Origin of the sequence: Candidatus Accumulibacter aalborgensis (genome assembly GCF_900089955.1) — a bacterium.
In the GTDB taxonomy this organism is placed as follows: Bacteria; Pseudomonadota; Gammaproteobacteria; order Burkholderiales; family Rhodocyclaceae; genus Accumulibacter; species Accumulibacter aalborgensis.
On sequence record NZ_FLQX01000109.1, the window covers coordinates 1 to 53,343 of the forward strand.

General features: G+C 62.5%; 40 protein-coding genes and 1 pseudogene. 25 read left to right on the forward strand and 16 right to left on the reverse strand.

Features of this window, described 5'->3' with window-relative positions; translation table 11 throughout:
* From ACCAA_RS10160 to ACCAA_RS10185, 6 genes and pseudogenes are all read left to right on the forward strand, one after another.
* Nucleotides 1-574, forward strand: a pseudogene (locus tag ACCAA_RS10160) (hypothetical protein); the annotation flags it as partial.
* Nucleotides 575-594: 20 nt separating this feature from the next.
* Nucleotides 595-1,293, forward strand: a complete 699-nt coding sequence (locus ACCAA_RS10165) for a hypothetical protein (RefSeq protein ID WP_186407137.1) — start codon at nucleotides 595-597, stop codon at nucleotides 1,291-1,293.
* 292 nt (nucleotides 1,294-1,585) lie between these two features.
* On the forward strand, nucleotides 1,586-2,896 hold the full coding sequence (brxD, locus tag ACCAA_RS10170; RefSeq protein ID WP_186407170.1) for a BREX system ATP-binding protein BrxD: 1,311 nt from the start codon (nucleotides 1,586-1,588) through the stop codon (nucleotides 2,894-2,896).
* A 27-nt stretch (nucleotides 2,897-2,923) separates the two neighbouring features.
* On the forward strand, nucleotides 2,924-5,002 hold the full coding sequence (locus ACCAA_RS10175) for a DEAD/DEAH box helicase (protein ID WP_245754529.1): 2,079 nt from the start codon (nucleotides 2,924-2,926) through the stop codon (nucleotides 5,000-5,002).
* Between the two features lie 146 nt (nucleotides 5,003-5,148).
* Nucleotides 5,149-6,258 carry an HD-GYP domain-containing protein gene (locus ACCAA_RS10180; RefSeq protein ID WP_186407138.1) on the forward strand — a complete coding sequence of 370 codons (1,110 nt, stop codon included), beginning with the start codon at nucleotides 5,149-5,151 and terminating at the stop codon, nucleotides 6,256-6,258.
* Nucleotides 6,255-7,031, forward strand: coding sequence for a tRNA threonylcarbamoyladenosine dehydratase (locus ACCAA_RS10185; protein ID WP_186407139.1), 777 nt, complete (start codon nucleotides 6,255-6,257; stop codon nucleotides 7,029-7,031). Before ACCAA_RS10180 ends, ACCAA_RS10185 begins: the two co-directional genes overlap by 4 nt.
* Nucleotides 7,032-7,109: 78 nt before the next feature.
* Here the strand turns inward: ACCAA_RS10185 and ACCAA_RS10190 are convergent, their stop codons facing one another.
* Nucleotides 7,110-8,900, reverse strand: a complete 1,791-nt coding sequence (locus ACCAA_RS10190) for a GGDEF domain-containing protein (protein WP_186407140.1) — start codon at nucleotides 8,898-8,900, stop codon at nucleotides 7,110-7,112.
* Between the two features lie 259 nt (nucleotides 8,901-9,159).
* On the opposite strand from ACCAA_RS10190, the gene ACCAA_RS10195 reads away from it, so the two are divergent.
* The 7 genes from ACCAA_RS10195 to ACCAA_RS10225 all read left to right on the forward strand — a co-directional run bounded on the left by ACCAA_RS10195 (nucleotide 9,160) and on the right by ACCAA_RS10225 (nucleotide 19,489).
* A complete protein-coding gene (locus tag ACCAA_RS10195; protein WP_186407141.1) occupies nucleotides 9,160-11,346 on the forward strand; it encodes a UvrD-helicase domain-containing protein in 2,187 nt (728 codons plus the stop codon).
* A gap of 79 nt (nucleotides 11,347-11,425) precedes the next feature.
* Entirely contained in the window at nucleotides 11,426-12,400 is a 975-nt protein-coding gene (locus ACCAA_RS10200) for a quinone oxidoreductase family protein (RefSeq protein ID WP_186407142.1), read from the forward strand.
* Nucleotides 12,400-13,758 (forward strand): TAXI family TRAP transporter solute-binding subunit, encoded by a 1,359-nt coding sequence (locus ACCAA_RS10205; RefSeq protein WP_186407143.1) that lies wholly within the window; start codon nucleotides 12,400-12,402, stop codon nucleotides 13,756-13,758. The genes ACCAA_RS10200 and ACCAA_RS10205 overlap by 1 nt, the downstream gene beginning before the upstream one ends.
* Nucleotides 13,755-14,378, forward strand: coding sequence for a ParA family protein (locus ACCAA_RS10210; RefSeq protein WP_186407144.1), 624 nt, complete (start codon nucleotides 13,755-13,757; stop codon nucleotides 14,376-14,378). Before ACCAA_RS10205 ends, ACCAA_RS10210 begins: the two co-directional genes overlap by 4 nt.
* A gap of 95 nt (nucleotides 14,379-14,473) precedes the next feature.
* Nucleotides 14,474-15,430: a hypothetical protein gene (locus tag ACCAA_RS10215; protein ID WP_186407145.1), complete on the forward strand. Its 957-nt coding sequence runs from the start codon at nucleotides 14,474-14,476 to the stop codon at nucleotides 15,428-15,430.
* A gap of 80 nt (nucleotides 15,431-15,510) precedes the next feature.
* Entirely contained in the window at nucleotides 15,511-18,969 is a 3,459-nt protein-coding gene (gene dnaE / locus ACCAA_RS10220; RefSeq protein ID WP_186407146.1) for a DNA polymerase III subunit alpha, read from the forward strand.
* Between the two features lies 1 nt (nucleotide 18,970).
* Nucleotides 18,971-19,489, forward strand: coding sequence for a WbuC family cupin fold metalloprotein (locus tag ACCAA_RS10225; protein ID WP_245754530.1), 519 nt, complete (start codon nucleotides 18,971-18,973; stop codon nucleotides 19,487-19,489).
* Nucleotides 19,490-19,499: 10 nt separating this feature from the next.
* Here ACCAA_RS10225 and ACCAA_RS10230 read toward each other — a convergent pair whose 3' ends face one another.
* The 3 genes from ACCAA_RS10230 to ACCAA_RS10240 all read right to left on the reverse strand — a co-directional run bounded on the left by ACCAA_RS10230 (nucleotide 19,500) and on the right by ACCAA_RS10240 (nucleotide 22,006).
* Nucleotides 19,500-20,456, reverse strand: a complete 957-nt coding sequence (locus ACCAA_RS10230) for a DNA-methyltransferase (RefSeq protein ID WP_186407147.1) — start codon at nucleotides 20,454-20,456, stop codon at nucleotides 19,500-19,502.
* Between the two features lie 3 nt (nucleotides 20,457-20,459).
* Nucleotides 20,460-20,708, reverse strand: coding sequence for a hypothetical protein (locus tag ACCAA_RS10235; RefSeq protein ID WP_186407148.1), 249 nt, complete (start codon nucleotides 20,706-20,708; stop codon nucleotides 20,460-20,462).
* Between the two features lie 371 nt (nucleotides 20,709-21,079).
* On the reverse strand, nucleotides 21,080-22,006 hold the full coding sequence (locus tag ACCAA_RS10240; protein ID WP_186407149.1) for a PEP-CTERM sorting domain-containing protein: 927 nt from the start codon (nucleotides 22,004-22,006) through the stop codon (nucleotides 21,080-21,082).
* A 224-nt stretch (nucleotides 22,007-22,230) separates the two neighbouring features.
* Here ACCAA_RS10240 and ACCAA_RS10245 point away from each other — a divergent pair, with 224 nt between their 5' ends.
* From ACCAA_RS10245 to ACCAA_RS22050, 11 genes are all read left to right on the forward strand, one after another.
* On the forward strand, nucleotides 22,231-22,875 hold the full coding sequence (locus ACCAA_RS10245; protein WP_245754531.1) for a LysE family translocator: 645 nt from the start codon (nucleotides 22,231-22,233) through the stop codon (nucleotides 22,873-22,875).
* 117 nt (nucleotides 22,876-22,992) lie between these two features.
* Entirely contained in the window at nucleotides 22,993-23,790 is a 798-nt protein-coding gene (locus ACCAA_RS10250; RefSeq protein ID WP_186407150.1) for a lytic transglycosylase domain-containing protein, read from the forward strand.
* A gap of 578 nt (nucleotides 23,791-24,368) precedes the next feature.
* Entirely contained in the window at nucleotides 24,369-24,992 is a 624-nt protein-coding gene (locus ACCAA_RS10255; protein ID WP_245754532.1) for a peptidylprolyl isomerase, read from the forward strand.
* A gap of 125 nt (nucleotides 24,993-25,117) precedes the next feature.
* Nucleotides 25,118-25,606: a DUF1269 domain-containing protein gene (locus ACCAA_RS10260; protein ID WP_186407152.1), complete on the forward strand. Its 489-nt coding sequence runs from the start codon at nucleotides 25,118-25,120 to the stop codon at nucleotides 25,604-25,606.
* Between the two features lie 338 nt (nucleotides 25,607-25,944).
* Nucleotides 25,945-27,081 carry an efflux RND transporter periplasmic adaptor subunit gene (locus tag ACCAA_RS10265; RefSeq protein WP_186407153.1) on the forward strand — a complete coding sequence of 379 codons (1,137 nt, stop codon included), beginning with the start codon at nucleotides 25,945-25,947 and terminating at the stop codon, nucleotides 27,079-27,081.
* A 19-nt stretch (nucleotides 27,082-27,100) separates the two neighbouring features.
* Entirely contained in the window at nucleotides 27,101-30,295 is a 3,195-nt protein-coding gene (locus tag ACCAA_RS10270) for an efflux RND transporter permease subunit (protein WP_186407154.1), read from the forward strand.
* 1 nt (nucleotide 30,296) lies between these two features.
* Entirely contained in the window at nucleotides 30,297-31,772 is a 1,476-nt protein-coding gene (locus ACCAA_RS10275) for an efflux transporter outer membrane subunit (protein WP_342674047.1), read from the forward strand.
* A gap of 171 nt (nucleotides 31,773-31,943) precedes the next feature.
* Nucleotides 31,944-34,544 (forward strand): plasma-membrane proton-efflux P-type ATPase, encoded by a 2,601-nt coding sequence (locus ACCAA_RS10280; protein ID WP_186407155.1) that lies wholly within the window; start codon nucleotides 31,944-31,946, stop codon nucleotides 34,542-34,544.
* A 24-nt stretch (nucleotides 34,545-34,568) separates the two neighbouring features.
* On the forward strand, nucleotides 34,569-35,444 hold the full coding sequence (locus ACCAA_RS10285; RefSeq protein WP_186407156.1) for a polyphosphate kinase 2 family protein: 876 nt from the start codon (nucleotides 34,569-34,571) through the stop codon (nucleotides 35,442-35,444).
* A gap of 21 nt (nucleotides 35,445-35,465) precedes the next feature.
* Complete coding sequence (locus tag ACCAA_RS22045; protein ID WP_245754533.1) at nucleotides 35,466-36,512, forward strand: SulP family inorganic anion transporter; 1,047 nt, start codon at nucleotides 35,466-35,468, stop codon at nucleotides 36,510-36,512.
* Entirely contained in the window at nucleotides 36,503-37,213 is a 711-nt protein-coding gene (locus ACCAA_RS22050) for an STAS domain-containing protein (protein WP_245754534.1), read from the forward strand. The genes ACCAA_RS22045 and ACCAA_RS22050 overlap by 10 nt, the downstream gene beginning before the upstream one ends.
* Nucleotides 37,214-37,307: 94 nt before the next feature.
* Here ACCAA_RS22050 and ACCAA_RS10295 read toward each other — a convergent pair whose 3' ends face one another.
* Nucleotides 37,308-38,399, reverse strand: coding sequence for a magnesium transporter CorA family protein (locus ACCAA_RS10295; RefSeq protein WP_186407157.1), 1,092 nt, complete (start codon nucleotides 38,397-38,399; stop codon nucleotides 37,308-37,310).
* 236 nt (nucleotides 38,400-38,635) lie between these two features.
* On the opposite strand from ACCAA_RS10295, the gene ACCAA_RS10300 reads away from it, so the two are divergent.
* Nucleotides 38,636-38,842, forward strand: coding sequence for a hypothetical protein (locus ACCAA_RS10300; protein ID WP_186407158.1), 207 nt, complete (start codon nucleotides 38,636-38,638; stop codon nucleotides 38,840-38,842).
* Here the strand turns inward: ACCAA_RS10300 and ACCAA_RS10305 are convergent.
* The 11 genes from ACCAA_RS10305 to ACCAA_RS10355 form a co-directional block, all read right to left on the reverse strand.
* Nucleotides 38,839-41,010, reverse strand: coding sequence for a putative bifunctional diguanylate cyclase/phosphodiesterase (locus ACCAA_RS10305; protein WP_186407159.1), 2,172 nt, complete (start codon nucleotides 41,008-41,010; stop codon nucleotides 38,839-38,841). The genes ACCAA_RS10300 and ACCAA_RS10305 overlap by 4 nt on opposite strands.
* Nucleotides 41,001-41,621, reverse strand: coding sequence for an MEDS domain-containing protein (locus ACCAA_RS10310; protein WP_186407160.1), 621 nt, complete (start codon nucleotides 41,619-41,621; stop codon nucleotides 41,001-41,003). Before ACCAA_RS10310 ends, ACCAA_RS10305 begins: the two co-directional genes overlap by 10 nt.
* Nucleotides 41,622-41,818: 197 nt before the next feature.
* Nucleotides 41,819-43,246: a pyridoxal phosphate-dependent decarboxylase family protein gene (locus tag ACCAA_RS10315; RefSeq protein WP_186407161.1), complete on the reverse strand. Its 1,428-nt coding sequence runs from the start codon at nucleotides 43,244-43,246 to the stop codon at nucleotides 41,819-41,821.
* A 3-nt stretch (nucleotides 43,247-43,249) separates the two neighbouring features.
* On the reverse strand, nucleotides 43,250-43,504 hold the full coding sequence (locus ACCAA_RS10320) for an acyl carrier protein (protein WP_186407162.1): 255 nt from the start codon (nucleotides 43,502-43,504) through the stop codon (nucleotides 43,250-43,252).
* The gene (locus tag ACCAA_RS10325; RefSeq protein WP_186407163.1) at nucleotides 43,504-45,009 is read right to left on the reverse strand and encodes a hypothetical protein; all 1,506 of its coding nucleotides are present in this window, start codon (nucleotides 45,007-45,009) and stop codon (nucleotides 43,504-43,506) included. Before ACCAA_RS10325 ends, ACCAA_RS10320 begins: the two co-directional genes overlap by 1 nt.
* Nucleotides 45,006-46,589: an amino acid adenylation domain-containing protein gene (locus tag ACCAA_RS10330; RefSeq protein ID WP_186407164.1), complete on the reverse strand. Its 1,584-nt coding sequence runs from the start codon at nucleotides 46,587-46,589 to the stop codon at nucleotides 45,006-45,008. The genes ACCAA_RS10325 and ACCAA_RS10330 overlap by 4 nt, the downstream gene beginning before the upstream one ends.
* Before the next feature lie 379 nt (nucleotides 46,590-46,968).
* Nucleotides 46,969-47,421, reverse strand: a complete 453-nt coding sequence (gene dtd / locus ACCAA_RS10335) for a D-aminoacyl-tRNA deacylase (RefSeq protein ID WP_186407165.1) — start codon at nucleotides 47,419-47,421, stop codon at nucleotides 46,969-46,971.
* Nucleotides 47,422-47,487: 66 nt separating this feature from the next.
* On the reverse strand, nucleotides 47,488-47,634 hold the full coding sequence (locus tag ACCAA_RS10340) for a hypothetical protein (protein WP_186407166.1): 147 nt from the start codon (nucleotides 47,632-47,634) through the stop codon (nucleotides 47,488-47,490).
* 207 nt (nucleotides 47,635-47,841) lie between these two features.
* On the reverse strand, nucleotides 47,842-50,859 hold the full coding sequence (locus ACCAA_RS10345; RefSeq protein ID WP_186407167.1) for a type I restriction endonuclease subunit R: 3,018 nt from the start codon (nucleotides 50,857-50,859) through the stop codon (nucleotides 47,842-47,844).
* A 181-nt stretch (nucleotides 50,860-51,040) separates the two neighbouring features.
* Nucleotides 51,041-52,447, reverse strand: coding sequence for a restriction endonuclease subunit S (locus ACCAA_RS10350; RefSeq protein ID WP_186407168.1), 1,407 nt, complete (start codon nucleotides 52,445-52,447; stop codon nucleotides 51,041-51,043).
* The coding region (locus tag ACCAA_RS10355) for a PDDEXK nuclease domain-containing protein (RefSeq protein ID WP_186407169.1) at nucleotides 52,437-53,343 on the reverse strand (907 nt) is incomplete at its 5' end. The genes ACCAA_RS10350 and ACCAA_RS10355, both read right to left, overlap by 11 nt.

A 53,343-nucleotide genomic window follows, 5' to 3' on the forward strand; every position in this document is an offset into this window, starting at 1 on the left:
GCAAGCGCTGCGCTCCGCACCAACCTGCTCGGTACGTGTGGTAGGGGGGCTAAACGCTTACGTTGCACCTGATAGGTTCAACGTTCAAGCGATTGGTACGCTTTCAAGAATTATAGATCGGTGGATGACGGAGCATTCCTCAGTGGTAAAACGTTACCAGGAGCTCGAACTGCCAATCCGTCCGGGCACGCCAGCCTTTCTTGGCGGCATCATACAAGCGTTCAAGCTATATGCTGGCAAACCAAAACCCGGCTACAAGCTATGGATGAATCGGCTGCCGAAAGAGATTTTGGGATCTCTCAAGCCCGTAATGCTGAAACATGAGAGCGACCGGAGGCTTTACCTTCCTACAAGCAACAAGGCGCTCCCAGTTGAAATTCCGGATTTCAGTCAACTGGCTCCACTAATGCAGGAGGTGGGAAAGGCCGTCTTCAAGATTGAGCAAGAAGATACCGCTCGGATTACTGATAGCGGGAAGCCATGGGTGGGAAACAACTGGACAGGAGCGCAGCGAAGAATGGCTGACTACCGCGAGCGATTTGACACATTGGCAGAAATTGTTGAGTCGCTCTGATCTTATCTCTGGGGTCGGTAATGCCGCTTGAGATAAAGCAACACTACGTAGCATTTCTGGACGTGCTTGGGTTTTCCGAGATGGTTCAGTTCGATACGATAAATGACAGCGAGGAGTATCTGAATAGGCTGTTCCGCTGCCATCAGCGTGCAGCAGCTATCTTTGATGGCAGCCCGGACTGTAGCATTCTCCAATTCTCGGACTCAATAGTTATATCGAAACCTTATGATTCTACTGCATTTGAATGGTTCGTCAAACGGGTAGGAGACTACCAACGACTTTTGCTCGACGAGGAATTGCTGTGCCGAGGTGGAATCGCCATTAACAAGCATTTCTCGAATGCCTCTTTTACATTCAGTGCTGGCCTGATTGATGCGTACATGGTCGAGAGCAAGATGGCGCGATACCCGAGAGTCGTGGTTTCGCCAGAGGTATTGGACCTTGCTCTGCCGGGTAGGAAATCTATTCCTCCCTTCCTCGTACAAGAGGACGATGGTTTGTTTTTTGTGGATTACTTGGGTCTTACAAAAAACAAGCGAAGAAAGCATCTTCACGATGTGGTCGCGAGGATAGTTCTGAGGTTGCTGACAAGCCCGGAGCCGTCTGTTCGCGAAAAGGGTCGATGGCTCGCAGCCTACTCGGACGCAGTACTACCAACTTCGCTGAGGCAAGCGAGGTTCTCGGGAAGAAATATTGGAAAGCTGGAGGACATCGGGTAGTACCCGTCCAGTTTGGATGTTGAAGTGACCGCATGTGTCGGAACCCGCTCTGGCCGAGCACCAGTTCGGCATCAGATTCCCGCGACGGACTGCTTGATGATCGATAAGCCGCCATTCCCCATGAAAAGGGCATCAGGCAGCTCAGGGTCGGAAGCGGTCGTTCACAAGCCAGCAAGACAGCAGTTCAGTAATGGTCGTTAGAGCCCCGGTCGAGTTTGCATCGTTATCGGCAGCGGCTTTCTGTCGTTTCGGCGAGTCGGTTCCGGGTGGAGTACGCAATGAGGGTTCACAAGTGATCAGTCCGCAGCGCAGAGCCGAAGTCATCGACGCCTTGAGACGCGGCACGGTCCCTAAAGCTGGCCTGGATGCCTTGGCCGTCGGTTATGGCCGGCTCCAGGGAACGCTTGATGACGAGTTGGACGCCGTGGCTTCCGGGCGCGGCGCCTTCAAGGCTATTCGCGGTGAATACGGCTCGGGCAAGACCTTCTTTGGCCGTTGGCTGCAAGAACGCGCTCGCTCGCGTGGTCTCGCGACCAGTGAGGTGCAAATCTCAGAAACCGAGACGCCGCTGCATCGCCTGGAAACGGTATACCGCCGATTGGTCGAGCGCATCGCCACGGCGGACAGCGGCGAGGGCGCCTTTCGTGGCATCGTCGATGGCTGGTTCTACGCGCTGGAGCGCGACGTGCTGGAGGACACCAGCCTCGACCCGACGGATGAAGTGAGCTTGCTCGCCACGACCGAAGCACTGATGGAGGCGAGGTTGGCTGGTGTGACCAAGGTAGCGCCGGCCTTCTCGGCCACGCTTCGCGCTTACCGCCACGCACTGCAGGCCGGCGATAACGCCACGGCCGATGGGCTGATGGCCTGGCTCAGCGGCCAGCCCAATGTGGCGGCATCGATTCGGCGCTCGGCTGGCGTGAAGGGCAACATCGATCACTTCGGCGCGACCAACTTTCTCTCCGGGCTGCTGACCATGCTGCGCGACTCGGGCTATGGCGGTCTGCTACTGGTCCTGGATGAAGTCGAGACCCTGCAACGCATGCGCGCCGATACCCGCGAGCGGGGCCTGAACGCGCTGCGCCAGTGGATCGACGAAATCGACGCCGGCCACTTTCCGGGGCTTTATCTCTTGATCACCGGCACCCAGGCTTTTTACGAAGGTGCACAGGGCGTTCAACGTCTTGCTCCACTGGCGCAACGATTGCATGTTGATTTCGCCACCGACTCCCGATTCGACAATCCGCGGGCGGTGCAGGTACGTCTGCCGGCCTTCGGACACGATTCGCTGCTCGAAGTAGGGCGCAAGGTGCGGGACATCTATGCCGATGGCGCTGTTGCCGGCGATCGTGTTCGCGCTTTGGTTGACGACTCCTACGTCGAATCCCTGGCCAGGGCGGTGACTGGCAACCTGGGCGGCAAGGTAGGCGTGTCACCCCGCTTGTTCTTGAAGAAGCTGGTCTCCGATGTGATGGATCGCGTCGATCAGTTCGACGACTTCGACCCTCGCAAGCACTATGCGCTGACGATTTCGGAGAGCGAGATGACCGCGCAGGAACGTGCGTCCGTGGGCGTGAGCTCGGTCGATGACATCGAGCTGTAAGCGGTCAGGTCCTCTGGGCGGCTGTTCGTGAGTCTGGACGCCTTCGAGCGCCTGCACGGGGCGTTGCAGTATCACATCGTCAATTCGATGGGCTGGACTGGTCTGCGCTCGACGCAGGCGGATGCGGTAGTTCCGATCCTTGACGGCAAACATTGCCTGATCCTGGCGCCGACGGCCGGTGGCAAGACAGAAGCGGCATTCATCCCGGTGTTGTCGCGCATGGCGAGCGAGGAGTGGCCAGGGCCAAGCGTTCTCTACGTGTGCCCGATCAAGGCGCTGCTCAACAACCTTGAGTCGAGGTTGTCGCTCTATGCCGGCTTCGTCGGCAGAACCGTGCAGGTGTGGCACGGTGATGTCGGGCAAGGTGCCAAGGCGCGGGCCAGGCGCTCGGCACCGGACATCCTTCTGACGACGCCTGAATCTCTCGAAGGGATGCTCATTTCGACGAAGGTCGATCGAGCGTCGTGGTTCGGCGGTGTCCGCGTCGTCATCGCTGATGAACTGCATGCATTTGCCGGTGACGACCGTGGGTGGCACCTGCGCGCTGTGATAAAGCGCATTGAGGCTTACGCCAGGCTGCCGATTCAGAGGCTTGGCTTGTCGGCGACGGTGGGCAATCCGGATGAACTGCTGGATTGGTTTGCCGGGTCGGGTGAGCGACAAATCGTCGGCTCGTCGTCGGTCAGCACGGACGCCGATGTCACCATCGATCATGTGGGCTCGATGACCAATGCCGCGACGGTCATCTCACGGCTGCACCGTGGCTCGAAACGTCTGGTTTTCTGCGACAGCCGCTCCAAGGTGGAAGAGCTGGGGGTAGCGCTGCGCAGCTTGAACACCCGTACCTTCGTGTCGCATTCGTCTTTGAGTGCGTCCGAGCGAAGGCTCGCCGAGACCGCGTTCGCCGAAGAGCAGGACTGCGTGATCGTTGCCACCAGCACGCTGGAGTTGGGGATCGATGTCGGAGACCTGGATTACGTGATCCAGATCGACTCGCCGAGTACGGTGTCTTCGTTCCTGCAGCGCATGGGGCGCGCCGGCCGGCGCACCGGCAGCCGCCGCAACTACCTGTTCCTGACGACAACCGACGAGGCCTTTCTGCTGGCTTGTGCGATCACCACGCTGTGGCGCGAGAAGTATGTCGAGCACATCGCGCCACCTCCGCTGCCGTGGCACATGGTGGCGCAGCAGATGATGGCGCTCGTACTGGAGCACCCTGGTCTACCGAGGCACGAGGTCGTGGACGTGGCTCGAACACAGTTCCCCGATCTCGATCCGGTAACGGTGGCGACGGCGTTCGATTTCATGGCGGCCAAGGGCATCCTGTTCGTCAGTAGCGGCCTCGCGTCAATGGGACCCGAAGGCGAGAAGCTGTTCGGGCGTGCTCATTTCCTTGACCTGCTGTCGGCGTTTGCGAGCCCGATGACACTGGCGGCGCGGCACGGCTCCATCGAGCTGGGGAATGTCGATCCGATGGCGGTTCAGCAGCAAAAGGATGGCCCGACTGTCCTCCTGCTTGGCGGGCGAAGCTGGAAAGTGAATTCAGTCGAGTGGTCCAGGCGTACCGTGTGGGTGGAGCCGAGCGACGAGAAGGGCAAATCGCGCTGGCTGGGAACGTCTCGCTGCTTGGGTTTCGAGGTCTGTCAGGCCATGCGACGGGTGTTGCTGAAGGAAGGCGACGCGGAGTTGGGGCTGTCGAAGCGGGGAACTCAGCAACTCGACGAAGTCCGCGATCTGATCACCGCGCCCGAACGCCAGGGATCGCTCGTGCTTGAGCACCTGCCGTCTGGCCGGCATCGTTGGTGGACATTTGCCGGCGCTGCGGTCAATAGTGCATTGCTGCTAAGGCTAGGTGACAGTGGAAGCACGCGGGTAGACGATCTGTGGGTGGAAACAGACGCTGACGTCCCGGTGCCTGAACTGATTCAGCAGCCAGCCGATCATTCCGCCATAGCCGCGTTTGGCGTGAGGCTTGCGGAGCGCAGTGAATTGAAGTTCGCAGCTTGTCTTCGCTTCGACCTGGTGGCGGCGGTGGTTGCGCGGCGCTTACTTGATGAAGCCAATTTGTGCCGTCTACTCACGACCACAAGCCCGTCTGCCGATTAGTTCTGCCGAGCCTTGATTCGACTTTTCTCGGCCCGCACAGCAATGGGCGACCTTCAAGTTCGGGCTGTCCTCCGGCCTGATCCTGCGCTGCCATTCAGCCTGCTTTCCGGTAAACTCTGCGGCAACATTCACGACGAGCAAGCGCCATGCACAGACAGACGATCGCGGCGCAGGTCATTCCCGACGGGGATGCCCTGCAGGAGTTCATCGATGCTCTGCGCGACTACGTGCCGAGCATGGAACGTAATATCGCCCAACTGAGGAGTTCACCGGACAACAAGGAGCTGATCAACAGCCTGTTCCGCACCCTGCACAACGTCAAGGGCGACGCGGCCATGTGTCGGGTCGATCTGGCGGTGGCCATCGTCCACCCGCTCGAGACCGTTCTCGACCGTGTCCGCCACGGCAGTCTACCGTTCACCGATCAGCTTGCCGATGTGGTCCTGTTGACCATTGATCGCCTTGAACTGGCAGTGGCAAGCGTCTCTTCAGGCGAAGAGCTCGATGGTCTGGCGCTATTGCCCCTAGTCAATGGCCTCGAAAGGCTCGCCTTGGCCGGACCGGCCAACCTTGATGATAGCGCTGCGCAACTGATCGAGGCGGTCACCGGCTTTCGCTCTGCCTCGGCACTGTCGGTCAGGATTGTAGACCTGGCATCGCCCGCCTCTGCCCGATCAACAGCGCAGACGGACGACGATCTGTTCTTCTTCCGTACCCTTGCCGACCGGCTGGATGCCCGCTCGCCGCGCTTTCAGGGTCGTACGATGCGGGTGCTGCGCCTGGCACTGGAAACCAATCAGATCGCCGGCTACCCCATCGACCCGGTACAGCTCGAAGCCGCCGTTTGCATGCACGACGTCGGAATGATGTTTCTTGCCGAATCGACATGGCTGAAGGCCGGCGCATTGACGCGGGCGGAAAAAGCGGGTCTGCGCGCCCACCCGACCTACGCGGCGGGTCTGCTGGCACGAATGCCGGGGTGGTCAGAGGCTGCCGAGATGGTCGCGCAACACCATGAAATGCCCGACGGAAAAGGCTACCCGGCGGCGCTCGCGGCAGCCGGGATTTGCCCGGGCGCCAAGTTGCTGTCGATCATCGATGCTTTTGATGCGATCATGTTGAGGCACGGCGAACATGGCCGGAACCGCTCCATTCTGCGTGCGATCGCGGAAATAAATGCTTGTGACAAGCAGTTTGCACCGCAGTGGATCGAGTGTTTCAACCGTGTGATACGGCGCAGCGTTGAAGCACGATGAGCGCGACCAGCGCTGATCTGGTGCGCCGCTTCGGCGGCGTCGCTCGCCTGTACGGCGACCTGGGTTTGCAGCGCTTCCAGAGCGCTCATGTGGCTGTCGTCGGCGTCGGCGGCGTGGGTTCATGGGCTGCCGAGGGGCTGGCGCGGTCGGCTGTCGGCAGGATCACGCTGATCGATCTGGACATGATCGCCGAGTCGAACGTCAACCGGCAGGTGCACGCCCTCGACGGCGAGTTCGGCAAGGCCAAGGTCAGCGCCATGGCGCAGCGCATCCGCGCCATCAACCCGGCTTGCGTGGTCAGCGAGATCGAGGATTTCGTCAGCCCCGAGAACGTCGAAACGATTCTCGGCGGTCGCTTCGACTATGTCATCGACGCCATCGACCAGGTACGCACCAAGGCAGCGATGATCGACTGGTCACGACGTGGCGCGATTCCCCTGATCACCGCCGGTGGCGCCGGTGGGCAGATCGACGCGAGGCGTATCCAGGTCGCCGACCTGGCCTTCACTCTTCAGGATCCGCTGCTCGCCAAGGTGCGCTCACTGCTCCGCAAAGACTACGGTTTCACGCGCGAAGCGAAGAAGAAATTCGGTGTCCCGGCCGTCTTTTCAAGCGAACCGCTGCGCTATCCGGAGCGCGCCACCGCCGGTGAACAGCCGCGCACCGTGAGCGGCCTGAACTGCGCCGGCTTCGGTTCGTCGGTTTGCGTGACGGCACCTTTCGGGCTGCTGGCCGCCGGCGAAGTGCTCAGGTATCTGGCTGGCAGGGATTGACCAGGCGTCGGCGGGCGCCGAGTGGCGGTGAAGGAATCAGCCAGTCACGGTTCGGTGTCTTGACTCTCTTGCCGTGGCTCAACCGACCAATACGCGATTCTTGCCGGCCTGCTTGGCCGCATACATGGCCTCGTCTGCCCGCTTGGTGACCGACGCCTGTGTATCGCCGGGCCGAAGATCGGTTACGCCGGCGCTGAAGGTGATCAGTTGCCGGTCGTTGTTGTGCAGGAAAAAGCGCCGCGTCAGTTCGCGCTGCAGGCGAACGAGGGCAGTCTGCGCGTCGTCGAGCGGGGTTTCCGGCAGCAGAATGATGAACTCCTCGCCACCGAAGCGGGCGATGGTGTCCTGTGGGCGCATCGTTTCCCGAATGACGGTGCTCAGGTGGATCAGCGCTGCATCGCCGGCATCGTGGCCGAGAGAGTCGTTCAGCTTCTTGAAGTTATCGATGTCCAGCAAAGCGACGCACAGGGGCGACCGGCGACGCTGGGCGCGCGCGGTTTCCTTGTCGAACGCTTCTTCAAGACCGCGGCGGTTGAGCGCACCGGTCAACTGGTCGTGGCGAACCAGCGTGCTGGCTTTGTCGAGTTCGAGCTGTAGTTCGCCGATGTGCTTGTTGGCTTCTTCGACGCGCAGTGTGGCGGCACGCAGATCGTCACGCGAGCGTTGGGCGTTCAACTGAATGATCCGCGTCTCACGGATCACTTCCGCGAGAACGCCCTCCAGTTGGTTGATGTCTTCGGCCTTGCTGATTCGTTCGGCGCAGAGTTCGATCTTGTCGTGGTAGTCCGAGGTCGAATCGGCGAACTGGGCGAGGTGATCGACGAAGCCGGCGAGCATTTGCTTGAGCGTTTCCTTGGCGTCGTTGAGGCTGTGCTTGAGCTGGCTCTGCTTGAAGATCACTTCCCTGAGCCGGTTTTCCGCGTCGCCGATGGAACGGATGCTCAGGGGCTGGGCAACGATGTCACGGACGATGTCGATCTGCCCCTTCAGCCAATGGTCCTCGACGACCAGTTCGCCGACATTCTCGATCAACAATTGCAGCAGATTGAGCAAGCCTGTGCGCAGTTCGGCACGGTCCTCGGCAAGGATCTCCAGACGGAAGGCGAAGCGCTTGATGCTCGCCAGCAGACCTTCCATCGCCGCGCGTGAAGTCGAGGTGCGGACTTTGTGGGCCAGCGCGCGGGTATCAGCGGCGATGTCCGGCTCATCAGCAAACTGCGTGGCGATGACTTCTTCCAGGGTGTACGCGAAGATCTCGCGCAGCTCGTTCGCTGGCTCGTCGCTGAGCGGCGGACTGGCAGCCGCCCGGTCGCCCACCACTGGCGAGGTGGCCGCTAGAGTGTCCACCATAGCCGGCTCGACCAGGGGACTTTCCGGCTCCCCCGGTGAATTGAGTGCCCAGGATCTGATCAAGCCCTGCAATCGCCCGAAGAACAACTCGGCGTTCCCCGATCCGCTGGCCAACACACGTTCGAGCGCTTCGCGCTTGCGAGCGACCGTCAGCCCGGCGTGCTTGCCTTCCCACTGGCGCAGGAAGTCGGCGAACAAGTCACTCCACGCCAGATCGCTTTCCTTGGCCAGTTGCCGGAGCATGTCGGCAAGGCCTGCCTGGACTTCGCCCCAGTGCTTTCCCTTGAGTGCCTGCTCGAAACGTCTGGCCAGCTTCTGCTGAACGGGCGTCTCGGTCGGTAGCGCGGCGATGAGAGCTTTCAGTTCACGTTCCGGGAACGCTTCCGCGATGCCGCCGCTGGTTCCCGCAATCTCGTGGTACAGCGCCTGGTAATTTTCGGGGGACGGCGGCAGGCGCCTGACAGCCAGCAGGCGCAAGGCTTCGCGGGCAATTTCCGAGGGATTCGAGAAGCTGGGCATGGCGTTCAAGGGAAAGGAATGTCGAGGTATTCTAACAGCCGGTCAGCAAGCGGAAAATACTGAATGGTGCGCATCAGCGCTCGGCGCCTGGCGCATTCTTTTCCAGTCCCCGGCGCTCACGCGGTCGTCGCCTTCACGTCGGCCTTGAAGTCGCTGTACTCGTCATCGGTCAGTCGCCGGTGATCGAGCGCCGCGGACGACGCTCACGCCAGGCGCGCCGGCTATAATCGGGGCTACTTCGCCAGGGGAATCCTGATCCATGTCCGATTTGCTCGCCAACCTCAATCCGCCACAACTGGCCGCCGTGACGCTGCCGGCGCAGCACGCACTGATCCTGGCCGGGGCCGGCAGCGGCAAGACGCGGGTGCTGACCACGCGAATCGCCTGGCTGATCTCGACCGGACAGGTCGGGCCGCAGGGCATCCTGGCGGTGACTTTCACCAACAAGGCAGCGAAGGAAATGCGCTCGCGCCTCGCCGCGATGCTGCCGATCAACACGCGCGGCATGTGGATCGGCACTTTTCATGGCCTTTGCAATCGCCTGCTGCGCGCACACCACCGCGAGGCCGGGCTGCCGGAAACTTTCCAGATACTCGATTCCGCCGATCAACTCTCGGCGATCAAGCGCCTGCTGAAGAATCTCAACGTCGACGACGAGAAGTTTCCGCCGCGCGAGCTGATGCACTTCATCAACGCCCACAAGGAACAAGGCCTGCGCGCCGCGCAGGCCGAGGCTTATGACCACTACACCAGCGGCCGCGTCGAGCTGTATACCGAGTACGAAGGGCAGTGCCAGCGCGAAGGCGTGGTCGACTTCGCCGAACTGCTGCTGCGCTCGTACGAACTGCTGCAGCGGAACGAGCCGCTGTGCCGGCACTATCAGGAGCGTTTCCGGCACATCCTGGTAGACGAGTTCCAGGACACCAACCGCTTGCAGTATGCCTGGTTGAAATTGCTCGCCGGGCGCGGCAGCGTCAGTCCGGAAACGCCGGCGGCGTGCGTCTTTGCGGTCGGCGACGACGACCAGTCGATCTATGCGTTTCGCGGCGCGGAGATCGGCAACATGCGGGACCTGCAGCGCGAGTTCGAGTTGGCGAACGTGATTCGCCTCGAACAGAATTATCGCTCGCAGGGCAATATCCTCGACGCCGCCAACGCGCTGATCAAGCAGAACCGCGGTCGTCTCGGCAAGAACCTGTGGACCGAAGCCGGCGCCGGCGAACCGATCCGGGTTTTCGAGGGCCTGTCCGACTTCGACGAAGCGCGCTTCATTACCGAGGAGATCGCCGAACTCGTACGCGACGGGATGGCGCGCGACCAGATCGCGCTGCTCTATCGCTCGAACGCTCAGTCGCGAGTCCTCGAGCATCAGTTGTTCACGGTTGGCCTGCCCTATCGCGTTCACGGCGGCCTGCGCTTCTTCGATCGGCAGGAGATCAAGCATGCCCTGGCGTATCTGCGCCTGATCGCCAACCCCGACGACGATACGGCGTTTGCCAGGGTGGTCAATTTCCCGACGCGCGGTATCGGCAGTCGCAGCGTCGAGGCCCTGCAGGAAGCAGCGCAGCGCGCCAATGCCAGCCTCTATCACGCTGCGGCCAGTCTGGCCGGCAAGCCCAACACGGCGGTAACCCGATTCATCGCGCTGATCGAGACCCTGCGGGCCGAAACGAGGGATCTGCCCTTGCCCGAGGTGGTCGATCACCTGATCGAGAAGAGCGGCCTGCGCCAGCACTACCTGGCCGAGAAAGAAGGCCAGGATCGACTCGAGAACCTCGACGAACTGATCAACGCAGCCACCAGCTTCGCGCGTGAAGAGGGCGCTCCGTTGGCCGACGGCGAGGCCTCGGCGACCGGCGGCCCGCTCGCTTCCTTCCTCGCGCATGCCTCGCTGGAGGCCGGCGAGCACCAGGCGGGTGAGGGCGAGGCGGCAGTGCAGTTGATGACCGTGCACGCTGCCAAGGGGCTCGAGTTCGATGTCGTTTTCATCACCGGCCTCGAACAGGGCCTTTTTCCACACGAGAACGCGGCGCAGGAGCAGGGCGGACTCGAGGAGGAGCGGCGGCTGATGTACGTCGCCGTGACCCGCGCGCGTCACCGCCTCTATCTGACGCATGCGCAGACGCGCATGCTGCACGGGCAGACGCGCTACTGCCTGCCTTCGGCGTTCGTCGACGAGCTGCCGGCCGAGCTGTTGCGCAAGATCAACCGCGCCATGGGCGCTGGCGGGCAAGTGCCCGCCCCGGCGCGAGCTGCTGCCGGCAGCGGCTGGCCGGCGGCCACGCATGGTTTGCGCATCGGCCAGAACGTGCGTCATGCCCGGTTCGGAGTTGGCGTCATCGTGTCGACCGAAGGTGCCGGGCCGGAAGCCCGCGTGCAGGTCAATTTTGGTTCGGCTGGCATGAAGTGGCTGGCGCTGGAGTACGCCAGGCTGACGCCGGCCTGACTCGTCTTTTTGCGCTCGCTCAAAAAGCGGGCGCACTATTGTGAGTCGCTCGCGCGACTTTAATTGTCAGGAGATCGCCATGCCATTTGCCATTCGTATACATCGTGTCGGTGGGCCCGAAGTCATGTCCTGGGAGGATGTTCAGGTCGCCGACCCGGCGCCCACCGAGGCACGCGTGCGCCACGAGGCTGTCGGCCTCAATTACATCGACATCTACCATCGGACCGGCCTCTACCCCTTGCCGCTGCCCAGCGGCCTGGGCCTGGAAGCGGCCGGAGTCGTCGAAGCGGTCGGCGCGGCGGTCACTGATTTGAACCCCGGCGATCGGGTCGCTTACGCGGGCGGGCCGGTCGGCGCCTACAGCCAGGTCCGCTGTTTGTCGGCCGACCGTCTGCTGAAGCTGCCCGAGGCGATCGATTGCCGCTCGGCGGCGGCGATGATGCTGCAGGGCTTGACCAGCGCTTACCTGCTGCGCCGTACCTGTCGCGTGCAGGCCGGTGACGCGGTGCTGATTCATGCCGCTGCCGGCGGCGTCGGTCTGATTGCCTGCCAGTGGGCCAAGGCGCTAGGCGCCACGGTGATCGGCACGGTGTCGAATGAGGCCAAGGCTGCGCTGGCGACGGCGCATGGCTGCGACCATGTCATCGACTATACACACGAGGATTTCGCCCGGCGGGTGCGCGAGATTACCGGCGGCGAGGGAGTTCGCGTGGTCTACGATGGCGTCGGCAAGGACACCTTTGCCGGCTCGCTCGACAGCCTGCGGACCTGCGGCATGCTGGTCAGCTTCGGTAATGCTTCCGGCCCGGTGCCGCCGTTCGATCCGCTGCTGCTCTCGCAGAAGGGCTCGCTGTTCCTCACCCGGCCGACGCTGATCCACTATACGGCGAAGCGCGCCGACCTGTCTGCGCTGGGTGCCGAGTTGTTCGAGGTCGTTGGCTCGGGCAAGGTGAAGATCGAGGTCAATCAGACCTACCCACTCGTCGACGTCGCTCGCGCGCATTGTGACCTGGAAGCGCGCAAGCATACCGGGTCGACGATCCTGCTGCCTTGATGCACCGCCTGCGCGCCAGGCTGGTGGCTGTCCGCTACTTGCTGGCGACGGCCTGGCCGATCATCCTGATCACGGCGATCGGCTTGGTCGTCGCCTATCAGTTCGTCGAGCCGGCACCCCCCAGCCGGATGACGATCAGCACCGGCAGCGAGAGCGGTGCCTACTATGCCTACGCCAGGCGTTACGCGGCACTGCTGGCCGCCAAGGGCATCACGCTCGAGATCAGGACGTCGGCGGGTTCGTACGAGAACCTCGAACGCCTGGAAAAGGGCGAGGCCGAGATCGCCTTCGTGCAGGGCGGCATTGCACCACCGACAGCCGGCGATAATGGCCAGATCGACCAGAGCCACGAGTCCGGTCTCCTGCGCTCGCTGGGCAGCGTCGCTTACGAGCCGGCGTGGGTGTTCTATCGCGGCGAGCAGCCAGTCGACAAGTTGCATCAGCTCAATGGCCAGCGCATCGCCGTCGGTGAAGAGGGGAGCGGCACCCGTGGACTGGCACTCAAGTTGCTCGAGGCCAACGAGATCCGGGCCGACAGCCCGAACCTCTTGCCGCTGGCCGGCCTTGCTGCGGTCGAAGCCCTGCAGAAGGGCGAAATCGATGCGGTCGTGATTGTCGCCGCTCAGGAGGCGCCGGTGGTGCAGGTCATGCTGCGCTCGCCGGGTCTGCATGTGGTCAGTTTCAGCCAGGCCGACGCTTATCTGCGACTTTTCCCGTTTCTGTCGAAGGTCGTCCTGCCTCGTGGGGTGGTCAGTCTGGTCCGGCACGTACCGCCACGAGATGCCGTCCTGCTGGCAACGACCGCCAACGTGGTCGTTCGTGACGACCTGCATCCGGCCTTGGTCAGTCTGCTGCTGCAGGCGATGACCGAGGTCAACGGCAAGGGCGGTTTCTTCCAGCGCGCCGGCGAGTTCCCTGCCTACAAGGACGCGAGCTTCCCACTCTTGCCCGAGGCGCAGCGCTACTACCAGTCAGGGCCGCCGTTTCTGCAGCGCTATCTGCCTTTCTGGCTGGCGGTGCTCGTCGATCGCCTGTTCGTGATGATCCTGCCGTTGGTAGTGTTGTCGCTGCCTTTGCTCAAATTTGCGCCGGCGATCTACAGTTGGCGAGTGCGATCGAAAATCTTCCGTTGCTATGGCGATCTCAAGTTTCTCGAGAACGATCTGCGTCAACATTACGATCCGGAACGCGGCCAGGAGTACGTCGATCGCCTTGACCGCGTCGAGCACGACGCCAGCACACTCAATATTCCTCTGGCCTTCAGCGATCTGCTTTACACTTTGCGCGAGCATATCAATCTGGTTCGCAAGGAGCTTCTTCGCCTTCGCACGAGCCACGACAAGGAAGAAGAAAAATGAAATCCTTTCTGGTTGCCAATCCAAAAGGGGGTTCGGGAAAATCGACGCTGGCCATCAATCTGGCCGGCTATCTGGCGCGCAGCGGACATCGGGTGATGCTCGGTGACGTCGATCGCCAGCAGTCGTCGCGGGATTGGCTGCACTTGCGTCCTTCGATCCTGCCCAAGATTCGCAGTTGGGAGATCGAGCCGGGGAAAACAGCCAAACCGCCGAAAGGGACCACGCACGTCGTTCTCGACACGCCGGCAGCCCTGCACGGGAAGGCTCTGGACACGGTCGTCAAGCAGGTCAATCGGGTCATCGTCCCGGTCCAGCCATCGCTCTTCGACATGCTCGCGACGCGCCATTTCCTCGACATCCTGCTGGCCGAAAAAGCCGTGCGCAACGAGCATGCTTTCGTCGCCGTGGTGGGCATGCGGGTCGATCCCAGAACGCGCTCGGCCGCCGAACTGGAGCGCTTTCTCGAGAAATTCGACCTGCCGGTTCTCACCCACCTGCGCAATACGCAGCTCTACGTACAGACGACGATGCACGGGATGACGCTGTTCGACCTCTCGGCGTCGCGTGCGGCGAGAGATATCGAGCAGTGGCAGCCGATCATCGACTGGGTGAACAGCTAGCTGGCGGCCGGATCTTGTCAGTCGCCAAACAGTTCAGCGATGGTTTGCATCGACGTCAACAGGGCTGTAGGATGTGCTGACGAAAGGGAATCCACATGATTAGACTACAAGCGGCAGCATCGTCAGCCATTGTCGGCAGTTGGTATGCCATCGACAAGTCAGGCAGCTTGCTGTTCACCTTCCTCAGCAACGGCACCTACCTGCTCAAAGATACCGGTGATAGCGCGGCCGACCCGAGTGGGCATAGTGGCATGGAACTGGGCACCTACACCTGGGATGCCGGCACAGGCGCTCTTGCGCACAAGACGCTGATCGATACCGATGGCGAGTGGGGGCTGTCCCATGCCATCGTCTCTTCGATCAAGGTCAGCGGCGGAACCCTGACCATGTCGTTGGTTGGCGAGGACGAGGTTTCCCTGACCAAGGTCGCCGCCAATACGATCACCGGCACAAGCGGCAATGACCAGATGAGAAGCACCGCCAGCAACGACGTGGTGGACGGCGATACCGGTCTGGACAGCTACGTTCTCAATGGAGTCAGGCATGATTTCACGATCACGCAGACCCCCATCGCTTACACCGCCCACGACAACACAGGGGCGGAAGGGGAGGACACCCTGATCCACGTCGAGCGTATCAAGTTCACCGACGAGAGCGTTGCGCTGGATGTCGCCAACGGCCCTGCCGGCACCACCGCCAAGATACTTGGCGTGGTGTTCGGGCCGTCTGCTGTCGCCAACAAGACCTTTGCTGGCATAGGTCTGGCCTTGCTCGATGGCGGCATGAGCTACCCGGACCTGATGATGGCGGCTCTGACAGCGAAGCTGGGCGACCATTTCTCAAATGCGGCGGAAGTGGACCTGTTGTACCAGAATCTTTTCGGTCATGGCCCGACTTCGGACGAATCGACCTTCTGGTCCAACGCCATCGATGCCGGCCAGTTCTCTCAGGCCTCCCTGGCCATTGCTGGCGCGGAACTGGGCATCAATGCCAGCAACATCGACCTGGTCGGCTTGCTGCAAACCGGTCTGGAGTACCTGCCGCACGCGTGACGGGTTTCGCTCCGCTGGCGGATCGAATTGGCGGGCCTGGGTTGTAGTTCCGCCCGCCCGTCACAGGGTAAAATGGCGGGATGCCTGAAGCCCCGTTCATCCATCTCCGTCTGCACAGCGAGTATTCGGTCACCGACGGGATCGTCCGTCTCGGCGATGCGGTCGCCCGTGCGGGCAGTTGCGGCATGCCGGCGCTGGCGTTGACCGATCTCGCCAATGTCTTCGGCCTGGTCAAGTTCTATATGGCAGCGCGCTACAAGGGGATCAAGCCGGTGCTCGGCAGCGATGCCTTCATGGCCAACGATGCCGACCCGGATCGTCCCTATCGTCTGCTGCTGCTCTGTCGCTCACGGCAGGGCTATCTGCAGCTTTGCGAATTGCTGTCGCGCGCCTACCTTGCGCCGCGCGTGCGTGGGCGCGCCGAGATCACGCGCCGGATGCTGCAGGAAGTCGGGGTCAGCGGTCTGATCGCCCTGTCGGGAGCTGCCGGCGGCGACGTCGGCGAAGCGCTGCTGCAGGGCAATCGGGAGCAGGCTGCGGCTCGCGCGCAGCGCTGGGAAGCGACCTTTCCCGGCGCTTTCTATCTTGAAGTGCAGCGTTATGGACAGGCGCAGCAGGAGGCACTGCTTGCGGCCACCGCCGATCTGGCGGCCGAGCTCGAGTTGCCGCTGGTCGCCACGCATCCGATCCAGTTTCTCGAGCGTCACGATTTCAAGGCGCACGAGGCGCGGGTCTGCATTGCCGAGGGCTACATGCTCGGCGATGCGCGGCGCCCCAGGCTGTACACCGAAGAGCAGTATTTCAAATCGGTCGACGAAATGTGCGCGTTGTTCGCCGATCTGCCGGCAGCGCTCGAGAATTCGGTGGAGATCGCCAAACGCTGCAACCTTGAGATCACGCTGGGAAAAAGCTACCTGCCCGATTTCCCGACCCCGGAAGGCGTGACACTCGACGACTTTCTTCGTCAGCAGGCGGTTGTCGGCCTCGAAGTCCGCCTGCAGCAACTTTTTCCTGATCCGGCCGAGCGCGCGGCGCAGCGCGCTCCCTACGATGCGCGCCTGCAGCTCGAAACCGATACCGTCGTGCAGATGGGCTTCCCCGGCTACTTCCTGATCGTCGCCGATTTCATCAACTGGGCCAAGCACAACGGCTGCCCGGTGGGTCCGGGACGTGGCTCGGGTGCCGGGTCGGTGGTCGCCTACGCGCTGGGAATCACCGACCTCGACCCGCTGCGCTACGCGCTCCTCTTCGAGCGCTTCCTCAACCCCGAGCGGGTGTCGATGCCCGACTTCGACATCGACTTCTGCCAGGACAACCGCTGGCGGGTCATCGAGTATGTACGTCAGAAATACGGCGCGGCGGCGGTATCACAGATCGTCACCTTCGGCACCATGTCGTCGAAGGCCGTCATTCGCGACGTCGGGCGGGTGCTCGATCTGCCGTACAACTTCTGTGATCAGCTTTCCAAGCTGATCCCGATCGAGACCAACAAGCCGCTATCGCTGGCCAAGGCGATTGCCGCCGAAGCACAACTCAAGGCGAGGATCGACGACGAGGAAGAAGTCAGAGACCTCTTCGACCTGGCCGCCCGCCTCGAGGACCTGACGCGCAACGTCGGCATGCACGCCGGCGGGGTGCTGATCGCGCCCGGCAAACTCACCGACTTCTGCCCGGTCTATTCGGCCGACGGTGGTTCGGTCGTGTCGCAGTTCGACAAGGACGACGTCGAGAAGGTCGGGCTGGTCAAGTTCGACTTTCTCGGCCTGAGAAACCTGACGATCATCGAACTGGCGCTCAACTACGTGGCCCAGCTCAGCGGTGCGCGTCCCGATCTGACGACGCTCGCTTTTGACGATCCGCAGGCTTACCAGATTCTCAAGGACGGCAACACGACGGCGATCTTCCAGGTCGAATCGGAGGGCATGAAGAAGCTGGTCAGAAAGCTGGCGCCCGACCGTTTCGAGGACATCATCGCGGTGCTCGCCCTCTATCGGCCAGGCCCGCTCGGTTCGGGAATGGTCGACGACTTCATCCTGCGCAAGAAGGGTCAGCAGAAAATCGACTACTACATCGACGATCTGAAGATCTGCCTCGAACCGACCTACGGCGTCATCGTCTATCAGGAACAGGTGATGCAGATCGCGCAGATCATCGGCGGCTATACGCTCGGTGCCGCCGACCTGCTGCGCCGCGCGATGGGCAAGAAGAAGGCCGAGGAGATGGCGCTGCATCGCGACCTGATGCGCGAAGGAGCCAAGAAGAAAGGCTACGACGAAAAGCTCGCGATGCAGCTTTTCGACCTCATGGAGAAGTTTGCCGAGTACGGTTTCAACAAGTCGCATACCGCTGCCTACGCCGTCGTCACCTACCATACGGCCTGGTTGAAAGCGCACCATTGCGCGGCCTTCATGGCCGCCACGCTGTCGTCGGAAATGGACAACACCGACACGGTGAAGATTTTCCACGACGATGCCGTCGCGAATGGCCTGCGCATCCTCGGCCCGGACGTCAATGCTTCCGAATACCGCTTCACGCCGGTCGATCGCAGCACCGTTCGTTACGGCCTCGGAGCGGTCAAGGGCACCGGCGAACAGGCGGTCAACACCCTCCTGAAAGCGCGCCAGGCGGGCGGCCCGTTCAAGGATCTGTTCGACTTCTGCCGGCGTGCAGACAAGCGGCTGGTAAACCGCCGCACGATCGAGGCACTGATTCGTGCCGGCGCTTTCGACGCGCTCGACAACCATCGTGCCCGCTTGCTCGCCTCGGTCGGCATCGCCATCGAAGCCGCCGAGCAGGCCGAGCGCAACGCCATGCAGGTCAGCCTGTTCGACATCCTCGAAGCGGGTGGCGAGGGGAGTCGCGCGCAGGGCCCGAAGTACGTCGACGTCGCGCGCTGGAGCGAACGGCAGCAGCTCAATGAAGAGAAGCTGGCGCTCGGGTTCTACTTTTCCGGCCACCCATTTCACGGCGTGCAGGCCGAAGTGTCGCGCTTCGTCCGCAAACCGCTGGCCGCGCTGGAAGCGAGGAAGGAGACACAATTGCTCGCCGGTCTGGTGGTCGGTGTGCGCACCAAGCTCACCGCGCGCGGCAAGATGCTGTTCATCCAGATCGACGACGGCACTACTTCGCTCGAAGTCTCGGTGTTCAACGAGTTGTTCGAAAGCGAAAGGGCCAAGATCAGGGAAGACGAGGTGTTGATCATCGAAGGCCGCGTACAGCGCGACGATTTTGCCGGCGAAGGCCGCGTGCGGATCATCGCCGAACGCCTGCTGACGCTCGCCGAAGCACGCGGCCGCTTTGCCCGTCACCTGCGCCTGTCACTCAATGGCCAGGCCAGCAGCGCCGCCGTGCACCGCCTGCGCAGCCTGCTGGCGCCCTATACGCCTGGCGATTGCCAGGTGCGCCTGGCTTACCGCAACCATGAGGCGGCCTGCGAGCTGGACTTCGGCGAGGCCAATCGCGTCCGCCTCGAAGACGACCTGCTGGTCGCGCTGAAGGACTGGTTGAGCAGCGACAACGTCAACGTGGAGTACGCCTGAGATGACCGAACTGACAGCAATGTCCGCCATGACCACCACGCCCACGCCCGTCCTGATCGATCGAGAACTGCTCGACGCGGTCGGCAGCGAAGCGAAGGGCAGTCCGCGCCGGCGCAAGAACCATAACTTCCACGCCGAAGATGCGGCGATCGCGCATCGCCTGCTCAACGCCATCGAGCCGGGGTCGTACCTGATGCCGCATCGTCATCTCGACGCCCACAAGGATGAAACGATCATCGTCCTGCGCGGCCGGCTGGGTGTCGTTTTCTTCGACGACAGTGGCCAGGTGCAGCAAGCGGTGATCCTGGCGCCGGCAGGCGCCGTCTGCGGCGTCGACATTCCGCATGGCGTCTATCACACGGTGCTCGCTCTCGAAACCGGGACGGTGATGTTCGAGGCCAAGGCCGGCCCGTACCTGCCGCTCGGCGCAAGCGAACGCGCGCCATGGGCGCCTGCCGAGGACGAGGCCGAAGCAGCGGCCTATGCGCAGTCACTTAGCGAGCTCTGCGCGAAGATCTGATTTCGTCGCCTTATAGGAGGCTGCCCTGTGATGATGCTTTGGGCTGTCGTCTTGGCTTTTCCGCCATTGACAAGTGCGCTGACGGCTGATCGAGCGTAGCGCCTACGAATCCCGGATACATTCTGGCTAGCAAGGGAATGAGCCGTAAGGCATCCTCATAGTATTGCTGATCCAGTTCGATACCCACAGATTCATAGCCGACAGCCTCCGCTGCAGCAAGCGTTGAGCCCGAGCCGGCGAACGTGTCGAGCACGATGCCTTCCCCAACCGGCAGCATCGAGCGCACGAGGATGCGCAGAATATGCTGTGGCTTCATTGTGGGGTGCTTCGTGAGGTCCGTTTCGACATCGGGCGTACGGCCAGACTGAATTACGTCGGGGAGCGGTTTCTCACCGCTGAGTCGTCTGAGACCCCCGGTTCCCCAGCGTCGCAGGTTCTCTGCTACTGTCCGCTCGCCGATAGGCTTGCGGAAGAGCATCCATGGCTCATATCCACCGCGTGGCGTCACGCAAACCTCAGGAAACTCACTTTCCGCAAGCTTCGGGCGATCACCTCCGCGAAGCCCAACGTACAACCTCATGATCGCCGTTCTCACTTCGTAGCCCGCTTCTGCCATTGCGGACTGAACCAAGTATTGGAGTATGGGGTTGCCGGCGACACAAACGTGCGCACCGGGGACGAGAATGGGCAACAGTGCCTTACCCCAGTCGCGCATGTATTCGCGGAGTTTGCTCTTCTCCGCATCAGTAAGAATGGTGAAACGTGGGAGCGGATCGCGCTGGACTCCATTGAGCGTGGGAGGTATACGCCACACCCCGCCACGATGCCCATTACGCAGAATTTCTCTTTCCCTTGCCGAGAACTCAATGAGGCCATAGGGCGGGTCGGTGACCACCGCATGGATTGAGTTCGCTTGGCGCAAAGCAAGCCAATCGAAGCAGTCAGCATGGCATAGGGCGTAAGTCATTTTTCAACTCAAGGAAACAACTTCAGCGGCCTGGTCTCTAATGTTTTCAGTGACGCGATGGATCAATGCACCATTTTCAAGCACAACCACGATCAGCGCTACCCGGACTTGATTTGCGAGGTTTCGCACGAAGGCCTGGAGGTGAAGTCCACGATCCAGATTGGAAAAGGTGGCGAATCGCATAACGGCCACAGCGGTTGGCATACGGTCATCTGCTTTGATCGAACCGATGCCGGCATCCAGTTCATACACGTCATGTTTGCGATGCTCAGAGGGCATCAAGAGCCCGATGCCGACTGGAAGTACGTCGGTAGTCGAGTGAAGGAAGATACCGGATCTCGGCGTACCGAAACCTACAATACGACCGGAATTGGAACCACAAAGCTGCGCGATGGCAGCGCCTACTTGGTTCCCTCGAAGGTAAACTTTTCCCGTTGGCGCCAGCAACGCAACGGGGCAGTCCCCAGGCACTCTATCTATTTCAAGAGCCTTGCCGACTCATAGGCATGCTGATCGTGATCGGGTCATTCTTGCCGAGGACGATGCGCGAACTGTAGTTCGTCGGCGCGACCCGAAAAGGCTTGTCGATCAGGCGGGCGATCCTTGCCCGCCTGACGGAGTCATCATTGGCGACGGCGGCGGAACGCGATGCCTGCGAGGGACGAGCTCAGCAGGGCAAGAGTCCCCGGCTCCGGAACATTCAGTGCGATGCCGTCGTTGATGCACTCCTCGAAGAAATGCGCCCTGAAAGCGCCTGTGGGCAGCTTGGAACGGTCGAACGAGAAGCCGTAGACCTCGCCGCCAAGGGCACCGGGAAAGTGAGCAAAATCGAGACCCAGCGCGGCGAGTTGAATCGCGTCAAGCGAACTGATCCCCTCGACGAAGGTTCCGGTCGCGACATTGGGATACATCGTTCCGTTGCCGAAATAGTTGGTCACGTCGGTGGTCGTGTTCAAATCGCCCATGGCGCCGACAGTTCGCCCGAAGCCATAGTCGTAATACTGCTGCAACGAAGTGTAGCCATAGGGCGCACCGGTGAGGTTGGTCACGGTCAGATTCTTGAAGAGGCCCAGGGTCGGGTTGCTGCCGCTGACGTTACCCAGCGAATCGTTGGCGCTGGTGAAGCGAATCGCGAAGACATCCGGGTCGGAGTACTTGGCCTGTGTGTCGAGATTGTGCGAGGAGAAATTCAGATACAGTTCACCTGGGGCGATGGTTTCATTCAGGACGCCGGAATGAGGCACGCCGGCCAGTGGCATCCCGCCGCTGATCGCAAAGTACCCGGTTGAACCCTGCTGATGGTAGGCGAGGCTGAGTTCCTCGTAGCCGGAGCCACCGGAACCGTCGCTGTTCGAGTCGATGGCATAGTTCCAGCCGTTCCAGATTTGGCCGGCATGGCTCGCGCCCGGAGTGGTCATCGCCAAAGTGACCAGGCTGCAGAACACAGCGCGTGCGAAGCGTTTTCCCGCGCTGGCACGAGCAGCCGGCAGTGATGCAGATTGAGAAGTTGTGGCCTTGACGCCGAGGGTCTTGCAAAAAGTCTTTTCCATGCTATGGTCCTTGAACCAGTGAGTTGTTTGGTCTCTGAGGTGGTGAAGGCGAGTACGGACGGTCCTCGACTTCGCAGCCAAGTGTCTCTCGGCGATCCCGTTGAGCGTTATGAACTCGGTCACGGAAAGGGGTGTCTTTCTGGCGGCTGGTGCGCCAGACAGCAGCCAGGAGCTGAACTTCTCCATTCAAGAGCGTGCGCCAGACTGCCAGAATCGATCGGCTGATGAGTGCTTGCCGGGGGGGGCTTGAAGTGAATGCTTTTCTGTTTCTCAAAGCGGTTCTGATCGGCTTGTCGATTGCCGCACCGGTCGGGCCGATCGGCCTCTTGTGTATTCAGCGGACGCTGGCGCATGGGGCACGCGTCGGCTTCGTCAGTGGCCTCGGGGCGGCAGCGGCCGATGGGGTTTACGGCGCCATTGGTGCCTTTGGCCTGGCGGCAATCACCCGGATCTTCGTCACGCTCGCCACACCGCTGGCCATCGGTGGGGCGGTCTTTCTTGGCTGGATGGGAGTTCGCCTGCTGCGCGCGGCGCCTGCCGCACAGGCGGCGAGGGTGTCCGATGCGCTGGGCGCCTGGCGCGCCTTCTCGTCGGTCTTCGCGCTTACGCTGACCAACCCGATGACCATCCTCTCGTTCATCGCCGTCTTCGCTACCATTGGCGGCGATGCGGCGACCACCAGTTCGGCGGCGCTGGTCATGGTGTCGGGCGTATGGGCTGGTTCGGCGATCTGGTGGCTCGCGCTGGCCGTGGGAGTTGCCGCGATTCGTCAGCGCATCGGGCCGCGCGTGATGCAGGCCATCAATCGCACGGTCGGCGTGTTCCTGCTGGGTTTTGCCGTCTGGCAGGTCGCTGGCGTCCTCCGCTGAAAATTGGTGCAGCGCAGTGCTTGCACAGAAATGGCGACAGCGGCCTTTTGGCCCGGCTACTCGATGATATATCTGCCAATCAAGCGGCACGCGACTCGCCTCAGGTAGAATGGCGAGGTGAAACTCCACCGATTGTTCTTCTTGCCCGCGCTTTGCCTGTTGTCGGCAGCCGCCCATGCCGACATTTACGGCTTCGTCGATGAGCAGGGCATCGCCCATCTCGCCGAAGAGAAGGTCGACGAACGCTACGAACTGTTCGCCAGGGGAGAAGCCCGAACCGACCTCAAGCTGTCGTCCGAGCTCAAGTCCAGGCCGGAGAAGGTGCGCGTCGAAGACCAGGGCATCAACAAGCGCCTGCAGGACCCGCCCAGGCTGCAAAGATTCGACGCGCTGGTGGCCAGGGAAGCGCAGCGCCAGAAGCTCGAGCCAGCACTGGTCAAGGCAGTCATCGCGGTCGAGTCGGCGTACGACCCGGACGCGGTGTCTGCCAAGGGCGCGACCGGGCTGATGCAGTTGATCCCGGATACCGCCACACGTTACGGCGTGCGCCAGATCGCCGACCCGCAGGACAACGTGCGCGGCGGCACGCGCTACCTGCGCTACCTGCTCGACCTGTTCGATGGCAATCTGGTGCTCGCGCTGGCTGGCTTCAATGCTGGCGAAGGCGCCGTGCAGCACTACCGCAATACGGTGCCGCCGTACCCGGAAACTCAGGCCTATGTAAAGCTGGTCATGCGTTTCTACGAACACTTTGGCGGCGCTGTGAAGAAAGTGGGCCAACTGAAGGATGGCCGCGTCCGCCTCGCGCTGCCGCCAAGGCGGGGCAACCTGCCGCCCGACGGCGTCCATGTGCCTGGCTTGATGTCGGCTCCCCAATCTGTCGATGCCGCGGGCGAAGCAACAGGGCGGCCCTGAACGCGCTGCGGCCGAGGCGCGGCAGTTGGGCAAAGCGAAGCGTGCCCAACGACGGCCAGCGACCGAGGCCGGGACTGTCGTTACGGCCGTGCTGTACGACGTGGCGATTGAACAAGACTGCACGCTCTTGTGCAGCAGGGCATCGGGCAATTCACCTCCACGTTCAGGGACTTTCCCCACAGGCAGAAACCCGGTACATTCTCGCTCTCCGTGTTGCAGTCGCTGCACACCCGGCAGACGCGGGGCTGCAGCGACCAGCTACTGAAACGACTGCTGGATTCATTGAAGAAACCCTTGAGGACTGATAAATGAGATCGATCAAGAACGGAATTCTCGTGGCCAGCGCAGCGTCGTTGCTGGCCCTTGGCGCATGCAATGCCGACAAGAACGCAACGCCCCCGGCTCCGGCCTCAGCCCCGCCCTCGACTCCGGCCTCGACTCCGGCCTCGACAAGCCCGGCCGTGGCCACGGTGAACGGTAAAGCCATCAGTCAGAGCAGCGTCGACGTCATCGCCAGGCAGGGCGCGACCGCTGGCCATCCGGATACGCCGGAGACGCGCCAGACGATCATCGACCGTATGGTCCTGCAGATGGTCGTCGCAGATGAGGCCATCAAGAAGGGCCTGGACAAATCTCCCGAGGTTGCCGAGCAAATCGATTCGATCAGGCAATCGGTTCTGGCCAACGCCTATGTTCAGGATTTCATCAAGAAAAACCCGGTCAGTGACGACATGCTGAAAGCCGAGTACGATCGTATCAAGGCCACCATCACCGGCAGCGAATACAAGGCGCGCCACATCCTGGTGGAAAGCGAAGCCGAAGCCAGGGACATCATTGCCAAGCTCAAGAAGGATCCGCGATTGTTCGCCAAGCTGGCCATGGACAAATCAAGAGATGCTGGTTCCAAGGTCAAGGGCGGCGAGCTGGGGTGGTTTGACTTGAGCAGGATGGTGCCCGAATTTGGTGCTGCGGTCAGCAAGCTGGAAAAAGGCAAGATCACCGAAGAGCCCGTGAAAACCAACTTTGGTTATCATGTCATCCAACTGGAGGATTCCAGGCCGATTGAGGTGCCCTCCTTTGAGGAAGTCAAAGCCAATCTGGCGCAACAGCTTCAGCAGCAGAACTTGAAGAAGCAACTGGAGGATCTCAAGGCCAAAGCCAAGATCGAGGTGGTGGCGGCCCCTGCAGCAGCAGCCAAGTGAATCGACCGCAGGTAGTGGTGGTGGTAGTAGTGGGAGGCCGGGAGGGGGCAACGGCGACCGCTCGCCGCAACTGCAGACGTTCCGCTGACAGTGATTCAATCAATCAAGCATGAGGAGAAAGTTTCATGAGCAAGCTGGTGGTAATTGCCTACGACTCAGCCAACAAGGCCGCGGAAGTCCGTAGCAGGCTGCGCACGATGCAGAAGGATCAGACCATCGACCTGGATGAGGCCCTGGTGGCGGTCAAGGACGAGGAGGGCGAGGTGTCGCTGCTCCAGACCTACAAACCAATCGCCACGGAGGCACCGAACCGAGGTTTCTGGAACTCGCTGGTCGGTCTGATCCTGATGAATCCGGTGCTGGGCATGTCGACCTCCCGACGCGCGAATGCCGTCGGCGGTGCGCTGACCGAAGTCGGCGTCGACCAGGATTTCTTGAAGGACCTCACCGCAACGTTCCAGAACGGCACTTCCGTACTCTTCGCGCTGGTCCGCGAAGCATCGACCGAGAAGGTGCTGGCCGAGCTTCGCGGTACCGGCGGCAAGCTTCTCGAGACCACGCTCACGCACGCCGAGGAAGCGAGGCTGCAGGCGGCGCTGGACTGCGCCGGGTAGCCGACAGCAAAAACGCTCCATGGTCCGTCATCCCTGCCAACCACAGGGGGTTCCGCAAACCGGCCGTCTCGCAGATCATCGTGGACACCATGGAAGAAGCGGAACCGAAGCGGCAGTTGCATCTCGTTCATGGTCGGCGGCCTCCCGATGGCATCGTATCGGTCCCGGGAGCGTATGCCCTACACCGACCGGGGGATTCGCAGTGCGTCGCACCCACTGTGCCAGCGTGCCCGATCCAGGCGCTCCGGTTGTGGCGCTCACAGGAGTCTGATGGTATATTGCCCACCGTTTTTCGGTTCGGCGCCCACCATCCCCGCAGGCCTTGGAGGTTTATCTATATGCGTTGGCTCGTGATGATTCTGGCAGCGACGGTCTTGCTGGCGGGCTGCGGCAAGAAGGAGGCAGCACCCGAGGCGCGTCCTCCCGCCGAGGTGACGGTGATGACGGTCACCCCGCGCGACACGCCGGTCAGCTACGAGTACGTCGGCCAGACGCAGAGCTCGCATCAGGTGCAGATCAGAGCGCGCGTGAACGGCTTCCTCAATCAGCGCGTCTACACCGAAGGCGCGATGGTCAAGGCCGGCGACGTGATGTTCCAGCAGGACAAAAAGCCGTTTCAGGCGCAACTGGAAGTCGCGCAGGGTGGCCTGGCGGAGCAGCAGGCGCGCCTGCAGACCGCGAACGACAATCTGGCGCAGGTCAAGCCGCTGGCGGCGCTCAATGCGTTGAGCGTCAAGGATCTCGACGACGCGACCGGGCAGCAGCAGGCCGCGGCCGCGGCCGTACAGTCGGCAAAGGCCAACGTCGTGCAGGCGCAGCTCAATCTCGGCTACACGACGATCACCACGCCGGTGACCGGGCTCTCCAGCTTCGCGCGCGTGCAGGACGGCGCCTACGTCAACGCGGAGAACAGCCTGCTCACCTACGTCGAGCAGATCGATCCGATCTGGGTGAATTTCACACTGTCCGAGAACGACCTGCTCGCCTTGCGCACCGCGCAGGCGGCGGGCGCGCTCAGGCTGCCTCCGAAGGACGAGTACACGGTCGAGGCGGTGCTGGCCGACGGCTCTACCTTCCCGCAAAAGGGCAAGATCACTTTCGCCAACGCCAGCTTCAACTCGCAGACCGGTACCTTCCTGCTGCGCGCAACGTTGCCCAATCCTTCGGGCGAGCTGCGGCCGGGGCAGTTCGTCCGGGTGCGGGTGTCGGGCGCCGTGCGCATCAACGCGATCATGGTGCCGCAGCAGGCCGTGCTGCAGGGCGCGAAAGGGCATTTCGTCGTGGTGATCGACAAGGAGAGCAAGGCGGAGATCCGCGGCGTGCAGGTGGGGCAGTGGTACGGCGACGAGTGGTTCATCACCGCCGGGTTGAAGCCCGGCGACGTGGTCGCGACCGACGGCGTCGTACGTCTAACGCCAGGCGCGCCGGTGAAGATCGTCCCGCCCGCCGCGCCGGCGCCGGCCGCCAAGCAGTAAGCACCGGAGCCCGCGCCCAATGTTCTCCCATTTCTTTATCGACCGCCCGATCTTCTCGGCGGTCATCGCGCTGATCATCTCGGTCGTCGGCGTGGTGGCGATGGTCAAGCTGCCGATCGCCCAGTACCCGCAGGTGACGCCGATCCAGATCCAGGTGACGGCCACCTACCCCGGCGCCAATGCCACGCTCGTTGCGCAGAACGTCGGTGCGCCGATCGAGCAGCAGGTCAACGGCGCCAACAACATGATCTACATGTCGTCGACCAACTCGTCGACCGGCAACTACACGCTGACCGTCTATTTCACCATCGACACGGACCCGGCGCTGGCGCAGGTGGACGTGCAGAACCGCGTCAGCCAGGCGATGGCGCAGCTGCCGCAGTCGGTTCAGGCGCAGGGCGTCGACGTGCAGCAGAAGACCTCGACCTTCCTGATGGTGCTGGCGTTCTACTCGCCCGACGGGCGCTACGACGCGGACTTCATCTCCAATTACACCAACGTCCAGGTCCTCGGGACGATCAACCGCATCAACGGCGCCAACCAGGCGTCGGTCTTCGGGGTTCCCGAGTACGCGATGCGCGTCTGGCTGAAGCCCGACCGGATGGCGCAGCTCGGCATCGGCACGAGCGAGATCGCCAACGCGATCAAGAACCAGAACCAGCAGTTCGCGGTCGGCCGGATCGGCGCGCCGCCCACGCCGTACCCGGTGAAGCAAACGTTCCCGGTCACCACCAGCACCATCACCGAGCCGTCGCAGTTCGACAACATGATCCTGCGCAGCCAGAACGCCGACGCCGCGCTGGTGCGGGTGAAGGACGTCGGCTACACCAACCTCGGCGCGCAGAGCTACTCGCTGCGCACCAGCTACCAGGACAAGCCGGCGACGCTGATCGCGGTCTACCAGCAGCCCGGCGCCAACGCGCTGCAGGTCTCCAAGGAAGTGCGCGCCACGCTCAAGGAGCTGCAGAAGAGCTTCCCGGACGGCCTCGACTACGCGGTCGCGCTCGACACCACGCTGTTCGTGCAGGCGTCGATCGACGAGGTGGTGAAGACTTTCTTCGAGGCCGTGGTCCTGGTGGTGCTGGTGGTGTTCATTTTCCTGCACAGCCTGCGCCTGACGATTATCCCGACGCTGGCGGTGCCGGTGTCGATCCTCGGTGCGCTGGTGGGAATGCTGGTGTTCGGCTTCTCGATCAACATGCTGACGCTGTTCGGAATGATCCTGGCCATCGGCCTGGTCGTCGACGACGCGATCGTCGTGGTGGAGAACACCGAGCGCAATATGGTCCAGTTCGGCCTGTCGCCGCGCGACGCGGCGAAGCGCGCGATGGACGAGGTCTCGGGCCCGGTGATCGCGGTGGTGCTGGTGCTGAACGCGGTGTTCATCCCGGTGGCGTTCCTCGGCGGCATCACGGGCGCGCTCTACAAGCAGTTCGCCGTGACCATCGCGATTTCCGTCGTGTTCTCTGGCCTGGTCGCGCTCACCCTGTCGCCGGCGCTGGCGGCGATCCTGATCAAGGCCAAGCACGGGCAGAAGAAAGGCTTCTTCAAGTGGTTCGACGACAGCTTCGAGCGGATCACCAACGGCTACGTGGGCGGCGTCAAGTGGATCACGCGCCATTACCTGATCGGTCTCGCCGTTTTCGTCGCCGTGGTGGCGGGCACGGTGTTCATGTTCAGGCTGCTGCCCACCGCGTTCGTTCCGCAGGAGGACCAGGGCTACATCTTCGTCGCGTATTTCCTGCCCGACTCGGCGAGCCTCGACCGCACGGGCGACGTGGGTAGCGCTGCGGCGGCGATGGTGCGCAAGCACGAGGCGGTGGCCAACGTCTCGCAGGTCGACGGCTACAGCCTGATCGACTCGCAGATGAAGACCAACTTTGGCGTGCTGTTCGTGGCGCTGAAGGATTACGAGGAGCGCAAGACGCCCGCCCTTTCGGCCGACGCGCTGATCGCCGACCTGCGGCGGGAGTTTGGCGCCATCCAGGGCGGCCTGGTGGTGCCCGTGAACCCGCCGGCCATCCCCGGCCTGGGCGTCACCGCCGGCTTCCAGATGTGGATCGAGCAGAAGGGCGCGGGCAACTACCAGCAGCTCTCCGACGTCGCCGAGAAGATCATCGCCAAGGCGCGCACGCGGAAGGAGCTGACGGGGGTGAGCACCACCATCCGCGCCGACGGCCAGCAACTGCTCGCCGACGTCGACCGCGAGAAGGCCGAAGTGCTCGGTGTGGCCGTGCAGGACGCCTACAACACGCTGCAGACCATGTTCGGGTCGCTCTACGTGAGCCAGTTCCCGAAGGACTCGCGGCTCTACCAGGTGGTGCTGCAGGCCGAGCCCAAGTACCGGATGACGCCGGAGGACATCGGCCGCTTCTACGTCAAGAACCGCCAGGGCGACATGGTGCCGCTGTCCGCGCTGGTCACCACGCGCTTCGTCACTGGCCCCGACCTCGTCACCCGCTTCAACAACTATCCGGCGATCGCGATCAACGGCTCGCCGGCGCCGGGTGTGAGCTCCGGCGAGGCGCTGGCCGCGATCCGCGAGGTCGCGGCGGAAATCATGCCGAACGGTTACGGCTACGAATGGGCGGGTGAAGCGCGCGAGGAAGTTTCGTCGGGCTCCACATCGGCCATCGCGTTCGTCTTCGGCCTGCTGTTCGTGTTCATGATCCTGGCGGCGCAGTACGAGAGCTGGTCGCTGCCCATCGGCGTGATGATGGCGGTGCCGTTCGCCATTCTGGGCGCGCTCGCCGCGATCGCACTGCGCGGAATTCCCAACGACCTCTACTTCCAGATCGGCCTGTTGACGCTGATCGGCCTCGCCGCCAAGAACGCGATCCTGATCGTCGAGTTCGCGGTGGAGATGAACCGCAAGGAAGGCAAGCCGTTCTTCGACGCGGCGGTCGAGGCGGCGCGGCTGCGCCTGCGGCCGATCATCATGACCTCGTTCGCTTTCGTGCTGGGTACCGTTCCGCTCGCGATTGCCACCGGCGCTTCGGCCAACAGCCGGCATTCGATCGGCACCGGCGTCATCGGCGGGACGCTGGCGGCGACGATCATCGCGATCTTCTTCATCCCGATGTTCTACTGGCTGCTGGAAACGGTGAGCGCGAAGCTCTTCGGCGGCGCGCAGAGCAAGGCGATCGACACCGTCGAGAAGACGCCGGACGATGGCGCCGCCGTCGCGCCCAGCGCACCGCGCGGGGGTGAATAGGATGAAACGGCCCGCGAAGTCCGCCCCGCTCGCCGCCGCCCATGGGGGCGGGATGCGCCGCGCCACCGTCGTCGCGATCGCCTGCAGCCTCGTCGCCGGCTGCATGATTGGCCCCGACTACCACCGCCCGGAAATCGCCGCGCCGGGCACCTACCTGTACGAGCCGAAGCAGACGGCGGCGACCGCGAACGTCGAGTTCTGGAAGCAATTCGACGACCCCGTGCTGGATGCCCTGATCGCCGAAGCGCTCGCCAACAACAAGAACGTCAAGATCGCCGCCGCCAACGTCGAGCAGGCGGCAGGCGTCCTGACCAGCACGCGCTCGCCGCTCTTCCCGCAGCTCAACTACCAGGGGAGCGCCGCGCGCGAGCGCTTCTCGCAGGGCGGCCTCGATAAGCTGCCTTCCGGCATTTCCAACCCGACCAACGCCTACCAGGTGCTCGCCGGCGCGAGCTGGGAGATCGACCTGTGGGGGCGCGTGCGCCGCCTGACCGAGTCGGCGCAGGCCAGCTTGCTGGCCAGCGACGAGGCGCGACGCGGCGTGATCCTGAGCCTGGTGGCATCGGTCGCGAGCGGCTACCTGCAGCTGCGCGGCCTCGACGAGCAGCTCGTCATCGCGCAGCGCACGCTCGACAGCTACGCCGAGTCGCTGCGGCTGATGGAGCTCAAGTTCAAGTATGGTCGCGTCTCGCAGATGAACGTCGAGCAGGCGAAGGCGCGCTACCAGACCGCCGCGGCGCAGCTGCCGCGGATCCGGCGCGACATCGCCCTGACCGAGGACGCGCTGTCGGTCCTGCTCGGCAACCCGCCCGGCCGCATCCCGCGCGGCAAGGGAATCTTCGCGCTGACGCTGCCGCCGGTTCCGCCGGGAGTTCCCTCGGAGCTGCTCGAGCGCCGCCCCGACCTGCTGCAGGCGGAGCAGCAACTGATTGCCGCCAATGCGCTGATCGGCGCGGCCAAGGCCCAGTACTTTCCGACCATTTCACTGACCGGCGCGCTGGGCACCGCGAGCACCGACCTCGCCAACCTGTTCACGGGTCCGGCGCGGGCGTGGAGCTACGCCGGCGCGCTGGCGGGGCCGATCTTCACCGGCGGCGCGATCGCCGGCCAGGTCGCGCAGGCGGAGGCGGCGCAGCAAGCCGCGCTGCTGTCCTACGAGCTGGCCATTCAGAGCGCCTTCGCCGACGTCGACAACGCGCTGATCTCGCGCGAGACGCTCAACGATCAGCTTGCCGCGCAGGCGCAGCTAGTCGATGCGCTGCGCGGCTACTCGCGGCTCGCGCAACTGCTGTTCGACGGCGGGCGCGCGCCATACTCGACCGTTCTGCAGGCGGAGGAGCAGCTCTTCCCGGCCGAGCTCGACTGGGCCGCCGCGCAGGCGCAACTGTGCATTTCGCTGGTCAACATCTACAAGGCGATGGGCGGCGGCTGGGTCATGGCCGCCGAGAAACTGACCGCGAAGCTGCCGTCCAATTGAGCAGCAAGGACCATCTACCGCGAGCTGGGCGATCTTGGCGGGCGCCCAAGGTCGGGTTCACCGTGCGCTCCGCCGCACTGCGGGCTTTTCCACTTACCATCTTCCCGCGTGCTACATTAATCCATTGATGCCGTTTCGCAGTTCTTGATCCACTTGATCCAGGAGTAAGGTATGGCCGACCTCAGCAAGCAATCAGATACTCCCGCCGCCAGCGGACCGGATCTTGAGAAGATCCCGGTCGAGCAGGTGCTGGCCACGCTCACCGTCAAGCCCGAGCAGGGGCTCAGCGCGTCCGAAGCGCAGCAGCGAGTCGCCCGGTACGGCCCCAACGCGATCATCGTCAAGGAAAAGACCCTCGGCGAGCAGCTTCTCGGCTACTTCACCGGCTCGATGGCCTACGTCATCGAAGCGGCGGCACTGGTCTCCGCGCTGCTCGGCCACTGGGACGACTTCGTGATCATCGGCTCTCTGCTGCTGTTCAACGCGGCGCTCGAATTCTGGCAGGACCGCAAGGCGTCGAGCGCGCTGGCCGCTCTGAAGGCCGGCCTGGCACCCGAGGCCACCGTCCTGCGCGACGGCCAGTGGAGCACGGTGCAGGCGTCGACGCTGGTCCCCGGCGACATCGTCAAGATCCGCCTCGGCGTGATTGTCCCGGCCGACCTGCGCTTGATTGGTGGTGAATTCGCCTCGATCGACCAGGCAGCGCTCACCGGCGAGTCGCTGCCTGCCAGGAAAAAGGTCGGCGACGAGGCTTACGCGGGCAGTGTCGTCAAGCAGGGCGAGATGGAAGCCGTGGTCATCGCGACCGGTTCCAACACCTTCTTCGGCCGGACCGCCAAGCTGGTCTCCGGCGCCGGCTCGGTCAGTCACGCGCAGAAGGCGATGTTCCAGATCAGCAACTTCCTGATCGTCATCGCCGTCTGCCTGACGCTGATCCTGGTGGCCGTCAAGGTCTATCACGATATCGTGATTGCCAAGGACTGGAACCTCAGCGACGCCCTCAACATCCTGCAGTTCGTTCTGGTCCTGATGGTCGCCTCGATCCCGGTGGCGATGCCCGCGGTTTTCTCGATCACCATGGCGCTCGGCGCACTGGCGCTGTCGAAACAACAGGCGATCGTTTCCAAGCTGTCGGCGATCGAGGAGATGGCCGGCGTCGATATCCTCTGCTCGGACAAGACCGGCACCCTGACCAAGAACCAGTTGAGCCTCAGCGAGCCGATGCTTTTCGCCGCCACCGATCCGCAGGACTGCATCCTGGCCGCTGCACTCGCCTCGAAGCTCGAGGACAAGGACGCCATCGATACCGCGGTGATCACCGCGCTCAAAGACCAGAGCGTCCTCAAGAGCTGGACGCTGACCAAGTTCGTGGCCTTCGATCCGGTCACCAAGCGCACCCAGGCGACGGTCACCGACGCCAGCGGCAAGTCCTTCATGGTCGCCAAGGGCGCCCCGCAAGCGATCGTCGATCTTGCCCAGGCGCCTGCGGAGATCGCGCAGAAAGTCAAGGACGCGGTCGACAAGCTGGCCGCGCAGGGCGCACGGGCATTGGGCGTCGCGCGCTCGGCAGACGGCGGAACGAGCTGGTCGTTCCTCGGCATCCTGCCGATGTTCGACCCGCCACGCGATGACTCCAAGGAAACCATCGACAAGGCCGCCGAGAAGGGTGTCCGGGTGATGATGATCACCGGCGACGACACGGCCATCGCCATCGAAACGGCGCGCCAGCTCGGCATGGGCACGCACATCATCGCTGCGGCGGACGCCTTCCCCAAGGATATGGACCCGGACAACGTGCCGCCGGCGATCATCGACGCCATCGAGCGCGCAGACGGCTTCGCGCGCGTCTTCCCCGAGCACAAGTACGCCATCGTCAAGGCACTGCAGTCGCGCGGCCACCTGGTGGCGATGACCGGCGACGGCGTCAATGACGCACCGGCATTGAAACAGGCCGACTGCGGCACCGCCGTTTCGGGCGCCACCGATGCCGCCCGCGGTGCCGCGGCGCTGATCCTCACCGCCCCCGGCCTGTCGGTGATCAACGGCGCCATCGACGAGGCGCGGCGGATCTTCGGGCGCATCAACAGCTACCTCATCTATCGCATCGCCCTGACCATCGACATCATGTTCGTCGTCGTCCTGTCGTCGATCTTCCTCGGTTTCTCGCCACTGACCGCGATCATGATTGTCGTCATGTCACTGCTCGACGACCTGCCGATGATGACTATCGCCTACGACAACACGCCGGTGAGTCCACAGCCGGTGCGCTGGGACCTGCCGCGCATCTTCGGCCTGGCCACCGTTCTTGGCGTCTTCTCGGTGGCCGAGTCGTTCGGTCTGCTGCTGTTCGGCATCAAGGCGCTGTCGCTTCCGGAACTGCAGGCCTACTTCGGGTTGGCGACGCACGCGCAACTGCAGACGATGATGTTCGTACAACTGGTCGGGGGCGGCCAGGTGTTGCTGTTCATCACCCGCACCGAGGGCTGGTTCTTCAAGCCGCCATTCCCCGCCGCACCGCTTTTCTGGGCGATCGTCGCGACGCAGGTCGTGGCGGCAGTCATGTGCGGCTTTGGCTGGCTGGTACCGGCGATTCCGTGGAAGCTGATCGGCTGGGTGTGGGTCTACCTGATTGCCTGGTTGTTCATCCTCGGTGGCATCCGGTTGATCTACGATCGCTTCGCCAGCTACCGGACAGCTCGCCACCAGAAGCACGCCGCGCTGGTCAATCAGTCGCTGCAGCCGCACGTTCCGGCCTCCCTGGCCAATACCTGATCGTCACTAGAGGAGTAGCAAACGATGGACTTCCGCAAGCAATTCTTCGTCGGCCCGGGCGAGAAACTGAAACTCGCCGGAATCGACCCGGCGCACACCGGTGGCCACGCCTCGTCTGAAGAGGCTCTGCCCGAGATCCAGAAAAATGTCGCCCGCATGGCCGAGCTGCAGGCCCTGCTCTACGCCGACGGCAACCAGTCGCTGCTGGTCGTCCTGCAGGCGCTCGACGCGGCCGGCAAGGACGGCGTCGTCCGGCACCTGTTCAGCGGCATGAACCCGCAGGGCACCCGGGTCTACGGATTCAAGCAGCCGAGCGCCGAGGAAGCCGCGCACGACTTCCTCTGGCGTGCGCATCAGCGCACCCCGGCGAGGGGTGAGGTGGCCGTCTTCAACCGCTCGCATTACGAAGACGTCCTCGTCGTGCGGGTCCATCAACTGGTGCCGAAGGCGGTCTGGTCGAAGCGCTACGCCTTGATCAACGACTTCGAGAAGATGCTGGCCGAGAACGGCACCCGTATCCTCAAGTTCTTCCTGCACATCAGTCCCGAGGAGCAACTGCTGCGCTTCAAGCAGCGGCTCGACGACCCGGCGCGCAACTGGAAGATCAGCGAAGGCGACTACTCCGAGCGCGAGTTCTGGTCCGACTATGTCGGAGCCTACGAGGAGGCGATGAGCAAGACCAGCAGCAAGGACGCTCCCTGGTACGTCATTCCTGCCAACCACAAGTGGTTCCGCAACCTGGCCATCTCGCAGATCATCGTGGACACCATGGAAGATATGGGACTCAAGCTGCCGCCGACGCGGGTGGACCTCCAGGAAATCGCCGTGAAGTATCACGCTGCCGAGGCGGCGCAGGAACAGCGGGCGGGCAAGACGCCAAAGCCGCCTGGCAAGAAGTAGTTGGCTTGAACCGGCGCGACGATGACGCAAGATAGCGGCGGCAAGGGCTTCCGGCTGCCGGTTTTCCAGGGCGTCCTGCCGGTCGATCGGTCAGCGCTGGGGCGGGACATTCTCGCCGGATTCACGCTCGCTGCGCTAGCCATTCCGGGGACCATGGGTTATACCAAGATCATCGGCACGCCGGTGATCACCGGGCTGTATACCATTCTCATCCCGATGGGCCTGTTCGTCATTTTCGGGTCGTCGCGGCATCTGTCGGTCGGTGCCGATTCGGCGACGGCGGCGGTGGTCGCCGCCGGTCTCGCCGGCATGGCGGTGCGCGGATCGAACGAATGGCTGGCCCTGTGCAGCCTGCTGGCCCTGATGGCGGCGGTGTTCATGTTTGCTGCACGGGTGCTGCGGATTGGTTTCCTCGCCGATTTTCTGTCGCGCACGGTGCTCACCGGTTTCATGACCGGTGTCGGTGTGCAGGTGGCGCTACTCGAGGTTTCCGGCCTGTTGGGCCTGCAAGGCACCAGCAACGAACCGCTCAAGGAGATCGTGCGCGACCTGCGGCTGCTCGGGGAAGCCAATCCCTATGCGGTCTGCGTGTCGCTCGCCGTGATGGTGGTGATCGTCGGCGGCAAGAGGATTTCGGAGAAGATACCCGGCGGACTGATCGCCGTCGTCGCCGCCATCGGCACCAGTTGGGCGCTGGATCTGGGTGCCCATCTGGAGACCCTGGGCAGCGTTCCGCGCGGCCTGCCGACGCTCGGCCTGCCACACGTAGCCTGGAGCTGGGCCTTGATCGAGAAGCTGCTGCCGATCGCCTTTGCCTGCTTTGTGGTGATTCTCGCGCAGAGCGCCGCCACCTCGCGCGCCTACGCCGCGAAGTACAGCGATCGCTTCGACGAGAACGTCGACATGGTCGGGCTGGGCATGGCCAACCTCGGCGCCGGCTTGTCGGGGACCTTCATTGTCAATGGCAGCCCGACCAACACGGCGATGGTCGACGGTGGCGGCGGCCGCAGTCAGGTGTCACAGCTCACCACCTGCGTCCTGGTGCTGCTGGTGCTGCTGTGTTCCTGACCGGGCCACTGGCGCATTTGCCGACGGCCGTTCTGTCGGCGATCGTTTTCCTGGTGGCGGTGCACATGATCGACATCGAAGGCATGACCCGGATCTTCGTCGAGGCGCGCGCCGAGTTCTGGGTCGCCTTGCTGACCGCCGCAACCGTCGTCGTCGTTGGCGTCGAGCAGGGAATCATCCTGGCCATGGTGCTGTCGCTGCTCGATCATGTGCGGCGGGGTTATCGCGGTACCAATGCCGTGATCGTCGCCGACAAGCGGAAGAAAGGCTGGCAGACGGTGCCGCTCAGTGCGCCGCAGCAGATTGCGCCAGGTCTCGTGGTGTATTTGTTCAGCCACAGCCTGTACTACGCCAACGTCGGGCAGTTCGCCGAAGAGATCCTCAGGCTGGCGAACGACCAGGCACAGCCGCCTTTGTCGCGCCTGTGCGTCGAGGCGGCAGCGATCGGCGACATCGACTTCTCGGCAGCCACAACGCTACGCGACACCTGCACCTTGCTCAAGCAGCAGGATATCCTGCTGGTGTTCGCCAATGTTTCGGCGCATCTGCGCGACCAGTTCGACCGCCATGGGATCACCGAAATCGTGGGCGCGAGCGCGATTTACGGGTCGGTGCATGCCGTTATCGCAGACCACGAGGACCAGTTGGGTACGCCCGAGGCGACGACAACCGCCGGCGCGGCTGGCCAGGCAGTGCCCTGATGCCGGTCGCCGAGAGCGGCTACGGGAGCGCGTCAGTCACCGCCAACTTCGGCCCATCGCGACGGCAGATCGTCGCGAGCGGTCGCTCGTCGCGCTAAGGGCCGCTGTTTGATGGCTCGGCGGATGCGCTGCGCCGACCTGCTTTGCGGTCTGGTACGGACGTAGCCAATGCCCCAACCGCACGCACGCCGGCCGCAGCCGACTGCAGTTGCTTGCGCCGCCACACCCCCATCCAGCCGAGACTCTTGAACAACAGCAGGGTCAAACCAAGTGACAACAAGGGCAGCCCGACGCCGAGCAGGAAAAAGTCGTCGCGGGTCGCCAGCAGTTGATCAATAGCCCAGTTGAAGTTCATCCCGAAGTAGCCGGTAAGGAAAGTGATCGGCAGGAAGACCCAGGAGATCATCGTCAACCGGTTGATCTGCTCGGCCTGGCGGTTGGACATGCTCGCCCGATAACTCTCCATCGCCTCGGTGGTGCGCTGGCGGTAATCGTCGATCAGATTCACCAGATCGGCCAGGCGTTCGCTATAGCTTAGAAACGACGGCCATACTTCGGCGCTGATGCCGGCAATTCCGCCGATCGACGTTAGCACGGTCTTCACCCTGTCACGCAACGGCACCAGCATCCGATGCAGCGACGACATTTCCCGGCGCAGATCGGCCAAGCTCAGCAGTTGCTCGGCGGCCGGGTTGAGAAAGATCTGCTCCTCGAGACTGTCGAGCAACTCGTCGGCGCGCTCCAGGCGCGGGTAGAAACCGGTCACCAGTTCATTGAGGACGATGAGCAGCGCGTAATCGGGATGGGTCGCGATCCTTTCGGCAAGCTCGCGAAAACGCTGGCGTGCTGCGTCCATGCGCACCGGCGCGCCGTCAAATACCGTAATCAGCGACGCCGACGAAAACAGGAGATGTCCCTCGACGACACCGTGGTTTCCGGCGTTTGCCCAGGTCGAGATGCGCAGGTATTGCGGGCTCGCCTTGAAGCGCGCCGACTGGCCAAAGCGCGGCAACCAGGCACTCAGCGTAGCGTCGAGCTGCAGCGCGGTGGCCAGCGCGGCGATTTCGTCCTCGCTGGCGTTCACGACGTCAAGCCAGAAAAAACCATCCCTGGGTAACTGGGCAGCAAGATCATTCCCGGAAAATGGCGTGCTCACGCCCTGGGCATCTGTAAGCGTCGCCTTCATTTCGCGGCATACCTCCCTGTCATGATTAAAGCTGGCTCTGGTCCGGACTCGAAGTCGCGTGAACGCACGCACGCAAACCGAGACCGGCGAAATGCCCTTTCCCGCCGCCGCGGCGACCGCAGGGACAGGGCCAAGGCTCGCCAACCGCGCGAACAAGCCAGTATACTCGCCGCCCGCTTCGCTGCGCTTTCCTGCACCACCCTTGGCAGCGCAGCCAACTGCCGGCGGAATGGCGAATGCTCGCGCCGATCATTGCCATCTCGGGAATGTTCACCTTCGCCTGGACCGCCAGCGTCCTGGTCACCATCGTCGACATGGGACTGAAGCTGCCGCCGACGCGAGTCGACCTAAAGGCGATCACCGAAAAGTATCACGCGGCCGCAGCGAAGCAGGAGCAAGCCGCCGCGGGCAAGAAGCCGTCAACACCGGCCGGCAAGGCCTAGATCCGCAGGCTGTGCTGAGCGAAGGAAGGGTATCGGTCGTCGTCGTGGCCAAACGACAGGACGGCGGGCGTGCATAATTCCTCGAAGTCGGCCAGCGGCAATGGGCGGCTGAACAGGTACCCCTGATACGCATAGCAACCCTGTCGGGCAAGAAAATCCCTCTGGGCCTCGGTTTCCACACCCTCGGCGATGACCTCCAGTCCGACACTCTCGGCCAGGGCGATGATCATCCTTGAAATGGCCGCATCATGGCGGTCGGTGAGGATGTTCCCGACGAAGCTCTGGTCGATTTTGAGTTGATCCAGGGGAAGCCGCTTCAGGTAGGCAAGAGAGGAATAGCCGGTGCCGAAGTCGTCCAGTGAGAAACCCACGCCCCTCGTTTTCAGTGCCGTCATCTTGGCGATGGCGCTTGCTTGATCCTTCACCAGTAGGCTCTCGGTAAGCTCCAGTTTGAGCCGGTGCGCGTTCGCTCCCGTGCGCTCGAGCACCGCCAGCACCTGGTCGACAAAGTCATGGTGGTGAAGCTGACAGACGCTCACATTCACCGCAATAATGAGATGGGCCATCTCCGGTCGGGCGGCCCAGAGGGCGAGCTGGACGCAGGCAGTCTCCAGCACCCAGAGGCCCAGGGGAAGGATCAGGCCGGTTTCTTCGGCGACGTGAATGAATTCGAGGGGAAGTACCAGTCCGCGCTGCGGATGCTGCCAGCGCAACAGCGCTTCGACTCCGGTCAGACCGCGCTGGCCATCGACCTGCGGTTGATAGAAAACACGAAACTGATTGTTCGGGAGCGCCTCACGCAAGGCCGCTTCGAGCAGCGCGCGAATCGCGACCGCCGCCTGCATCTCCGGTTCGAAGAAGCGCAAGGTGTCTCGGCCTGCAGCCTTGGCCTGGTACATGGCGAGATCGGCCTGCTTCAGCAGATCGTCGACGCTGCCCTGGCTATCGGATATGAGGGTGATACCGATGCTCGGCGTGCTGCTATAGGTGTACTCGGCAAGTTGGTACGGTTGGTTCAGCGTGGTCAGGATCTTCCTGCCCACCGCGTCGGTATGGGCGATTGCCTGGTGCAGGCTCTCGCCCAGGTTTTCAAGCATCACCACGAATTCGTCTCCCCCCAGTCTGGCCACTGCGTCACCCTCACGCACACAGGTCGTCAGGCGCTTGCCGACCTGCTGGAGCAGCAAATCGCCGATGTCATGGCCGAGCGTATCGTTGAGGACCTTGAAGTGATCGAGATCAATAAACAGCAGCGCGCCATATTGTTTACTGCGTGCTCTGGCGGCAATCGCTTGCTTGAGGCGGTCGATCAGCCGCCGGCGGTTGGGCAGGCTGGTCAAGGGGTCGAAGAAGGCCAGATTCCTGATCTCGTCTTCTGCCGCCTTGCGCGCGGTGATATCTTCAGCCGAGGAAAGCGTTCCCGTCACAGCACCCGTCTCGTCGCGCAGCAGGGTGTTGTTCCAAGCCATCATCAAGGCCCGTCCTCCAGCCGTCATGATGCGATTCTCGTAACGTTCGACAAGGCGCGTTTTTCCCGCCATGAGGCTTGAAAAAACCTGGCGAAGCGCTCCGATTTCGTCGTCGGGAATGAAGTGTTCGAACCAGTTCATGCCCACAAGGCTGCTTTCGGGCAGGTCAAGAATCTGCGCTCCTTTCCTGTTGATCATCGTGATTCGCCCATTTCGGTCAAGCGCCATGAGCATCACACCAGCCACATCGAGATACCGCTTCACCAGATCTCGCTCCTTGGCCAGTTCGCTGGTTCTTTCTGCCACCTGATGTTCAAGCAGTGATCGGTGCCCTTCAATGACTCGCCGCTGCTGTCGCTCCTCCATGATCAGCGCCACCGTGAACGAGAAATTGCGAATATGGTCGATATAGGGCGCAAACGCTTCGCTATCGGTCACGCTGAAAGCCAGTTCGCCGAAATCGCTGGACCCTGCGGTGAGCCGGAAGCGCAGGCTGGAATCCTTCCCGTTGGCAACACTCGCTTGAAAAGCAACCAGACTGACCCCCGGAACGTCGCCAAGCCCTTGCACCACGAACGGAAGAATGGCCGTGTCAGGGAGCGAAGCGACGACGCTTTGCATCAGCAGGAGTTGCCCGAGCACTCTGGCATCGGGTACGGAATGTCCGATCATTTCGCGATCCCGGAGGGTCAGCAGCATCGCGCCAGATATTCCTCGGGTGGGGTATAGAATGGATTGTGGACCACCGTGCCGCGGATGATCATCAAGGGATGAACCTTGAGTACCTGCATGATCGTCGCTCCGTCAAAAGCCCTGGCGTTGTATTGGCAGACGGCGGTTACCGGATGTTCCTTGAGCAGAAGGCTGACCCGCGATTCATACTCCATCAGGCGAGAACCACCGGGAACATGCTGTACCTCCGAGGTCATCTCACCGATGACGCGCGCCGCGGGGAAACCATTGGCGACCGAGTCGGTATGGTACTGCGCCAGTATGGCAAGCATGCGGTCGGGGTCGAAGCGGCCATCCTGAAAATAGACATCGTGGGTCCCGGCATTCGAGAACGTTCCCGACTCCTTGAGTTGGCCATACGACATATTCCGTTCGGCCAGATAGCTATCAAGATGGGCTTCATCGAGTTGCTCGGTGAAGCACGCGGTTCGCTCTCCTGCCTGCAGACCGCTGCGCAGAAATTCGAGCAAGGCATGCAGTCTTTCCCCCTCGCTGGCGAAAACCTGGCAGACATGTACACCGGCCGGAAATGTCTGCTGCGTAAACCCGAGAGACACCATCTGCGGTTCGTTCGCCATGGCCGTTCTCCTGCGTATTTTTTTCACGACAAGACACCCAGAAAAACTGCTGTCATGAGTCACCTTGGCCACAGTGGCCACACTTTGAGTATAGCCCCATGCCTCATCGCAAGGGTGGAATCTCGATTGCTGGCGTCAGCGGTATCCTCGTCGAGGCGATTCTCTGCGCCGGCGCAGCCCATTCGCCTGTGGAACGTTCAAGGCGTGAGCGACGTGGCGACATCCTTGACGGCAGCCTGGAGCATTGCAACGTCGTCAAGCGTCGTTTGCCAGTTGTCGAACGCGGCGCGAATCGCCGCCTGGCCATTCCAGATGGTTCCGGTGACGAACGCGCGGCCGTCTTCCTGGATGGCGCGAACCGCCAGGCGGTTGAGTTCGTCGGTCGCCGCCTTTCCGCAGCCCTCGCGGACAATGCGAAAGCAGACGATGTTCAGCGGTGCGGGATTCATCAGTTCGACGTCGGGCGTCGCCTCGACCCAGCGTGCAAAGGCGGCTGCATGGTCCACGCAGCGCTCGACGAGCGCTCGGTAGCCCTCCCGGCCAAACGCCTTGAGCGCACACCAGGCGGCGAGCCCGCGGAAGCGGCGTGACATTTCCGGAACATGCGTGAACGGGTCCCAGCCGCCGCTGCCGACGACATAGGCGCCGCTCGCAGCAAACGCTTCGCGCAGGATGGCCCCGTCGCGAACGAAGGCGAAGCCGCTGTCGTAAGGCACGTTCAGCCACTTGTGCGCGTCCGACGCAACGGAGTCCGCCCGCTCGATGCCGCGCGTCAGGTGCGCGAGCCGCGGCGACGCGCTGGCGAAAAGGCCGAATGCGCCGTCCACATGTAGCCAGGCGCCACCGGGGTGGGAATCGCGCAGATCGGCGAGCGCGGCGATGTCGTCGAAGTGGCCGCTGTTCACCTCGGCCGCGTTGCCGACGATGATCACCGGTCCGTCGATGTCGCGCAGCAGGGTCGCCAGCGCCGCGATGTCGACCGAGCCGCCCGGCGCCGATGCCTTGCGCACCTGTTTGCGGCCAAGGCCGAGAGTGCCCAGGCATTTGACGGCGCTGAGGTGGATCTCCGTACTGGCCACGACGACGATCGGCGAATGACCCGCGAGCCCTTCAGCCGCCGCATCAAAGCCCAGTCGCCGGCCGGCCCACTGGCGCGCCGCGATCAGGCCGACGAGGTTGGCCATCGTCGCGCCGCTGGTCAGCGCACCGGCCCACTCGACAGGCAAACCGAAAAGTTCCTTGAGCCAGCGCAGGACGACGAGTTCTGTTTGCGCCGCAGCGGGGCTGCTCGCCCACAGCCCCGCGTTCTGGTCGATCGCCGAAGCGAGCCAGTCTCCGGCCAGTGCGGCTGGCGTCACGCCGCCGGTCACGAAACCGAAGAAGCGAGGACCTGGCGACGCAGTGATGCCGCGTTCGGCGCGCTCGAACCACTCGTCAACCACGGCGGCAGGATCGCTTCCGGTCTCCGGTAGCGGCTCGTCGAGCGCCGCTGCCATTTCGTCCGGGGAGGGCGCGCGACTCACCGCGCGCTCCGCCAGCGAGGCGAGAAAAGCGTTGGCCAGTCCGTGCGCCCGTGCGAGCGCGCGTTCCGTCGCCGCGGCTTGCGCATCGCGTCCGGCGTTCATGCGCTATCCCTCAGTTCTTGAATCGACGAAAGACTCGATTTCGTTGATTGAATCAAGGAGTCCGACGTCAAATTCAACGCTGGAAAAATCAATGCCAAACGACTCCTCCAGGTGCATGACCAGCATCATCATGGAGAAGGAATCGAGTCTGCCGCTGACGAAAATTGATTCGCTATCCGTGAGATCGTTCCGATCACCGTGTTTTGCCAAGGTTTCCCTGAGAAATTCGCGCAATTTCTCTTTACCGCTGATGTTCATTAACTCACTCCAAACAGGCTGGCCAAAAAAGAGAGACGTTCACCGAGGGTGTGGTTGCGCGACTCGTCGCTGAAGACATGCAGGCAGACGACAAACGACCAGACGAAGAGGAACGAATGAAGTCTGCCAAAAAAAGTCGCCGAGGGCTTGACTCCCATGCTCGCACGAACCTGAGAGACGCCGACACCGGTCGCCAGAATGAGGCAATAAAAGGCATAACTGGTGTAAGTCTCAAAAGCTCCCGCCAGACCCATTGTGGCCACCACATCGATATCCCGGATGAAGTGCCAGATGGCATTCCCCACACCGGCGGCCATGAAAGTGGCGAAGAACATGCGCAGACGTGGGTGATTGCGAAAGGTCGTGAAGAAGGTCGGCAAAAAGAAGAAATCAACCAGCAGCTCCTTGAAATAGTAACTGAAGCGATTGAAATACTCCATCAGTGTTCTTGACTCAAGTGGCCGCCAGGTATTGCGCGCCAGTCTGAAGCCTGCCAATCGCGCTACGCCAACAAATAAATGACCGCCATATGCCGCCTTCAAACAGAATTTGGTTGTCGACCAGATCAGCGATGCCCAGCCGACATGAATCGAAAAAGGTTGATGGTGGAGAAACGCATCCATCGCCAGTTCCACACTCGGGACTTGCAGGTGATCTTCAAAAAACCAGGTGAGCGCTAATTTTAGCGCGAGCAGTATGTTGGCCCAAAGGAGCAACTTGAGGCCCTTGATTTGCGTGACTGCGAGGTCTCTAGGCGTCTTCGACAACGCCTTGCGCAGAAAGGCAGCCCCCTTGCCAATCGGAATCGACGAGCTACTCCAGAAGGGGCGAAAAACGCCCAGTTGAAAAAGTGGTGGACTAGCCTCACGCGAGCGCTGATCGATGATCGCATAAGCCAGAAACCACAGGTAGCGCGTGTAAACGATCAGGATCGAACACAGGAGCACACGAGACAAGCCTTGAACGCCGTCCAGAGACGTGAGGCCGCACAGGACTGCCGCCAGCCCGATCAACGTCATTATGGGTCGGCGCGCAAAGAACCAAGTCTTGTCGCGGCGAGCCAACCACAAGGTGCACCATGCACAGATGAGAAAAAACAGCGTCGCTCCACAGGCCAGCGCCAGTGGCGAAATATTCTCCACGTATTCCTGTTCCATCACGTTACTGATGTAGTCCGGAACAAAAGTCTTCGAGAGCCACAAGTACAAGAATGCGACCACCCACGTCGCACCGAAGATGATTGCGTTGCGGTATTTCGGAAAAAAAGCGGACGCCATGGCGGCGCCAACGACCAGAGCGGCATGCCACCAGTCGTAACTCGTTGACACAGTTGCCAGCGCGACAAGACCAATCACCAGTCTGCCAATCATGATCTGGGCGAGCGCGATGCAATTTTCTCGCTCGTCTATCGCCAGAATGCCGCGCAGCCTTCGTCCGTCAAATAGCGTGCTGCCGACGCGCTGCAGAGGATTTGGCGTGCCAGTTTCGGTAGGCATCTGGTTCATGGAGATTCTTGGTCGAGCAACTGAAGGAGTGCGCGACGGTCCACCTTTCCGCTTGCGTTGAGCGGCATGTGCTCAAGGGCAATAAGCCGGCTCGGAACCATGTAAGCCGGAAGCCGCGCCTTGAGGTCGGCAATGATCTGGTCGCTGTCGATCGTTTGGCCACCGACAAAGCTGACCAGCCCGCGCGCCATCCCGTCCAGCGAAGGCCAGGCGACCGATCCGACGACATCCGCGTGGCTGACGATGCGCAAGTGTGCGTCGACCTCCTCCAGTTCTACTCGATAGCCCAGAACCTTCACCTGGTTGTCGATGCGGCCGAGGCAATGAAAAGTCCCGCCATCGTCGCGCATCGCCAAATCTCCGGTCCGGTACCAGCGCTGGCCGTCAAGCATTGGAAAGCGGGCCGCCGTCAGGTCGGGCGCGTCGAGATAGCCTTCGGCAATCTGGGCACCGGCGACCAGCAGTTCTCCCGTCGCGCCGTCCGCCACGACCTCACCGTTTTCGCTCACCACCATGGCTTCGCTACCCGGCAGCGGCGTGCCGACGGCCACGAAGTCTCGCCCTGGGGTAAGTGGAATCGGTCTCGTAATCGCTTGACCAAGGCAGAAAACGGTCACCTCGGTCGGACCATAGAGATTGTAAACCGCGCTGTTGGTGGCCGTCGTTTGCCAGGCCGCCACGGTTCCCGCGGGGAGTTGTTCGCCACCGAAAACCGTGACCCGTAGATCAGGCAGAATACCGGGACTGAGGGCCTTGACCTGGCGCAGCATGCCAACCAGAGATGGCACTGAGTTCCACACCGTCAAGCGGGACTGGCGCGCGAACTTGACGGCATTCATGACTACCGTTGCCGGCAGGATATGCAGCGATGCGCCCGCCTGCCAGGTCGAAAACATATTGTGCACCGAGAAGTCGAAGCTCAGCTCGCAGGGCTCGAGCGCCCGGTCGCTGGCTCTCAGGTCCAACAGAGGGGTGATCACCTCAAGGTAATGCCGAATCGACCGTGTCGGGATCATCACACCCTTCGGAACCCCCGTCGTCCCGGAAGTGAAAATGATGTAGGCGGTATCATTCGCCTCCATCGGCTGTGGTTCGCCAGCTTCGGTAGCCGGCAAAGACTCGATGTCTACCAGCTCGACTTGGCTGTCCGGCGGCGCATCCAGCTCATGCGCCGCATGAATCACCAGAGACGGGCAAGCGCCCAGCACCCTCCTGCTGAGCAGCTTTGCTCCCTCTTGGTCAGCGATGATCGCCGAGAGACGACAAAGAGACAACAGCGTGAGAAGGCGCTCCTCTGGAAGTTTCAGACTGAGCGGAACATAAGTGGCACCGGCCCAGCACGCGCCAAGCAAAGCAACGCAGGCATCAATCCCGCGCGAAGCCAGGATGCCCACTCGCGGCGGGGTGCCGTCCTGGCGCTGCCAGTTGGCGCGGCGCGTCAGGCATTCTGCCAGCGACGCCGCGCGCTCGGCCATCTCTCGGTAACTAACCGAGCGGTCTTTGTAGACCACAGCGATAGCGTCTGGCGTTGCGAGGCTGTGGCGATGCACTGCGCACGCCAGGTTATAGTTGATGGACATGGTTTCCGGGCTCGAAAAGGGTCGCTTTATCGAAATGTGACTAACGCTGCGTGCCCAAAGACCGCCGCGTTCTCAGGTCGCCCTAATCCCGCACCGAAATCAATGAAGGGCGTTGCGCAAGTTTGGTGAGCACCTGATCTATTGAAAGGGAGGTATCGACGATACCGGGATCGAGACCTGCAGACTCGGCCGAGTGGCGCGACAAGAAGGATGGAAAATACCACCGCAGGGGCAGGAGTATAGGTGCGCCGATCAACGGCGGTCAAGGTCGGCTCTCGCTGCGGCGAGACCCTGAGCACAGACCTTTGCCTGGCTCGGTCTCGCCAGGTAAAGGCCGGTGAGGCGATTGGTCAGGACCGGCGAGTGCCCGGCTACCCGGCTATTCCGGCGAGTGCGAATCGATACTGATCGTCACCGGACCGTCGTTGATCAGGTGCAACTGCATCTCGGCGCCAAAGACGCCGGTGTGGACCTGGCGGCCAAGCGCCTGCTCGAGATGCTCGACAAAGCGCTCGAACAGGGGCTGCGCCAGTTCCGGTCGGGCAGCGCGACTCCAGGAGGGGCGATTGCCCTTCTTCGTCGAAGCGAAGAGGGTGAACTGGCTGACCGCCAGAATCTGACCCTGGGCCTCGACGACGCTGCGGTTCATTACCCCGCTCGCGTCGGCGAAGATGCGTAGCCTGGCAAGCTTGGCAGACATCCAGAGCAGATCGTCCTCGGTGTCGCTGGCTGTGAAACCTGTGAGGACGAGCAAGCCCGAGCCGATGGCGCCGACCACCTGTCCGCCAACCTCAACCCGCGCCGATGCGACTCGCTGCACGACGACTCTCATGGCGCTGCCCTGGCGCCAGGCCTCCGCTGGCTGCAGACCGCCGAGGGCGGGCGCCGGTGCTTCAGTTCACTCGTCACGGAGGCACGCCTCGCCTGTGGTCGGAGGTCGTGACGCAAGCCAGGCGGCAAAGGCGGCGAGGGCCAGCGACGGGCTGTCGGTCACCCTGTGTCCGCCGTCGCCGTGGCGGGTGTGCGCTTGGGGGTCGTCGCTCATGGTCGACGCATTCTAACCAGAAACGTCGCGCAGGACGTTCATCCTGAAAACCTCTGTTGGCGGGGAAAATCCCGTTCATGCTTCGACAGGCTCAGCACGAACGGGATTTTCTCGGCTCACCCAACGGGTGAGCTTCCGTTCGCCCTGAGCAGCCCGCGTAGCGGGCGTGTCGAAGGGCTCTCTTGTCATCAACCGAGGTTTCTAGGTTCATCGGCTGGTGATCGCGTACACCATGTCGCCGACGAAGCGCCGGAACGACTCGTTCTCGACGAACTGCTTGTAGACCAGCGTGTCGTCCTTGAGGAGGATTTGCATCACTTTGTTCAGCGCCTGGTCGTGCGCCACGCGCGCGGTGTGTGGCGTGTTCTCTTTGGCGTTCTGGTAGCCGGCGTTGGCGGCGACCTTCGGCGCGATGTCGTCCAGGATGCGTTTGACGATGCGATCGGCGTCGTCGAACAGCGTGCCGAAGTGGTCGTTGAAGGTCTTCAGTATTTCGCTCAGGCGGTCGAGTTCGGGTTGAGGCTGGTGACCACCGCCAGCCGTCGGCGCCGGTTCGATCTCGGCGTCGGCGTCGGCCAGCGCGATCTTCATCGCCGCCTTCTTCTCGACGCGGTAGGTATCCATGTCGATCGTTTCGAGGATGCCATGGGCGAGGTCTTCCTCCTGCGGCGCCGGTAGCTTGGCCGTGAGCAGGTTGAGCAGGATCGAGAGCTTCTCCCATTCCGGGTTGCTGCACGGCATGACGGCGGCGAGGAAGTCGTAGGCGCGGCAGAACGCCCTGGCCTTGCCCTTGAAGTCGACCTGCTGGTCCTCGTCGAGCGTGTCGGTGTACACCGCGACACATGCGTCGAGGAGAGGATCAAGGCGCTCGCGGTCGGCGCCGGCGAGGAACAGGGCGACGAACTCCTGCACCTGCGCCGGCGAGTACACCTCTGCGCCATCGAGCGCCAGCTTGAGGTCGTGCAGCTTGTTGGGGTCGGTCTCGTCGGCGAGCAGCGTCGTGCGGTAGTAATCCTGGAAGGCGAAGGTGATCGCCTCGCTGTTGTTCTGGAAGTCGAGGACGAAGCAGTCGTGCTTCAGCGGATGCGCGCGGTTGATCCGCGTCAGCGTCTGCACCGCCTTGATTCCGGCAAGCGCCTTGTCCACGTACATCGAGTGCATCAGCGGCTCGTCGTAGCCGGTCTGGAACTTGTCGGCGCAGATCAGGAAGCGGTACGGGTCGCTCTGAATCTTCTCGGCGATGTCGCCGCTGGCAAAGCCGTTCACCGACTCCTCGCTGACCCTGGCGCCGCCGCCACCACTCTCGTGCTCGCCGGAGAAGGCGACGATCGCCCGGTACGGGCTCTTGCGCTCGACGAGGTAGGCCTGGAAGGCGTGGTAATACTGGATCGCGTGCGCTATGCCGCTGGTGACCACCATCGCCCGCGCCTGGCCGCCGATCTTGCCGGCGGCGAGCACCTGCTCGTGAAAGTGGTCGACCATGATCTCGGCCTTGAGCCGGATCGCGTGCTCGTGACTCTCGACGTAGCGGCGCAGCTTCTTCTTCGCCTTCTTCTTGTCGAACAGCGGATCGTCCTCGATCTTCTTGATCAGCTTGTAGTAACTGTCGACCGGCGTGTAGGCCTTGAGCACGTCGAGGATGAAGCGCTCCTCGATCGCCTGCTTCATGGTGTAGCTGTGGAACGGCCGATGCCTCACCTTGCCCTCGGCGTCGGGCGGCAGCGCCTCGCCGAACATCTCCAGCGTCCGGTTCTTGGGTGTCGCGGTGAACGCGAAGTAGCTCGCGTTGGTCAGCATCCTGCGTGCCGCCACGCGCGCTTCCAGCGCGTCGTTCACCGTATCTTCGGGGTCGACGGCCTCGCCCGAATCGCCCGTCGCATTAGCCAGGACGCGGCTCATTGCCGCCGTGGTCTTGCCGCCCTGGCTCGAATGCGCTTCGTCGATCAGGATGGCGAAGGTCTTGTCGCCCTGTGTGGCGATCTCGTCGAGGATGAAAGGGAACTTCTGCACCGTCGAGACGATGATCTTCCTGCCCTGCACGATGAAGCGGCGCAAGTCGCCCGAGTGCTCGGCGTGGCCGACCGTCGCGCCGACCTGCATGAACTGCTTGATCGTCGTCTGTATCTGGGCATCGAGGAGGCGCCGGTCGGTGACGACGATCACCGAGTCGAAGATCGCCTTGCCATCGCGCTTGACGCCGATGAGCTGGTGTGCGAGCCAGGCGATCGAATTCGACTTGCCGCTGCCGGCCGAGTGCTGGACGAGGTAGCGCCGTCCGGCGCCGTGGTCGCGCACGTCGGCCAGAGACAGGCGAACGACGCCGAGCTGGTGGTAACGCGGGAAGACCTGCGTGCGTTTCTTCCTGCCCGTCCTGGCGTCCTTCGTCTCGACGACCTGCGCGTAGTTCTCGACGATGTCGGTCAGGCCCGCCGGCGTCAGAATCTCCATCCACAGGTAGTCGGTCTTGAGACCGTCGTTGGGCGGGTTGCCGGCGCCGTCGTGGTAGCCCTTGTTGAAGGGCAGGAACCACGAACCCTTGCCCTTGAGTTCGGTGCACATCCGCACTTCGCTGTCGTCGACGGCGAAGTGCACGACGCAGCGGCCGAACTGGAAGAGCTTCTCGCGCGGGTCGCGGTCGCGGCGGTACTGCTCGACGGCATCCTCGACGGTCTGTTTGGTGAGGCGGTTCTTCAGTTCGAAAGTGATGATCGGCAGGCCGTTGATGAAGAGCCCGAGGTCGAGCGCACGGCGTGTCTCGTCGCTGCTGTAGGCGAGCTGGCGAGTGAGCGAGAAGCGGTTCTGCGCGTACAGCGCTGCCGCCTTGGCGTTACCTTCCGATGGCGTAGCGTGGAACAGGTCGAAGTGGCCGGCGGGATGGTGGTCGATTCCCTTGCGCAGCACGTCGATGACGCCTCGCCGGCCGACCTCGGTCGACAGGCGGGCGAGGAACTTCAGGCGGTTGAGGTTCCTGGCGTCGCCGGTGTCGGCGATCGAGAGCTTCCTGAACGCGTCGGGCTGCGTAGTGCGCAGGAAAGCGAAGAGTTGCGGCACGTCGAGCGCGTGTTCCCGGTCGTAGTCCTGTGCGCTGCCGGCGAAGTAGCCCGTTCCGCCGTAGGGCGCGGGCGCCTCGGCGACCATGCCGGGCGTGACTTTGATGCCGTCGCTGCCGGTCATGTGGCGCATGATCAGCGTTTCGAGGCCTTTTTCGCTGGTGTCGGTGGTCATCCTGGAAACCTCTGCTGATGACACGAGAGCCCTTCGACACGCCCGCTGCGCGGGCTGCTCAGGGCGAACGGAAACTCACCCGTGGGATGAGCCGAAAAAATCCCGTTCTGCTGAGCCTGTCGAAGTATGAGCCTGTCGAAGCATGAACGGGATTTCCCCCCGCCAATGGAGGTTTTTAGGTTCATGCCGCAATTTCTTCGTCGATGATTTCAGCTTCGTCGCCAAAGTCGACGGCTTCGTCGGCGGTTTCGGACTGGGCTTCATCGGGCAGTTTCGCCGCTGCCTCGCGTACGTCGAGCTTGCCGGTCACCACATCGGCGACGAGGCGGGTGCGGTATTCTCGCAGCAGCTCGATCTCGCGTGCGAGCCGGGAGATGGCGTGCGTCAGTGTGCGCGTCTCGGCCTGGATACGCGCGAGCAATTCATCCTGCTCGGGCAGCGGTGGAATCGCCAACTTGAATCGTTTGAGGTCCTCACACGTGATGGCACCCTTCGTGCTGCCGGCATCTTCGCTTGATGCGCGAAGTTGCAAGTACGCAGCCGTCAGCGCGAGATGAAGGAACGCGGCAGTTGTGATCGGTACTCGCGGAGTGATGAACGCGATATGCTGATTGATGGTCGCCTCGAAACCGAGCACAGCAGACATGCCGCGCGTCTTCCCTTGGCCTGTAATGGCCACGAGCACGCTGCCAGCCGCGACTTTGGGAAGATGGCACTCGCGCAGCGCGGCTGCGGTCACGAATTGGTCAGCGCTATCTATGAAACCGCGGTTTACTTGAGAACTGTTGAGCCAAGGACAGACCCCTTTTGTCCAGTAGCCTGGGTTGGCACGAGAAGGCGTCGAGCCGTTGCCTACCCGGGCAAAATGACTAACACGCCAAACTTCCCAGTGCTGTGGAATGTCGCCGAGCCAAGGGGTGCCTGTGGGTTTGAGAAACACGGACGGGTCGAGGCCGCGGGTGACGGCGCGGTGGATGATGGCCTGCTTCTGTTCGTTGAGCAGCGCGATCACCTTGCGCTTTGCCCGGATCGTTCGCTCCAGCCGGCCGGTCGCCCAATCCAGAAAGCGCACGATCGCGGCCTGCTCTTCGGGCGGGGGGAAAGGTACGCGTTGCCCCCCGAAAGCAGCATAGCGGAAGTCAGTCGAACGTTCTCGAATCCCGCGAGAGAGCGCAAGAATCCATTGGGACCTCGCCATCTCGCGGACGATGAACGCATAGTAGTACGCGTTGGCGCCGCTCCTTGCCTGACAAACCGCGTAGACCGGCGTGGCTTTGCCATCGCTATCCGATACACCTACTGCTCCCGCGAAGGCATCCATCGCATGAATGACAAGATCCCCCCTGCGAATCCCTTGATAACCGAGTTCATAGATTGCTTCGGTAAAGCCAGCCAAGCGGCGGTTCTTGCGGAGTGTCACCATGCCATCACGGAAACAGGTAACGACGCCATCGTCATCTCTAACGGGACGTTCCATCTTCGTGAAGAGCCGTTTCGCACGTTCTTCATGCCAATGCGCCGGAATTATTGGCGACCAGAGTAGCCCCGACTCCTTGTACTCCGCATATGGCTTGAGGTCAGCGATCATCCCCGTCTCCTTGCTCGTCCTCAGCGAGATCGGCAATCTGCTCAGCCAGAACCTCCTGTTCGCGGACCAACTCGGCGCGCAGTTCTTCCTCTGAAGGCAGGACGAGTTTGTACTTGGTCGCGAAAAGCTGTTCATTCCCGTGTAGCACCGAGTAGCGGACGACCGACTGGTCTTTCCGGGCGCACAGGATGATTCCGACGGTCGGATTGTCCTGCTCGCCGCGCCGCAGATCGTCGTACATGCGCACGTACATGTCCATCTGGCCGATGTCCTGGTGCGTCAGTTCGTCGGTCTTCAGATCGAAGAGAACGAAACACTTGAGCAGGTAGTTGTAGAAAACGAGGTCGAGGTAGAAATCCTTCGACTCGGTGCTGATGCGCTGTTGGCGGGCGACAAAGGCAAAGCCCTTGCCAAGCTCCAGGAGAAACGACTGCAGATGGCCGATGAGCGCGTCTTCGAGACTCGATTCGAGCAGCTTGCCGGTGTTGGGCAGGCCGAGGAATTCCAGCATGACGGGATCGCGAACGAAATCGCGCGGGGTGAGTGCCAGCGCGCCAATTCTTGCGGCCGCTTCTTCGCGAACGGGTAGACGATCCTGGCTCGCCAGCAGGCGCTCGTAGTACAGCGTGCCGATCTGCCGGTCGAGCGCCCGCGTGCTCCAGTTCTGCTGGGCGGCTTCATTCATGTACCACAGGCGGGTATCGGCATCTTCGACGCGCAGAAGCGATCGGTAGTGGGTCCAGCTCAATTCGCGACGCAGTGCGTCGCGAATTGGAAACAATTGAAAAAACAGCCGCATGTGGCGCAGGTTTGTGACGTCGAAGCCCTTGCCGAACGAATAGCGTTTATCTGCCGCCCCGAGGACGTTCGGTCCAAGCGCAGGCGTATCGCGGCAG

Bases quoted from the DNA above. Each gene is read 5' to 3' on its own strand.
- ACCAA_RS10165 (WP_186407137.1), top strand. From the start codon at position 595: ATGCCGCTTGAGATAAAGCAACACTACGTAGCATTTCTGGACGTGCTT.
- ACCAA_RS10180 (WP_186407138.1), top strand. From the start codon at position 5,149: ATGCACAGACAGACGATCGCGGCGCAGGTCATTCCCGACGGGGATGCC.
- ACCAA_RS10185 (WP_186407139.1), top strand. From the start codon at position 6,255: ATGAGCGCGACCAGCGCTGATCTGGTGCGCCGCTTCGGCGGCGTCGCT.
- ACCAA_RS10190 (WP_186407140.1), bottom strand. From the start codon at position 8,900: ATGCCCAGCTTCTCGAATCCCTCGGAAATTGCCCGCGAAGCCTTGCGC.
- ACCAA_RS10195 (WP_186407141.1), top strand. From the start codon at position 9,160: ATGTCCGATTTGCTCGCCAACCTCAATCCGCCACAACTGGCCGCCGTG.
- ACCAA_RS10200 (WP_186407142.1), top strand. From the start codon at position 11,426: ATGCCATTTGCCATTCGTATACATCGTGTCGGTGGGCCCGAAGTCATG.
- ACCAA_RS10205 (WP_186407143.1), top strand. From the start codon at position 12,400: ATGCACCGCCTGCGCGCCAGGCTGGTGGCTGTCCGCTACTTGCTGGCG.
- ACCAA_RS10210 (WP_186407144.1), top strand. From the start codon at position 13,755: ATGAAATCCTTTCTGGTTGCCAATCCAAAAGGGGGTTCGGGAAAATCG.
- ACCAA_RS10215 (WP_186407145.1), top strand. From the start codon at position 14,474: ATGATTAGACTACAAGCGGCAGCATCGTCAGCCATTGTCGGCAGTTGG.
- dnaE (WP_186407146.1), top strand. From the start codon at position 15,511: ATGCCTGAAGCCCCGTTCATCCATCTCCGTCTGCACAGCGAGTATTCG.
- ACCAA_RS10225 (WP_245754530.1), top strand. From the start codon at position 18,971: ATGACCGAACTGACAGCAATGTCCGCCATGACCACCACGCCCACGCCC.
- ACCAA_RS10230 (WP_186407147.1), bottom strand. From the start codon at position 20,456: ATGACTTACGCCCTATGCCATGCTGACTGCTTCGATTGGCTTGCTTTG.
- ACCAA_RS10240 (WP_186407149.1), bottom strand. From the start codon at position 22,006: ATGGAAAAGACTTTTTGCAAGACCCTCGGCGTCAAGGCCACAACTTCT.
- ACCAA_RS10245 (WP_245754531.1), top strand. From the start codon at position 22,231: ATGAGTGCTTGCCGGGGGGGGCTTGAAGTGAATGCTTTTCTGTTTCTC.
- ACCAA_RS10255 (WP_245754532.1), top strand. From the start codon at position 24,369: ATGGTCCTGCAGATGGTCGTCGCAGATGAGGCCATCAAGAAGGGCCTG.
- ACCAA_RS10260 (WP_186407152.1), top strand. From the start codon at position 25,118: ATGAGCAAGCTGGTGGTAATTGCCTACGACTCAGCCAACAAGGCCGCG.
- ACCAA_RS10265 (WP_186407153.1), top strand. From the start codon at position 25,945: ATGCGTTGGCTCGTGATGATTCTGGCAGCGACGGTCTTGCTGGCGGGC.
- ACCAA_RS10270 (WP_186407154.1), top strand. From the start codon at position 27,101: ATGTTCTCCCATTTCTTTATCGACCGCCCGATCTTCTCGGCGGTCATC.
- ACCAA_RS10275 (WP_342674047.1), top strand. From the start codon at position 30,297: ATGAAACGGCCCGCGAAGTCCGCCCCGCTCGCCGCCGCCCATGGGGGC.
- ACCAA_RS10280 (WP_186407155.1), top strand. From the start codon at position 31,944: ATGGCCGACCTCAGCAAGCAATCAGATACTCCCGCCGCCAGCGGACCG.
- ACCAA_RS10285 (WP_186407156.1), top strand. From the start codon at position 34,569: ATGGACTTCCGCAAGCAATTCTTCGTCGGCCCGGGCGAGAAACTGAAA.
- ACCAA_RS22045 (WP_245754533.1), top strand. From the start codon at position 35,466: ATGACGCAAGATAGCGGCGGCAAGGGCTTCCGGCTGCCGGTTTTCCAG.
- ACCAA_RS10295 (WP_186407157.1), bottom strand. From the start codon at position 38,399: ATGAAGGCGACGCTTACAGATGCCCAGGGCGTGAGCACGCCATTTTCC.
- ACCAA_RS10300 (WP_186407158.1), top strand. From the start codon at position 38,636: ATGCTCGCGCCGATCATTGCCATCTCGGGAATGTTCACCTTCGCCTGG.
- ACCAA_RS10305 (WP_186407159.1), bottom strand. From the start codon at position 41,010: ATGCTGCTGACCCTCCGGGATCGCGAAATGATCGGACATTCCGTACCC.
- ACCAA_RS10310 (WP_186407160.1), bottom strand. From the start codon at position 41,621: ATGGCGAACGAACCGCAGATGGTGTCTCTCGGGTTTACGCAGCAGACA.
- ACCAA_RS10315 (WP_186407161.1), bottom strand. From the start codon at position 43,246: ATGAACGCCGGACGCGATGCGCAAGCCGCGGCGACGGAACGCGCGCTC.
- ACCAA_RS10320 (WP_186407162.1), bottom strand. From the start codon at position 43,504: ATGAACATCAGCGGTAAAGAGAAATTGCGCGAATTTCTCAGGGAAACC.
- ACCAA_RS10325 (WP_186407163.1), bottom strand. From the start codon at position 45,009: ATGAACCAGATGCCTACCGAAACTGGCACGCCAAATCCTCTGCAGCGC.
- ACCAA_RS10330 (WP_186407164.1), bottom strand. From the start codon at position 46,589: ATGTCCATCAACTATAACCTGGCGTGCGCAGTGCATCGCCACAGCCTC.
- dtd (WP_186407165.1), bottom strand. From the start codon at position 47,421: ATGAGAGTCGTCGTGCAGCGAGTCGCATCGGCGCGGGTTGAGGTTGGC.
- ACCAA_RS10340 (WP_186407166.1), bottom strand. From the start codon at position 47,634: ATGAGCGACGACCCCCAAGCGCACACCCGCCACGGCGACGGCGGACAC.
- ACCAA_RS10345 (WP_186407167.1), bottom strand. From the start codon at position 50,859: ATGACCACCGACACCAGCGAAAAAGGCCTCGAAACGCTGATCATGCGC.
- ACCAA_RS10350 (WP_186407168.1), bottom strand. From the start codon at position 52,447: ATGATCGCTGACCTCAAGCCATATGCGGAGTACAAGGAGTCGGGGCTA.